The organism is Cupriavidus sp. 2SB, from assembly GCF_005503625.1.
GTDB lineage: Bacteria > Pseudomonadota > Gammaproteobacteria > Burkholderiales > Burkholderiaceae > Cupriavidus.
The window spans coordinates 56,605-114,275 of the sequence record NZ_SCMX01000006.1; the positions used below are offsets into that span (position 1 = coordinate 56,605).

The 57,671-nt window shown below is 61.5% G+C and carries 44 protein-coding genes (2 of these 44 only partly in view); 14 read left to right on the forward strand and 30 right to left on the reverse strand.

The features are described 5' to 3' along the window. Together FFS21_RS04360 and FFS21_RS04365 are read right to left on the reverse strand one after the other, a co-directional pair. Positions 1-576, reverse strand: the 5' portion of a protein-coding gene (locus tag FFS21_RS04360; RefSeq protein ID WP_137923716.1) for a sugar kinase. Its footprint begins 360 nt before the window's first position; the window shows 576 of its 936 coding nt (coding positions 1-576); it begins with the start codon at positions 574-576; its stop codon lies off the left edge, out of view. Positions 577-595: 19 nt separating this feature from the next. Continuing rightward, positions 596-1,864, reverse strand: coding sequence for an amino acid deaminase (locus FFS21_RS04365; protein WP_137923717.1), 1,269 nt, complete (start codon positions 1,862-1,864; stop codon positions 596-598). A 123-nt stretch (positions 1,865-1,987) separates the two neighbouring features. On the opposite strand from FFS21_RS04365, the gene FFS21_RS04370 reads away from it, so the two are divergent. The 7 genes from FFS21_RS04370 to FFS21_RS04400 all read left to right on the forward strand — a co-directional run bounded on the left by FFS21_RS04370 (position 1,988) and on the right by FFS21_RS04400 (position 9,422). Then, positions 1,988-2,893 carry a MurR/RpiR family transcriptional regulator gene (locus tag FFS21_RS04370; RefSeq protein ID WP_137923718.1) on the forward strand — a complete coding sequence of 302 codons (906 nt, stop codon included), beginning with the start codon at positions 1,988-1,990 and terminating at the stop codon, positions 2,891-2,893. 2 nt (positions 2,894-2,895) lie between these two features. Continuing rightward, on the forward strand, positions 2,896-4,356 hold the full coding sequence (locus tag FFS21_RS04375; protein WP_137923719.1) for an N-acyl-D-amino-acid deacylase family protein: 1,461 nt from the start codon (positions 2,896-2,898) through the stop codon (positions 4,354-4,356). A gap of 30 nt (positions 4,357-4,386) precedes the next feature. After that, positions 4,387-4,773 carry a RidA family protein gene (locus tag FFS21_RS04380; protein WP_137923720.1) on the forward strand — a complete coding sequence of 129 codons (387 nt, stop codon included), beginning with the start codon at positions 4,387-4,389 and terminating at the stop codon, positions 4,771-4,773. 174 nt (positions 4,774-4,947) lie between these two features. After that, positions 4,948-6,306, forward strand: coding sequence for a GntP family permease (locus FFS21_RS04385; protein ID WP_137923721.1), 1,359 nt, complete (start codon positions 4,948-4,950; stop codon positions 6,304-6,306). A 189-nt stretch (positions 6,307-6,495) separates the two neighbouring features. Further along, entirely contained in the window at positions 6,496-7,677 is a 1,182-nt protein-coding gene (locus FFS21_RS04390) for an ABC transporter substrate-binding protein (protein WP_137923722.1), read from the forward strand. A gap of 162 nt (positions 7,678-7,839) precedes the next feature. Beyond that, the gene (locus FFS21_RS04395; protein WP_249359130.1) at positions 7,840-9,111 is read left to right on the forward strand and encodes a PQQ-dependent sugar dehydrogenase; all 1,272 of its coding nucleotides are present in this window, start codon (positions 7,840-7,842) and stop codon (positions 9,109-9,111) included. Then, positions 9,108-9,422: a c-type cytochrome gene (locus FFS21_RS04400; protein ID WP_137923723.1), complete on the forward strand. Its 315-nt coding sequence runs from the start codon at positions 9,108-9,110 to the stop codon at positions 9,420-9,422. The genes FFS21_RS04395 and FFS21_RS04400 overlap by 4 nt, the downstream gene beginning before the upstream one ends. Before the next feature lie 7 nt (positions 9,423-9,429). Here the strand turns inward: FFS21_RS04400 and FFS21_RS04405 are convergent, their stop codons facing one another. The 4 genes from FFS21_RS04405 to FFS21_RS04420 are packed head-to-tail and all read right to left on the reverse strand — an operon-like array spanning position 9,430 to position 12,740. Then, positions 9,430-10,137, reverse strand: a complete 708-nt coding sequence (locus FFS21_RS04405) for an ABC transporter ATP-binding protein (RefSeq protein ID WP_137923724.1) — start codon at positions 10,135-10,137, stop codon at positions 9,430-9,432. Beyond that, positions 10,130-10,882 (reverse strand): ABC transporter ATP-binding protein, encoded by a 753-nt coding sequence (locus tag FFS21_RS04410; RefSeq protein WP_137923725.1) that lies wholly within the window; start codon positions 10,880-10,882, stop codon positions 10,130-10,132. Before FFS21_RS04410 ends, FFS21_RS04405 begins: the two co-directional genes overlap by 8 nt. Continuing rightward, on the reverse strand, positions 10,879-11,874 hold the full coding sequence (locus FFS21_RS04415; protein WP_137923726.1) for a branched-chain amino acid ABC transporter permease: 996 nt from the start codon (positions 11,872-11,874) through the stop codon (positions 10,879-10,881). The genes FFS21_RS04410 and FFS21_RS04415 overlap by 4 nt, the downstream gene beginning before the upstream one ends. Beyond that, positions 11,871-12,740 carry a branched-chain amino acid ABC transporter permease gene (locus FFS21_RS04420; protein ID WP_137923727.1) on the reverse strand — a complete coding sequence of 290 codons (870 nt, stop codon included), beginning with the start codon at positions 12,738-12,740 and terminating at the stop codon, positions 11,871-11,873. Before FFS21_RS04420 ends, FFS21_RS04415 begins: the two co-directional genes overlap by 4 nt. 205 nt (positions 12,741-12,945) lie before the next feature. Between FFS21_RS04420 and FFS21_RS04425 the strand changes: the two genes are divergently transcribed. The 4 genes from FFS21_RS04425 to fghA all read left to right on the forward strand — a co-directional run bounded on the left by FFS21_RS04425 (position 12,946) and on the right by fghA (position 17,342). Next, the gene (locus tag FFS21_RS04425; protein WP_137923728.1) at positions 12,946-13,884 is read left to right on the forward strand and encodes an aldo/keto reductase; all 939 of its coding nucleotides are present in this window, start codon (positions 12,946-12,948) and stop codon (positions 13,882-13,884) included. 29 nt (positions 13,885-13,913) lie between these two features. Beyond that, a complete protein-coding gene (locus FFS21_RS04430) occupies positions 13,914-15,266 on the forward strand; it encodes an NTP/NDP exchange transporter (RefSeq protein WP_137923729.1) in 1,353 nt (450 codons plus the stop codon). Positions 15,267-15,376: 110 nt separating this feature from the next. Beyond that, positions 15,377-16,483: an S-(hydroxymethyl)glutathione dehydrogenase/class III alcohol dehydrogenase gene (locus FFS21_RS04435; RefSeq protein WP_137923730.1), complete on the forward strand. Its 1,107-nt coding sequence runs from the start codon at positions 15,377-15,379 to the stop codon at positions 16,481-16,483. Between the two features lie 10 nt (positions 16,484-16,493). Then, positions 16,494-17,342, forward strand: a complete 849-nt coding sequence (fghA, locus tag FFS21_RS04440; RefSeq protein WP_137923731.1) for an S-formylglutathione hydrolase — start codon at positions 16,494-16,496, stop codon at positions 17,340-17,342. A 144-nt stretch (positions 17,343-17,486) separates the two neighbouring features. Here the strand turns inward: fghA and FFS21_RS04445 are convergent, their stop codons facing one another. The 4 genes from FFS21_RS04445 to FFS21_RS04460 form a co-directional block, all read right to left on the reverse strand. Further along, positions 17,487-18,140 (reverse strand): nucleotidyl transferase AbiEii/AbiGii toxin family protein, encoded by a 654-nt coding sequence (locus FFS21_RS04445; protein ID WP_137923732.1) that lies wholly within the window; start codon positions 18,138-18,140, stop codon positions 17,487-17,489. Next, positions 18,137-18,622, reverse strand: a complete 486-nt coding sequence (locus tag FFS21_RS04450) for a helix-turn-helix domain-containing protein (RefSeq protein WP_237380559.1) — start codon at positions 18,620-18,622, stop codon at positions 18,137-18,139. Before FFS21_RS04450 ends, FFS21_RS04445 begins: the two co-directional genes overlap by 4 nt. A gap of 255 nt (positions 18,623-18,877) precedes the next feature. Next, positions 18,878-19,441: an FMN reductase gene (gene msuE / locus FFS21_RS04455; protein WP_137923734.1), complete on the reverse strand. Its 564-nt coding sequence runs from the start codon at positions 19,439-19,441 to the stop codon at positions 18,878-18,880. A gap of 161 nt (positions 19,442-19,602) precedes the next feature. Beyond that, positions 19,603-20,415: a MetQ/NlpA family ABC transporter substrate-binding protein gene (locus FFS21_RS04460; RefSeq protein WP_137923735.1), complete on the reverse strand. Its 813-nt coding sequence runs from the start codon at positions 20,413-20,415 to the stop codon at positions 19,603-19,605. Between the two features lie 260 nt (positions 20,416-20,675). Between FFS21_RS04460 and FFS21_RS04465 the strand changes: the two genes are divergently transcribed. Continuing rightward, positions 20,676-26,180: a trifunctional serine/threonine-protein kinase/ATP-binding protein/sensor histidine kinase gene (locus FFS21_RS04465; RefSeq protein WP_137923736.1), complete on the forward strand. Its 5,505-nt coding sequence runs from the start codon at positions 20,676-20,678 to the stop codon at positions 26,178-26,180. On the opposite strand, the gene FFS21_RS04470 is transcribed toward FFS21_RS04465, so the two are convergent. From FFS21_RS04470 to hpsN, 10 genes are all read right to left on the reverse strand, one after another. After that, positions 26,177-26,917: a GntR family transcriptional regulator gene (locus tag FFS21_RS04470; RefSeq protein WP_137923737.1), complete on the reverse strand. Its 741-nt coding sequence runs from the start codon at positions 26,915-26,917 to the stop codon at positions 26,177-26,179. The genes FFS21_RS04465 and FFS21_RS04470 overlap by 4 nt on opposite strands. Positions 26,918-27,024: 107 nt before the next feature. Beyond that, positions 27,025-28,038, reverse strand: coding sequence for a Bug family tripartite tricarboxylate transporter substrate binding protein (locus FFS21_RS04475; protein WP_137923738.1), 1,014 nt, complete (start codon positions 28,036-28,038; stop codon positions 27,025-27,027). Positions 28,039-28,107: 69 nt separating this feature from the next. Continuing rightward, positions 28,108-29,124 (reverse strand): Ldh family oxidoreductase, encoded by a 1,017-nt coding sequence (locus tag FFS21_RS04480; RefSeq protein WP_137923739.1) that lies wholly within the window; start codon positions 29,122-29,124, stop codon positions 28,108-28,110. Then, positions 29,121-30,056 carry a hydroxyacid dehydrogenase gene (locus tag FFS21_RS04485; protein ID WP_137923791.1) on the reverse strand — a complete coding sequence of 312 codons (936 nt, stop codon included), beginning with the start codon at positions 30,054-30,056 and terminating at the stop codon, positions 29,121-29,123. Before FFS21_RS04485 ends, FFS21_RS04480 begins: the two co-directional genes overlap by 4 nt. Continuing rightward, complete coding sequence (locus tag FFS21_RS04490; RefSeq protein WP_137923740.1) at positions 30,056-31,231, reverse strand: UxaA family hydrolase; 1,176 nt, start codon at positions 31,229-31,231, stop codon at positions 30,056-30,058. Before FFS21_RS04490 ends, FFS21_RS04485 begins: the two co-directional genes overlap by 1 nt. A gap of 68 nt (positions 31,232-31,299) precedes the next feature. Beyond that, positions 31,300-31,581 (reverse strand): UxaA family hydrolase, encoded by a 282-nt coding sequence (locus FFS21_RS04495; RefSeq protein ID WP_137923741.1) that lies wholly within the window; start codon positions 31,579-31,581, stop codon positions 31,300-31,302. Between the two features lie 136 nt (positions 31,582-31,717). Continuing rightward, positions 31,718-32,731 carry an alcohol dehydrogenase catalytic domain-containing protein gene (locus tag FFS21_RS04500; protein ID WP_137923742.1) on the reverse strand — a complete coding sequence of 338 codons (1,014 nt, stop codon included), beginning with the start codon at positions 32,729-32,731 and terminating at the stop codon, positions 31,718-31,720. 14 nt (positions 32,732-32,745) lie between these two features. After that, positions 32,746-34,092 carry an MFS transporter gene (locus FFS21_RS04505; RefSeq protein WP_137923743.1) on the reverse strand — a complete coding sequence of 449 codons (1,347 nt, stop codon included), beginning with the start codon at positions 34,090-34,092 and terminating at the stop codon, positions 32,746-32,748. Between the two features lie 117 nt (positions 34,093-34,209). Beyond that, positions 34,210-34,986, reverse strand: coding sequence for a (S)-sulfopropanediol 2-dehydrogenase HpsO (gene hpsO, locus FFS21_RS04510; RefSeq protein ID WP_137923792.1), 777 nt, complete (start codon positions 34,984-34,986; stop codon positions 34,210-34,212). Between the two features lie 11 nt (positions 34,987-34,997). Next, a complete protein-coding gene (gene hpsN, locus FFS21_RS04515) occupies positions 34,998-36,308 on the reverse strand; it encodes a sulfopropanediol 3-dehydrogenase (RefSeq protein WP_137923744.1) in 1,311 nt (436 codons plus the stop codon). Positions 36,309-36,541: 233 nt separating this feature from the next. Between hpsN and FFS21_RS04520 the strand changes: the two genes are divergently transcribed. Continuing rightward, positions 36,542-37,546: a LacI family DNA-binding transcriptional regulator gene (locus FFS21_RS04520; protein WP_249359133.1), complete on the forward strand. Its 1,005-nt coding sequence runs from the start codon at positions 36,542-36,544 to the stop codon at positions 37,544-37,546. 360 nt (positions 37,547-37,906) lie between these two features. On the opposite strand, the gene FFS21_RS04525 is transcribed toward FFS21_RS04520, so the two are convergent. The 8 genes from FFS21_RS04525 to FFS21_RS04560 form a co-directional block, all read right to left on the reverse strand. Next, positions 37,907-39,637, reverse strand: coding sequence for a TnsB C-terminal domain-containing protein (locus tag FFS21_RS04525; RefSeq protein ID WP_137923746.1), 1,731 nt, complete (start codon positions 39,635-39,637; stop codon positions 37,907-37,909). A 1,167-nt stretch (positions 39,638-40,804) separates the two neighbouring features. After that, positions 40,805-41,815 carry a TnsD family Tn7-like transposition protein gene (locus FFS21_RS31910; RefSeq protein WP_171020320.1) on the reverse strand — a complete coding sequence of 337 codons (1,011 nt, stop codon included), beginning with the start codon at positions 41,813-41,815 and terminating at the stop codon, positions 40,805-40,807. Positions 41,816-42,409: 594 nt separating this feature from the next. Continuing rightward, positions 42,410-42,904 carry a hypothetical protein gene (locus FFS21_RS04535; protein WP_137923748.1) on the reverse strand — a complete coding sequence of 165 codons (495 nt, stop codon included), beginning with the start codon at positions 42,902-42,904 and terminating at the stop codon, positions 42,410-42,412. 375 nt (positions 42,905-43,279) lie between these two features. Continuing rightward, complete coding sequence (locus tag FFS21_RS04540) at positions 43,280-44,848, reverse strand: hypothetical protein (RefSeq protein ID WP_137923749.1); 1,569 nt, start codon at positions 44,846-44,848, stop codon at positions 43,280-43,282. A 4-nt stretch (positions 44,849-44,852) separates the two neighbouring features. After that, positions 44,853-46,094, reverse strand: a complete 1,242-nt coding sequence (locus FFS21_RS04545) for a hypothetical protein (protein WP_137923750.1) — start codon at positions 46,092-46,094, stop codon at positions 44,853-44,855. 1,373 nt (positions 46,095-47,467) lie between these two features. Continuing rightward, positions 47,468-49,348 (reverse strand): site-specific integrase, encoded by a 1,881-nt coding sequence (locus FFS21_RS04550; RefSeq protein WP_137923751.1) that lies wholly within the window; start codon positions 49,346-49,348, stop codon positions 47,468-47,470. Positions 49,349-50,116: 768 nt separating this feature from the next. Continuing rightward, complete coding sequence (locus FFS21_RS04555) at positions 50,117-50,767, reverse strand: hypothetical protein (RefSeq protein WP_137923752.1); 651 nt, start codon at positions 50,765-50,767, stop codon at positions 50,117-50,119. A 470-nt stretch (positions 50,768-51,237) separates the two neighbouring features. After that, positions 51,238-51,840: a hypothetical protein gene (locus FFS21_RS04560; protein ID WP_137923753.1), complete on the reverse strand. Its 603-nt coding sequence runs from the start codon at positions 51,838-51,840 to the stop codon at positions 51,238-51,240. Between the two features lie 2,555 nt (positions 51,841-54,395). Between FFS21_RS04560 and FFS21_RS04575 the strand changes: the two genes are divergently transcribed. Then, a complete protein-coding gene (locus FFS21_RS04575) occupies positions 54,396-54,698 on the forward strand; it encodes an H-NS histone family protein (RefSeq protein WP_137923755.1) in 303 nt (100 codons plus the stop codon). 511 nt (positions 54,699-55,209) lie between these two features. Here the strand turns inward: FFS21_RS04575 and FFS21_RS04580 are convergent. Continuing rightward, positions 55,210-56,637: a M20 family metallopeptidase gene (locus tag FFS21_RS04580; protein ID WP_137923756.1), complete on the reverse strand. Its 1,428-nt coding sequence runs from the start codon at positions 56,635-56,637 to the stop codon at positions 55,210-55,212. Between the two features lie 83 nt (positions 56,638-56,720). Further along, positions 56,721-57,671, reverse strand: partial view of a porin gene (locus FFS21_RS04585; protein ID WP_137923757.1) — the 3' portion only. The gene runs 213 nt beyond the window's last position; 951 of the gene's 1,164 nt are visible here — the last part of the coding sequence; its start codon lies off the right edge, out of view; its stop codon occupies positions 56,721-56,723.

Genomic DNA, 57,671 nt, shown 5'->3' on the forward strand with positions numbered 1-57,671 from the left:
GTCCCAGCTTGGCAGGCAGACATCGGTCAGCGCAAACGCCTCGCGCATGATGCCGCGCGCGCGGGCCAGGGACCACAGGCGCAGCCGCAGGTTGGTATCGAGCGAGACCTGCACGCCGGCCTTGCGCGCGTGTTCCATCGCGGCCAGCCCTGCGTCGCAGGCGCTCGTGCTGATGGCCAGGCTGATGCCGGAGAGGTGCAGGTAGCGAGCCTGCGCGATGGCCGCCAGCGGCAACTGGTCGTGGTGATAGCGGCTCGATGCCGAGCCCGCGCGCAGGTAATCGAAACGATGGCCGTGATTGTCGTGCGAGACGAAATAGACGCCGGTCGGCGCGGCCGTGTCGATGTGCACGTGGCGGGTATCCACACGCTCATGCGTCCAGAGTGCCAGCAGGCGCTCGCCGAAGCTGTCGCTGCCCACTGCGCCGACGAAGCCGGCGCTGGCGCCCTGCCGCGCGGCGGCAATCGCAAAATTGGAGGTATCGCCACCGAAGCCCTGCAGGTAGCGCGAGGGGTCGTCTGGCTGCTGGTTGAACTCCACCAGCGGTTCGCCGTAGGCAAGAATGTCGATGCTCATGTCGCGTGCCGCTCCCTGATCAGAAGAAGGTTTGCACGATGTCGATGACGCGCAACTGGCCATCCAGCACGGGGATATGGCGCCACTTGTCGAACGTCAGGCATGGATGCGAAATGTCGAAGGCAATCATATCGCCGACGCGGATATCGTCGCCAGCTTCGATTTCGAGATAGGCGTGCTGGTCCATCATCCCGGTCACCTTCCAGTGCGCCGCCGTCGCCATCGGCGCTTCCGTGCCCGGACGGTAGATCTGCGCGGGCACCGGCATGCCGGCATCGAACGCCGCATCGCGCTTGCCCAGGCCGATGATGGCGCGTGTTGGCTCGGGAATCGATTGCACGTACGTCCACAGTTGCAGCGCGGGCAGCAATCCCTCGCGCATCTTCTGCGCCACCGGATTACTGCTCAGGATACGCTCCTGCGCCGCGCGGTAGATGCCCACGTCATGCGTCAGGTAGCAGCCCGGACGCAGCACGATGTCGATCGGCGCGCCGATCTCGGTGCGCGCGAACTCCTCGGCCACCACGTCGTACCACGCAGAGCCTGCGCCCGACATCACAACCGGGCTACGCCCGAACCGGCCCGCCGCAGCCAGTTCGCGCGTGACCGCGACGGTGCGCTGCAGGAAGCGGCGGATATCGGCTTCCTGCGACAGCACGCCTTCATAAACTTCCACACCCGCCAGCACCAGCGTATCGGGCCAGCGCGATAGCGCTGCGAGGACTTCGGCCTGCTGCGCCGCGTCGCGCACGCCCGTGCGACCGCCTTCCACGCCCAGTTCGAGCAGCACCTGAAGTGTCTGGCCACGTGCGTGGAAGAACGCGCCAAGCTGATCCGTCAGCGCGGCCGAATCGACCAGTGTGAAGAATTCGAAGTCCGGATCGCGCAGCAGATCGGCCACGATCTCCATATTGCGGCGCCCCACCAACTGATTCGCCATCAGCACGCGCTTTACACCGTGTGCGGCAGCGGCAGCAGTCTGTTGTGCAGTGGCCAGCGTGATACCCCAGGCACCCTCGGCGAGCTGGCGCGCGAACAACTTCGGCGCCATGGTTGTCTTGCCATGGGGCGCGAGCTGCACGCCATAGGCGCCCATGAAATTGCGCATCCACGAGAGGTTGTGCGTGAGCCGTTCTTCATAGAGCACGGCGGCGGGCAGGCTGAGTTCCTCGTCCAGCAGTTTCCAGCCCGGCTGGGCAGCTTCGGATGGGGTCAGCGGTGCGTCCAGACGGCCCAGCGCCTTGTTGAGCGGATCGATCATTCCGGTCTGGTACTTTATTTCACGCATCGCTGACATCACCCTGTCAAAATTCAATTGACGTAATGATAGCCTTGAAATTACGATATTTCACCCTTGTTATAAAGTAACATGCGTTGCCGGCAATGACCGGTGCCGCCCGCCACCCCGACCATGACCGCACCCTTCGACATCCTGACCCGCATTGCCGAGCGTGGCCCGTCGCTGCGTCTGGCCGAGCAAAAGGTGGCGCAGGTGATCCTGGAGGATCTGGCCGGCGCGGCTGCAGCCAGCATCAACGAACTGGCACGCAAGGCGGCGGTGAGTGAGGCCAGCGTCACGCGCTTTGCCAAGGCCATTGGTTGCCGCGATGTGCGCGACCTCAAGCTGCGGCTGGCACAAGCCACTGCGGTGGGCACGCGTTTCCTGCAGCCCGCCCCCGCGCTGACCGAGGCAGACACGCCCGCCACGCTGACCGATCGCATCCATACCGATGTGCTGACCACGCTGGAGGTCAATCGCAAGCTGATCGACCCCGCACGAATCGATCAGGCCGCGCGCCTGTTGCTCGGCGCACGCATGGTCTACGCTTTCGGGATGGGTGGCGGCTCCACGTTCATGGCCGACGAGGCGCGCTTCCGGCTGGCACGACTGGGGCAGCCCGTGGCCACATATCAGGACGCCCTGCTGCAAAAGATGGTGGCGGCCACGCTGACGCGCGACGACGTGGTGCTGGCGTTCTCGGCCAGCGGCAACGTGCCCGAGATGCTGGCCAGTTGCGATACGGCGCGCGAGTACGGTGCGAAGCTGATCGCCGTGACCGCGCTAGGTTCGCCACTGGCGGCGCGCGCCGACGTGCTGCTGCCGGTGCGCACGCTGGAAACCGATTTCATTTTCAAGCCGTCGGCGTCCCGCTACGCGATGCTGCTGGTGATGGACGTGCTGGCCACCCAGTGCGCGCTGCTCCAGCAGGAGCAAAGCAAGGAAAAGCTGCGACGGCTCAAGTACGTGCTCGACGTCCATCGCGGCGTCAGCCAGGACAGCGACGGCCCAGATAGCCGCCAGCCGCTGGGAGACTGACCATGCCACACCTGTTCGATACCCTGATTCGCGCCGTGATGCTGCTCGACGGCTCCGGCGCTGCCGGCCGCATGGCGGATGTGGCGCTGCGCGATGGTCGCATTGCCCGCATCGACGAGGCCGGCACGATCGATCCGGATACCGCGTCGCACGTTGTGGAAGGCCACGGGCTGGTGCTCTCGCCCGGTTTCATCGACGTCCACACGCACGACGACACCAACGTGGTACGCGAACCGGCCATGACGCCGAAGATCTCGCAAGGCGTGACCACGGTGATCGTCGGCAACTGCGGCATCAGCGCCGCGCCGGTGACATTGCCCGGCGATCCGCCCGACCCGATGAACCTGCTCGGCCGTGCCGAGGCGTTCCGCTACCCGGATTTCCGCACCTATGTCGATGCCGTGAACGCCGCGCAGCCTTCGGTTAACGTGGCGGCGCTGGTAGGACATACCGCGCTGCGCAGCAACCACATGGACCGCTTCGACCGCGCGGCCACGGCGGAAGAGATCACCGCCATGCGCGGCCAGCTCGAAGAAGCCCTGGCGCATGGCGCATTGGGCCTGTCCACGGGGCTCGCCTATGCCAACGCCTTCCACGCGCCTACCGACGAGGTGCTGGCGCTGGCCGAGCCGCTCGCCGATGCCGGCGCGCTCTATGCCACGCACTTGCGCAGCGAATTCGCCGAAATCCTCGACGCGATGGACGAGGCGTACCGCATCGGCCGTCACGCGCGCGTGCCGGTAGTGATCTCGCACCTGAAATGCGCGGGCGTGCCGAACTGGGGCCGCAGCGGCCAGGTGCTGCAATCGCTGGAAACGGCGCAGCGCTGGCAGCCGGTGGGCTGCGACTGCTATCCGTACACGGCCAGTTCCTCGACGCTCGATCTCAAGCAGGTCACCAGCGACTTCGACATCCAGGTCACGTGGTCCGAGTCCCATCCCGATCAGGGCGGACGGCTGCTGGCCGATATCGCCACTGACTGGAACGTGGACCTGCACGAGGCCGCGCGCCGCCTGCAGCCGGCCGGCGCGGTCTATCACTGCATGGAAGATGCCGACGTGGACCGCATCCTGAGCCACCCGGCCACCGTGGTGGGTTCCGATGGACTCCCCAACGATCCGCTGCCCCATCCGCGCCTGTGGGGTGCGTTCCCGCGCGTGCTGGGGCATTACGCACGTGACCGCGAGCTGTTTCCGCTGGCCGTGGCGATCAACAAGATGACCGGCCTCTCCGCCGAGCGCTTCGGGCTCACCGAACGCGGCTTCGTGCGCGAAGGCTACTGGGCGGACCTTGTGCTGTTCGACGCGGCCACCATCCGGGACGCCGCCAGCTTTACCGACCCGATGCAGCCGGCCGAAGGCATCGCCGCCGTCTGGGTCAATGGCGAGCTGTCGTGGCAGCACCGCGAAGCCACTGGCATACGCGCCGGGCGCTTCCTGCCGCGCGGCGCACGCCCATCCTGATTTCAGAACATACAGAGCAAAGGAGTTTCCATGGACATCAAGCGATTCGGCGTAGAAGGCGGCACGGGCCAGGGCGGCTCGCACATGCCGTTTGCACGCGCGGTGCAGGCGGACGGCTGGCTGTACGTCAGCGGCCAGGTTCCGATGGTCGATGGCGAAGTGGTGGAAGGCAACATCGTCACGCAGACGCATCAGGCCATCAAGAACGTGTTGGCCATCCTCGCCGAAGCCGGCTACGGCCCCGAGCACGTGGTGCGCTGTGGCGTGTGGCTGGACGATGCGCGCGACTTCCCCTCGTTCAACAAGATCTTCAAGGAATACTTCGGCGCCAATCCGCCGGCCCGCGCCTGCGTGCAGTCGAGCATGGTGGTGGACTGCAAGGTAGAAGTGGATTGCATCGCGTATCGCAAGCCCTGATTCAGTCCCGACCTGATTTTTTGATTTGAGCGCCTGCCCTCCGCAGGTGCTGCCGGCGAGCCAGCCGGCGCACACAACGATTTCATCAACCCGCCGCGTTCGCAAGAAATCGCGGCTTTTTCATAGCGAGAGCGGACCGTCCTCAGGCCGGCACCCGCGACAAGGAGACGAGACATGGGTGCCGTTACGGGAACCACGCTCTTGGTGTACGCGCTGATCGCGGTGATCGCGCTGGTGATCCTCATTGCCAAATTCAAACTGAACCCGTTCATCACACTCGTGGTGGTGTCGGTAGCCCTTGGCTTTGCCGTGGGCATGCCGATGGGCGATATCGTGAAGTCCTTCGAGGCCGGGGTCGGTGGCACGCTGGGACACATCGCGCTGGTGATCGGCCTGGGCACGATGCTGGGCAAGATGATGGCCGAGTCCGGCGGCGCCGAGCGCATCGCGCTGACGCTGATCGACTTCTTCGGCGAGAAAAACGTGCACTGGGCCATGGTGGTCATCGCGTTCATCGTGGGCCTGCCGGTGTTCTTCGAAGTGGGCTTCGTGCTGCTGATTCCCATCGCGTTCAACGTGGCCAAGCGCACGAACACGTCGATGATCCTGGTCGGCATCCCGATGGTCTGCGGCCTGTCCGTGGTCCACGGCCTGATCCCGCCGCACCCGGCCGCGCTGCTGGCTGTGCAGGCGTATGGCGCCGACATCGGCAAGACCATCATGTTCGCGCTGATCGTCGGTATTCCCACCGCGATCATCGCCGGACCGCTGTTCGCCAAGCTGATCGACAAGCATATCCAGCTGCCCGCCGTGAACCCGCTGGCCGAGCAACTGACCGAGGAAGGAGAGAACGCGCGCGCGGGCAACCTGCCGGGCTTCGGCATCACGGTGCTGACCATCCTGCTGCCGGTGTTCCTGATGCTGATCGGTAGCTGGGCAGACCTGATTGCCACGCCGAAGACCTTTGCCAACGACTTCCTGAAGCTCATCGGCAACTCGGTGATGGCCCTGCTGATCGCTACGCTGTTCAGCTTCTACACGTTCGGCAAGATGCGCGGCTTTACCCGTGAGTCGATCCTGAAGTTCACCAACGAGTGCGTGGCCCCCACGGCCATCATCACGCTGGTGGTAGGCGCAGGCGGCGGCTTCGGCCGCGTGCTGCGCGACTCGGGGATCTCCACGGCCATCGTCGACGTGGCCAACAACGCCCACGTCTCGGTACTCGTGCTGGGCTGGCTGGTGGCGGTGATGATCCGCATCGCCACGGGTTCGGCCACGGTCGCCATGACCACTGCAGCCGGCATCGTTGCCCCCATCGCCGCCAGCGTGCCGGGCACCCGCCCCGAACTGCTGGTGCTGACCACGGGCGCCGGCTCGCTGATCCTCTCGCACGTCAACGACGGCGGCTTCTGGCTGGTGAAGGAATACTTCAACATGACCGTGGCGCAAACGTTCAAGACGTGGTCCGTGGCGGAAACGATTATCTCGGTGGTGGCGCTGTTGTTTACGCTGGCGTTGTCGACGGTGGTTTGAAGCGTCTCTCCCGCTTCATGTTTTTGGTTCCCCTCTCCCCCAGCCCCTCTCCCGCCATGCGGGAGAGGGGAGCAAACCGGCAGAGATTGCCGATAAAACACCGGGCAAACCCGATTGCCCGCCTCCCCTCCCCCCTCTACACTCCCCACTCGATGCAGCCCTACAACACTGCACTTTCGGGAGATCTCCATGACGTTCAGTCTGCTGCGGCGCGCCATGCTGGCGTGCGGCGCCCTTGCCGTTCTCGCGCATTCCCCGTTGTCCCATGCTGCCGATCCCGTGAAGATCGGGTTGATTGCGCCGTTCTCGGGCAGCTTTGCCGACTACGGCAAACAGATGGAAGGCGGTATCAAGGCGTGGCAGCAGATCCACGGTGACACCGTGGCGGGCCGCAAGGTGCAGATCATCGTCAAGGACACCACCGGCCCCGTGCCCGAGGTAGCCAAGCGGCTGGCGCAAGAACTGGTGGTGCGCGACAAGGTGGACGTGCTCGCCGGTTTCGGCCTGACCCCCGAGGCGCTGGCCGTGGCGCCCGTGGCCGAGCAGGCCAAGAAGCCGATGGTGATCTTCAACGCTGCGTCCTCGATCATCACCACGAAGTCGAACTACATTGCGCGCGTCTCGATGACGCTGCCGCAGATCTCCGCGCCGATGGCCACCTGGGCCGTGCGCAACAACGTGAAGAAGGTGGTCACGCTGGTGGCCGACTACGCGCCGGGCATCGATGCCGAGACCGCGTTCAAGACCAATTTCATCGGCGGTGGCGGCCAGATCGTGGAATCGATCCGCGTGCCGCTGCGCAATCCGGAATTCGCCCCGTTCATCCAGCGCATCAAGGACGCCAAACCCGAGGCGGTATTCCTGTTCCTGCCTGCTGGCGAGCAGGGCGTGGCCTTCATGAAGGGATTCCGCGAGCGCGGGCTGGCCGATGCCGGCATCCGCGTGATTGCCACGGGCGACCTGACCGACGACCACGTGCTGCCCGCCATGGGCGATGCCACGCTGGGCGTGATCACGTCGTTCCACTACTCCGCCGCGCATGATTCGAAGGAGAACCAGGCGTTCCTGAAGGCGTTCGCCACGGCCAATCCTGGCGCGGGCCGGCCCAACTTCATGGCAGTGGCCGCGTTCGACGGCATGGCTGCCATCTACGAGGCGCTGAAGAAGACTAACGGCGCCACGGACGGCGACAAGTTCCTGGCTGCGCTCAAGGGCATGAAGCTGCAGAGCCCGCGCGGCACCATCACCATCGACCCCGCCACGCGCGACGTGGTGCAGACCGTCTACATCCGCAAGGTGGAAAAGCGCAACGGCGAGCTCTATAACGTGGAATTCGACAAGTTCGATGGCGTCAAGGACTCGGGCAAATAATCCACCCGCCCTGCCAGCAGGGATAGCCAGCAACTATCCCTGTAGTAGAAATCTTTTATCGCGCCTTTGGGAATGTGAAATTCCCTTGTGACGAAAGCTGTCCTAACCTTGTCTGGCGGCGCCTGCGCGCTGCCACACGACAAGAACTCCGGAGACAGCACGATGAAGCGCTCAGCCATCACCATGGCGGCGGCATTGTTCGTGGCCGCCGTATCTGCCAGCCCTGCCGCAGTCGCAGCACCCACCGATAACCTGCAAAAGCTCCAGAGTTTCAAGCAGACCGGCGCGCCCCCGCCCGAGAAGGTGGCGCAGACCGGCCAGAACGCCGACGCCATCCGCGAGAACCTCAAGGCGATCAAGCTGCCGCAGGGCTTCAAGATCGAGCTTTACGCCATCGTGCCCGAGGCCCGCCACATGGCCATCGAACCCTCGACGGGCGTGGTCTTCGTCGGCACGCGCAAGAACCGAGTCTGGCAGGTTACCGATCGCACCAAGCGCCGCGTGGCCGATGATGTGGTGCAGTTCGCCAGTTCCGTCACGTTCAAGGTACCCAACGGTGTCTGCTTCTCCCCCGACGGCATCCTCTACGTAGCCGAGCAGAACCGCGTGCTGGCCTTCCCGGCCGCCCAGTTCTTCGGCGAAGGCGGGCCCGATGTGGCCGCCGGCGTGGTGGTGCCGCAGGGCAAGCTCGTGCCAGCCGAGTTCGAGAGTTTCAACCACGGCGCCCGGGCCTGCCGCGTGGGGCCGGACAAGATGCTCTATATCGCGCTGGGCCAGCCGTGGAACGTGCCGCCCAAGGACAAGCTTGCCGCGATGAACAAGAGCGGCGTGTCCGGCATCATCCGCATCGGCCAGGACGGCAAGAATCGCGAGGTCTACGCGCTCGGCATCCGCAATTCCGTGGGGCTCGACTTCAACCCCGCCGACAAGACGCTCTGGTTCACGGACAACCAGGTGGACGGCATGGGTGACGACCAGCCGCCCGGCGAGCTGAACCGCGCCACCAAGGCCGGCCAGAACTTCGGCTTCCCATGGTACGGCGGCGGCAAGGTCCGGACGGTGGAATACAAGGACGCCCAGCCGCCTGCGGACGTTGTGTTCCCGGTAGTGGATTACGCCCCGCATGCAGCGGACCTTGGCATGTCGTTCTACACGGGCAAGATGTTCCCGGCCAAGTATCAGGGCGGGGTTTTCGCCGCCGAGCACGGCTCCTGGAACCGCACCAAGCCCATCGGCGCGCGCATCGTTTACACGGCGGTGAACAAGGACGGCACGGCCGGAGCAACCGAGGTGTTTGCCGAGGGCTGGCTGACGCCGAATGGCGAGTACATGGGCCGCCCGGTCGATGTGCAGCAATTGCAGGATGGCTCGCTGCTGGTGTCCGATGACTTTGCCGGCGCCATCTATCGCATCAGCTACTCGGGAGCGAAATGAGAGGCGCAACCAATCTGACCGGCGCCTTGATTGTGGTGTGCCTCGGCCTGCCGGCCGGGGCCATCGCCGCCGACGTGCAGGCGGGCCGTGCCAAGGCGCTCCAATGCCAGACCTGTCATGGCATGGATGGCAAGTCGAAACTGCCCGAGGCCCCGCATCTGGCGGGGCAGGTCGAGTCCTACCTCGTGAAATCGCTCAAGGCGTACAAGACTGGCGCGCGCAAGGACGAGATGATGAACCTGATGGCGAAGCCGCTCAGCGATGCGGATATCGCCAACCTTGCCGCGTTTTACAGCAGCCTGAAGCCGTGACCTTTCGCTAGTGCTGGCGCACCGTTACCAGTCGATCGAGCAGCGCCATGTCGGATAGCAACGCGGCGCTGTCCGAGCGATGTACCACCCTGCCCCGGTCCAGCACGATGGCCTGCCGCGTCATGTCCAGCGCCAGCCGGGCGTGCTGTTCCACCACGATCACTGCCATGCCGCTCTCTGCGATCAGCCCGCTGATCACACGCTGCAACTCCTGGACGATGATCGGCGCGAGACCTTCCATCGGCTCGTCGAGCAATAGCAGCGACGGATTGACCATCAGCGCGCGTGCAATCGCCAGCATCTGCTGCTCGCCGCCCGACAACTGGTTGCCGAAGTTGCGGCGCCGCTCTTCCAGCCGCGGAAAAATGCGGTAAATCCCGGCAATATCCCACGGACCCGGTCGCGCCACCGCAGCCAGGTGTTCCTCGACGGTCAGCGATGGAAACACCCAACGCTCCTGCGGCACCCAGCCGATACCACCTTGCGCCCGCCGATGCGGCGGCGTGCGCGCCAGATCTTTCCCCCGCCAGTGCAGCCGGCCACCGCGCAGCCGTGTGAAGCCCATCAACGTCGAAAGCAGCGTGGTCTTGCCCACGCCGTTGCGTCCCAGCAGCGCCAGGCTATCGCCCGCGCCGAGCGTCAGGTCGATGCCGTCGAGTACCACCGCTTCGCCATAGCCAGCGCTGACGGATTCAAGTCGGAGCAACTCATCCATGGGCGGCCTCCCCGAGATACACCTCGCGCACGCGCGGATCGGCAGCGATCTCGGCTGGCGTGCCCTCGGTCAGCACGCGGCCCGCCACCAGCACGGTGATGCGTTCGGCGAATCGGAAGACCAGATCCATGTCGTGCTCGATAAAGACGATGGTGATATCGCGCGGCAAAGCGGCGATAACCGCGAACAGTTCAGCGCTCTCCCCTGCAGGGATGCCAGCGGCAGGCTCATCGAGCAGCAGGATCGTCGGCCGCGTGGCCAGTGCCAGCGCCATCTCCAGCAGGCGCTGCTTGCCGTAGGGCAACGCACGCGTCTCCGCATCCGCATCGCGGTCGAGCCGCAGCATCGCCAGCACGCCCATCGCCTCGTCCACCAGCGCCGTCTGCGACGCCACCGTGCGTGACCAGATGCCCGATGCGCCTGCACGCTCGGCCACGGCCAGCACCACCGATTCCAGCACCGTCAGCCCCGGAAACAGCGTATTGATCTGGAACGTGCGCGTCATGCCGAGCTTCACCCGTGCGTGCTGCGGCAGCTTTGTGATGTCCCGGTCGCCAAGCCAGATGCGCCCCGCCGTCGGCGCCAGCGCGCCAGTCAGCAGGTTGATGAACGTAGTCTTGCCCGCGCCATTGGGCCCGATCAGCGCATGGCGCGAGCCCGGCGCGAACGTCAGCGAGACATCGCTATTGGCGGCAAACGCGCCCCAGGATTTGCAGAGTCCCTCGGTTCGCAAGGTGGCGGTCATGCATCGGCTCCCTGTTTTTCGGCGATGGTGCGCCGTGCCGCCATGCGATCGCGGACGGTGCTGATGGCTCCCATCACCCCACCCTTCGCAAACAGCACCATGAGCACGAGCAGCAGGCCGATCCAGAACTGCCAGTAGACCGGATTGATGCCGGACAGCACATCCTGCGCAATCATGAACAGCGCCGCGCCGATCAGTGCCCCGTAGAGCCGTCCCGTGCCGCCCAGTACCAGCATCACCAGCAGCTCCGCCGAGCGCGGAAAGCCGAGCACGTCCATGCCGACGAACTGCGTGGTCTGCGCCAGCAGCCCGCCCGCCACACCCGCGATGGCCGCCGCCAGCGTGAACACGGCGCGCAAGCGTCCCGGCACGTTGGTGCCGATGGCCGGCATGCGTCGTGCGCCCTCCCGGATGCCGCGCAGCGACAGTCCGAATGGCGAGGACACGATGCGCCGCACCAGCAGAAACATGACGAACAGCACGGCGAGGCTGTAGAGATACGCCGTCTTGCCGAACAGGTCGAACTCGAACACGCCAAGCACGCGATCCATCGTCACGCCCGACAATCCATCGACGCCGCCAGTCAGAAACGCGGCCTTGTTGGCGGCCTCGAACAGCATCAGGCCAATGCCGAGCGTGACCATCAACCGCGTCAGGTCGCCGCCACGGATCACCAGGAAGCTGCACAGCCATCCGGCCAAGGCCGCCACCGCTGCGGCGGCCAGCAATCCGCTCAATGGTTCGCCCCAGCCGTGCGCGGCAAGCAGACCGGCCGCATAGGCGCCCAGTCCGAAGAACGCGGCATGGCCCAGCGAGACGATGCCCGCATAGCCGAGGATCAAGTCCAGCGACAACGCGAATAGTCCAACAATCAGAATCTGACTGCCGAGAATCAGGTAGCCGGGCAGCGCGAAGAACGCCACCACGGGAATGAGCCAGAACACGAACTCGGCCGGATGCCAGCGGCCATTGGGCAAGCGGTGCGATGTCATGCGGCTCGCCTCCCGTAAAGCCCGGCCGGAAACGCTACAAGCAGCAGCACCATCATCGCGTAGATCACGAAAGCCCCGATTTCAGGCACGTAGTATTTGCCCGCCACATCGGCAACGCCCAGCACCATCGCGGCCACCAGCGATCCCCGGATGCTGCCCGCGCCGCCCACCGCTACCACCAGCAGGAAATACACCATGTACTTGAGCGGGAAGGTGGGATCGAGACCGAGGACGTCGATGCCCAGTCCGCCACCCAGGCCCGCGAGTCCCGAGCCCAGCGCAAAGGTCAGGCTGAAGACGCGATCCACGTCGATACCCAGCCCGCGCGCGGCCTGCTGGTGATCCACGGCGGCGCGCACCTGGGCGCCGAAGCGCGTCCGTGCCACAAGCCAGCCCAGCACCAGCGTGATGGCGATCACCACGGCCAGCAGGAACAGCCGGTAGGCGCCCAGTTCCAGTCCGGCCACCTTGACCTGGCCGATCAGGAAATCGGGCAACTGCACCGGCTGCTGCGAAGGTCCGAACCACCACGTCGCGCCAGCTATCGCCATGAACGTCAACCCAATCGAGAACAGCACCTGATCCAGATGACTGGCGCGGTAGAGACGTCGATAGAGCGTGCGCTCCAGCAACCCGCCCACGAGCGCGGCGCCGACAAAGGCAATCGGCAGGGCGGCCAGGAACGGCACGCCCAGGCGGTTCATCGTCACCACGGAGAGATAGCCGCCGAGCATGGCAAACGCACCGTGCGCGAGGTTGACGAAATTCATCAGCCCCATCGTCACGGACAGGCCGATGCTGATCAGGAATAGCAGGCTGCCGTATGTCACACCATCGAACAGCACGCCGGGCAAGCTCGATAACACGATCCGGTCCTTGTGAAGGGAGGGAATGCAGGGGATGGAAAGGTGCCGGGATTGTTCAGTGTGCGCCGCTTTTTTGCAATGGGGCGAGACCCGGCCCGGGCGTCGCGCCCAGTGCCGCGTCCGCAGTGGGTTCCGGCGCGGCATTTCGGTTTACATCGTTCCATGCACGCGCTATGGTCAGCGCAATCGACCGCCGGGAATCGCCATGCCAAGCCAACACCGTTGCATCGACCGCCGCACCTTCATGGGGTTGACCGCCGCACTGGCCACGCTGCCCGCGGGCCAGGCCCTGGCCGCCGCCGCGCAGGCCGCAACGGTGGAAGCGCCGCTGCGCCGCAAGATCCCCGGCACCAACGAGTCTCTGCCCGTGATCGGCATGGGCACGGCCGATACCTTCAACGTGGGGCGTGGCGCCGAGGAACGCGGTGCGCAGGCCGAGGTGCTGGCCATGCTGCTCCAGCGCATTCCCCATCCCGTGGTGGATACCGCGCCGAGCTACGGCAGTGCCGAGACCGTGACCGGAGACCTGCTGCAAGCCGTGCAGGCACGCGGCAAGGTGTTCCTGGCCACCAAGGTCTCGACCAACGCGGTCAATACCATGGCGCAATTCACCGAATCGCGCGTGGCGCTGCAGTCCGACAGCGTGGATTTGCTGCAGGTGCATAACCTGATCGACTGGCGCGAGAACCTGAAACTTCTGCGCCAATGGAAGGACCAGCGCAAGACGCGCTATATCGGCATTACCCATTACCGTGAGGACGCGCACCAGCAACTGGCCGACATCCTGCGCGCCGAGAAGGTGGACTTCCTGCAGGTCAATTATTCGCTGGCCGAGCGCAACGCCGAGAAAACACTGCTACCGCTCTGCCAGGAGCGCGGCGTGGCGGTGCTGATCAATCGCCCATTCCAGGACGGCCGGCTGTTTGCCGCCGTCAAGGGCAAGCCGGTGCCCGACTGGGCTGGCGAAATTGACTGCCAGTCCTGGGGCCAGTTGTTCCTCAAGTTCATCATCAGCCATCCCGCGGTGACAGCGGCGATTCCCGCGACATCCAAGCCGAAAAACATGGCCGACAACCTCGGCGCAGCGTTCGGGCGTATGCCGGACACTCGCGAGCGTGCCCGCATCGCAGCGGCGCTGGCGTGACTGCATGACTATCTGACACGACTGTCGGCATGCCTCCGCCCGACAACCTCGATCCCCCGCCCTCCCCGCGCACCGGTCGCCTGCTCGGCGTGCGCGCCGGTGAGATGCCAGCGGTCATCGCCGCCTTCCTGTTCTTCTTCTGCCTGTTCGCGAGCTACTTCATGCTCCGCCCCGTGCGCGAGACGATGGGGATCGCCGGTGGCGTGAAGAATCTGCAATGGCTGTTCACGGCCACCTTTGTGGTGATGCTCGTGGCGATTCCGTTCTACGGCGCATGCTGCAAATGGCTGCCACGCCGGCGCTTCGTGCCGTGGGTCTACGCGTTCTTTGTCGCCAACCTGCTTGGCTTTGCCTTTGCCACGCGCGCGATGCCCGACAACGTCTGGCTGGCGCGCGTGTTCTATGTCTGGCTGTCGGTGTTCAACCTGTTCGTGGTGTCGGTGGCGTGGAGCCTGATGGCCGATGTGTTTCGCCCCGAGCAGGCGCGCCGCCTGTTCGCGCTGATCGCGGCGGGTGCCAGTGCAGGCGGGCTCGCCGGTCCGGTGCTCGGCGGCTGGCTGGTCGGCAGCATCGGCCTGACCGGATTGATGCTGCTCTCTGCCGCGCTGCTCGCCGCCACGCTGCCGGGCACGGGCTACCTGTTCGGCTGGCGACGCCGGCACGGTGCAGGCGCCATCGATACCACGCAGGCGATGGACCCTTCCGAGCCAGTGGGCGGAGGATTGTGGGCCGGGCTGATGCTGGTGGCGCGCTCGCGCTATCTGCTGGGCGTGGGCCTGTTCGTGATCCTGCTGGCAACGGCAAGCACCTTCCTGTATTTCGAGCAGGCGCGGCTGGTGGCCGAGGCATTTCCATCGCGCCAGCAGCAGACGCAGGTCTTCAGCGCGCTCGATGCGACGGTGCAGGCGCTGACCATCCTCGTGCAGGTCTTCTTCTCGGGCCGCGTGGCGCGCCGCTACGGCGTGAGCGCATTGCTGACGCTCGTGCCCCTGGCGGTGGCCGGCGGCTTCCTGCTGCTCGCGATGTGGCCCACGTTCGCCGTGCTGGCCGGCGTGATGATCCTGCGGCGCGTGGGCGAATACGCGATGCTGCGGCCCGGCCGCGAGATGCTGTTCACGGTGGTGGACCCCGAGACCAAGTACAAGGCCAAGAATGTCATCGACACGGCGGTCTACCGTGCGGGCGATGCCGTGAGCGCGTGGGTCAAGACCGCCATCGACGCGCTCTCGGGCCACCCCGCCACGGTGGCGCTGGCCGGTGCGATGCTGGCACTGGCCTGGGCGTGGCTCGGCTGGTGGCTGGGCCGGCGCCACGAAGGACAATTGCCGACTACCGAAAACGCCGCGCCCCCTGCCACACCACGCACGACAGTCAGCCGATAATCGCTCATCCGTCTGGCCGCATCCCGCCGTTGCCCGTATAGTCTTGGCCTGTCGGCGGAAGGCGTGCCACGCACGCCTTCGCCCCACCTCATTCGCACAGGAGTTGCCCCATGAAGACCAAAGCCGCCATTGCCTGGAAAGCCGGCGCCCCGCTCACCGTCGAAGAGGTGGATCTCGATGGCCCGCGCGCAGGCGAGGTACTCGTCGAAATCAAGGCCACGGGCATCTGCCACACCGACTACTACACGCTCTCCGGCGCGGACCCCGAAGGCATCTTCCCGGCCATCCTGGGCCACGAAGGCGCGGGCATCGTCACGGACGTCGGCCCCGGCGTGACCTCGCTTAAAGCCGGCGATCACGTCATTCCGCTCTACACGCCGGAATGCCGCCAGTGCAAGTTCTGTCTCTCGCGCAAGACCAACCTGTGCCAGGCCATCCGCTCGACGCAGGGCAAGGGCCTGATGCCCGATGGCACGTCGCGCTTCTCCATCGACGGCAAGCCGATCTTCCACTACATGGGCACGTCGACCTTCGCCAACCACATCGTGGTGCCGGAAATCGCGCTGGCCAAGATTCGTCCTGACGCACCGTTCGACAAGGTCTGCTACATCGGCTGCGGCGTGACCACGGGCGTGGGCGCCGTGCTGTTCACGGCCAAGGTGGAAGCGGGTGCCAACGTGGTGGTGTTCGGCCTCGGCGGCATCGGCCTGAACGTGATCCAGGCGGCCAAGATGGTGGGCGCCGACAAGATCATCGGCGTGGACCTGAACCCGGGCCGCGAAGCCATGGCACGCAAGTTCGGCATGACGCATTTCATCAACCCGAAGGATGTGGAAAACGTAGTGGACGCCATCGTGCAACTGACCGATGGCGGCGCCGACTACTCGTTCGAATGCATCGGCAACACGCAAGTCATGCGCCAGGCGCTGGAGTGCTGCCACAAGGGCTGGGGCAAGTCGATCATCATCGGCGTGGCCGAAGCGGGCGCGGAAATCTCCACGCGCCCGTTCCAGCTGGTCACGGGCCGCGAATGGAAGGGCTCGGCCTTTGGCGGCGCACGCGGCCGCACGGATGTGCCGAAGATCGTGGACTGGTACATGGAAGGCAAGCTGAACATCGACGACCTGATCACGCACACGCTGCCGCTGGATCGCATCAACGAGGGCTTCGACCTGATGAAGCGCGGCGAGTCGATCCGCTCCGTGGTGCTGTACTGAGGATCGGCCCATGGAACTGCTGAGCGAACACGGCTGCCACGGCGGCGTCCAGCGCTTCTACCAGCACCAGTCGGCGGCCATCGGGCTGCCGATGCGGTTCTCGGTGTTCCTGCCGCCGCAGGCACTGGTGCCAGGCGCGAAGGCGCTGCCGACGCTGTTCTACCTGGCCGGCCTGACGTGCACCGAAGAAACGTTCATGATCAAGGCCGGCGCACAGCAGTTCGCAACCGAGCACGGCCTGATCCTCGTGGCGCCCGATACCAGCCCACGCGGCGCCCACGTGCCCGGCGAGGCCGATGCATGGGACTTCGGCGTGGGAGCCGGATTCTACGTCGATGCCACCGAAGCGCCGTGGCGCATGCACTGGCGCATGGAGAGCTACGTCGCCGACGAACTGTTCCATCTGGTTACCGCCGAACTCCCGGCGGACCCCGCACGCATCGGCATCTTCGGCCACTCGATGGGCGGCCACGGCGCACTGGTGCTCGCCCAGCGCTACCCGCAACGCTTCCGCTCGGTGTCGGCCTTCGCACCCATCGCTGCCCCTTCGCAATGTCCGTGGGGCGTGAAAGCCTTCACGGGCTATCTCGGCGAAGACCGCAACCGATGGGCCCAGCACGACGCGACGGCGTTGATGGCCGCGCAGGCTTCGGCACCCTTCCCTGCGGGCATCCTGATCGACCAGGGACTGGCGGACAAATTCCTGGCCGAGCAGCTTTATCCGGAAGCGTTCGAAGCGGCTTGCGCCAAAGTAGGCCAGCCCCTGACGCTACGGCGCCATGCAGGCTACGACCACGGGTATTACTTCATCTCGACGTTTGTGGCCGACCATGTGCGGCATCACGCGGAAAGGCTTTGAAGCGTTTTAGCTCCCCTCTCCCGCGAAGTGGGAGAGGGGTTGGGGGAGAGGGCCAGAGGGCCTGCTTGCCAGCCACATCGCAAGTTGAACCGCTTGCCCTCTCCCCTGCCCCTCTCCCGGAGGGAGAGGGGAAAAACCGGGCCCTTACTTCAACTGGCCAAGAAACTCCTCGGCCATTTCGAGACATTCCTCGTAACTTCGCCAGTACTCACGCCTACGGATCAGTGAGAACTGATCCCGCATCAGATCGGGACGCGCTTTCAGTCGGGTGATGAATGCATCGGCGTACTTGAGCAGGTACGGTGCGGCACATCGCAGTGGTTGTGGATCTGCCTCGATAACGACCGCGAGATCGAAGAGATCTCGGGCAGTACCGCTGTATCCCCGATGGAACAGCTTCTTGGCCACGATTTCGGCCGCTGTCTCGACACGCACCTCTCGCCCCATGATCTCCCATATCTCATACGGGTTCTCAGTCAGGTTTGTGGCGGCCACGATATCGATCTCGCCTTCGGGCAACCTCAGGCGGATGTAGTTGGCCTGTTCGATATAGTCGTCGCTAATGGACTCCGCTATGGCACTGAGGCGGGGATTCACGTAGCCGAGGTACTGAGGATCCCGGACGAAGAGATCGATGTCATAGGACAGCCGATGCTGGTATCGCAGCATCAACACCGTTCCGCCACCAAAGGTCCAGAATGGTTCAACTCCGCCATGCGTCCTGACCTCATCCATCAGGGTGAACGCATGAGGAAACAGCGCCTCCCACGCTTCCCCCATCAGCGGTTGCACTCTCATTTCCACAACCCATCACGTGTAGCGGAAGTCGATGCGGCGAGACGATGCAGATTCCGCCAGATCTCTGCCGGCTTGCGGTTGTGCCTCGCTGCAACTTCTGCCACAGCTTTCACAATCAGTTGCAGCGGCGCTTCATCGAGAACCTGCGCGACATGGGCACGATAGCCCTGCGGGGTTTCCCCCGTGGCGAGCGCGGCGTCGAGCAGCTCAGGCGTGAAATCCCCGGAGTAACTCACGTTCGCGCCTAGCGCTGCCATTCGGAGCGCATTGGGAGGTTTGCCGGCCGCTGCGCGCGCGACATCGGGATCATCGATAGAGATGGAAAGTCCCAATACGTCGAGTAACCGAACGAGATTCTCCAGCGTAACGTTCACCGTTCCGCGTTCAATGCCATTCAAGGTTTGCCGGGATAGCCCAGCCAGATCAGCGAGGCGCTGCTGGGAAATGCCGAGCGACTGCCGTTTGCGTTGGATAGCAAGCATAAGTGCCGATAGGTGCATAGCTCAGGGGCGACTTGCAGTTTTTTGTCAAGTATAGTTGACAAAAAATTCTATGCAAGTCTGCCTCAGGTTAGCGCCACGGCAGTCGCGTTACTCCCCTCTCCCGCGAAGTGGGAGAGGGGTTGGGGGAGAGGGCCAGAGGGCCTGCTTGCCAGCCCATCGCAAGTTGAACCGCTTGCCCTCTCCCCTGCCCCTCTCCCGGAGGGAGAGGGGAAAAAACAATCAGGAAGGGTAGTCTCAAGCCACTCGCCGCAACTGCCTTGCCGACGCCCCGAACAACGGCGCCGCGCGATCTACCGCGAGCTTGATGCGTTCCGCGAGCGCGCCGTTGCCAATCGCATAGCCATCGAAATCCGCAGTCGACGCATACACCCCGATCGGCAACGTCAATGCCTGCAGGAAGCCGAACAGCGGTCGCAACTGGTGTTCGAGCACCAGCGCATGGCGGTCACTGCCGCCGGTGGCGGCCAGCAGCACGGGCTTGTCGGCCAATGCGTTCATGCCGACCAGGTCGAACAGATGCTTGAAGTGTCCGGGGAACGAGCCGCGATATACCGGCGCGGCGGCGATCACGAGGTCGGCGGATTCGATGGCGGCGACCTGCGCCTCGATGTCGGCAGGAAGTTCGTCGCGGGTCAGTGCGGCGCCCAGTGGTCGGGCGATCTCGCTCAGGTCAACGATCTGCGTATCGAGCACGAGCCGCTGTTCCAGTTCGGCAAGCAGCGCCTGGATCAGCACCAGCGTGCGCGACGGTTGATGGGCGCTGCCGTTGACGGCGACGACTTTCAGGGGCGTGGACACGATTTCTATCTCCGGCTTCATCGAATAAACATGGGCGACCCTCACCATAAACGCCCCGCCCGGTCCACGCGAACGAAGCAATTCATCTATCCATAGATGCAAAAACGGCAGCCACGCGGGCTGCCGTTCTCACATCGGGTAAAAAGTGGCGTTCGTTCAGCTTAGAACGACGGCACCATTGCGCCCTTGAACTGGGTCTTCATGAACTGGCGCACTTCCTCGGACTGATAGGCGGCCACGAGCTTCTTGACCCATGGCTTGTCCTTGTCCTGCGTACGTACGGCGATGATGTTGGCGTACGGGCTGTGGATGTCTTCCAGGCCGATGGCGTCCTTGGTGGGCTGCAGGCCACCTGCCAGCGCGTAGTTCGTGTTGATCACCGCAGCGGCCACGTCAGGCAGCGCACGGGCCAGCTGGGCGGCGTCCAGTTCCACGATCTTGAGCTTCTTCGGGTTCTCGGCGATATCCAGCGGCGTGGCGTTCACGCCATTCGTGCCCACGCCGGCCTTCAGCTTGATCACGCCTTGCGCGGCCAGCAGCAGCAACGCACGGTTCTCGTTCGACGGATCGTTCGGCACGGCCACCTTGGCGCCCTGCGGCAAGTCCTTCGGCGACTTCAGGTTCTTGGAATAGATGCCAAGCGGCGAGATGTAGGTGTAGCCCACGCTGACCATCTTGTAGCCGCGCTGCTTGATCTGGCTGTCGAGGTAAGGCTGGTGCTGGAAGCTGTTGGCGTCGAGATCGCCGGCATCCAGCGCGGCGTTGGGCTGCACGTAGTCGTTGAATTCCACGATCTTCACGTTCAGGCCATTCTTCTTGGCCACCTTCTGCACCACCTGCCAGACTTCGGCATCGGGGCCGCCAACAGTACCAAGGCGAACCGTCTGTTCCTGTGCCGAGGCAGACCCGGCAGCCATCACGCCAAGCGCCACGGTAGCGGCAGCCAGCGTCTTCGTGATCGAGAGCATTTTCATCGTTCTATATTCCTGGGAATCGAGGAGTACGGCCCGTCCCTCTGTGTGGATGGCCGGTGGGCCACACCGGATAAGGGGCGGCCGAGGCGAGAGCTTACCCTAATGCCTACGCGCGATTGCGGATCGACCGCTTCGTGGCGCACACTACACCGCCGGACTGACAGACCGGACTGCACGGATCAATGTAGCAGACAAACCAACAAGAAGACGTCTGGAAGCCACGCGTGGTCAATCAAGAGCGATACAGGGTGACGGTGCCGATGGGCGAGAGACTTCAGATTCTATGGGACGACGGCGAGCGCGTATTCTCGCGCGGGCCGGATCAGGCAGAAGGCAGCGACCGCAATTTCCTCTACGCGCATTCCGCCACCGAGCACCCCTTGCCCGCCAGCCTGGCTCGCTTTGCTCACGAGTTTGGCCTGAAAGACGCGCTCGATGCCACGTGGGCGGTACGTCCACTGAAGCTGACGCGCGCCGATGGCCGTACTGTGCTGACGCTCGAAGACCCGGGCGGCGAACCGCTTTCCCGGCTGGTCGGCTCGCCCATCGATACCGGAGACTTCCTGCGCACCGCCGTCGGCATTGCCGCAGCGCTCGCCAAGCTCCACCAGCATGGCCTGGTTCACAAGGATCTCAAGCCTACCCACATCCTGGTGAACTGCGCCGACGGCCACGTGCGGCTGACCGGATTCGGCCTCACCACACGCCTGCCCCGCGAACGCCAGGCACCCCAGCCGCCCGAGACCATCGCCGGCACGCTGGCCTATATGGCACCGGAGCAGACTGGCCGGATGAATCGCTCGATAGATTCCCGCAGCGACCTCTATGCGCTGGGCGTCACGCTTTACCAGATGCTGACCGGTGCGCTGCCGTTCACGGCTACCGACGCGATGGAATGGGTGCATTGCCATATCGCCCGCACCCCGGTGCCGCCTGGCTTGCGCGCGAACGTGCCTGCCGTGGTGTCGAACATCGTCATGAAGCTGCTGGCCAAGACTGCGGAGGAACGCTACCAGACGGCTGCGGGCGTGGCGCACGACCTTCAACGCTGCCTGGCGGATTGGCAGCGTCAGCACCGCATCGACGATTTCCCGCTGGACGAGCATGGCACGCCGGATCGCCTGCTGATTCCCGAGAAACTGTACGGTCGCGAGCGCGACGTCAACCGGCTCTGCGCCACCTTTGCGCGCGTCATGCAAAGCAGCGTGCCGGAACTGGTACTGGTCTCCGGCTACTCGGGCATTGGCAAGTCATCGGTGGTCAACGAATTGCACAAGACGCTGGTAGCGTCGCGCGGCCTGTTCGCTTCCGGAAAGTTCGACCAGTACAAGCGTGACATCCCCTACGCTACGCTGGTGCAGGCATTTCGAAGCCTGGTGCGGTCACTGCTTGGCAAGCCCGATGCCGAACTCGCCGCCTGGCGTGACGCGTTGCGCGAAGCGCTGGCCCCCAATGCGCGACTGATGACAGACCTGATTCCGGAACTGAAGCTGATCATCGGAGAGCCGCCGCCGGTGCCGGAACTGGAGCCGCAGCAGGCGCAGCGCCGCTTCCTGCTGCTGTTCCGTCGCTTCATCGGCGTGTTCGCCCGGCCGGAACATCCGCTCGCCCTCTTCCTCGACGATCTGCAGTGGCTCGATGCGGCCACGCTGGACCTGATCGAGAGCCTGCTGACGGACCCTGATCTGCGTCACGTGCTGCTGATCGGCGCCTATCGCGATAACGAAGTGGATGCATCTCATCCGCTGTCGCGCAAGCTGCAGGCCATCCGCAGCGCGGGCGGCCGGATCGAGGACATCACGCTGGCGCCGCTGGGCACCGCCGACATCCAGCAGATGATTGCGGAGGCACTGTATCGCGACCCCGAACACATCGCGCCGCTGGCGCAACTGGTGGAAGAAAAGACCGGCGGCAATCCGTTCTTCGTGATCCAGTTCCTGCAGGCCCTGGTCGAGGAAGACCTGCTAACGTTCGACCATGACGCGCGCGCCTGGCGCTGGCAGACCGATCGCATTCACGCCAAGGGCTACACCGACAACATCGTGGACCTGATGGTCGGCAAGCTGGCCCGCCTGCCGGCACAGACGCAGCAGGCATTGCAGCAACTGGCCTGCCTGGGCAACGCCGCCGATCTGTCGGATTTATCGACCGTACTGGGTACCGACGATACACAGACGCATGCCGTGTTGTGGGAAGCCATTCGCCAGGAACTGCTCGAACGGCAGGACGATGCCTACGCGTTCGTACACGACCGCGTGCATGAAGCCGCCTACTCGCTGATTCCGGAAGACACCCGTGCGGAAGCCCATCTGCGGATTGGCCGCTTGCTTGCTGCACGGATTCCGGCAGCGCGGCACGAGGAAGCAATCTTCGACATCGTCGGGCAGCTCAATCGCGGCGCGACGCTGATCACCGAATGGCCGGAGCGGGAGCAACTGGCAGCGTTCAATCTGGTGGCCGGACGGCGCGCCAAGGCATCCACCGCCTACGGCTCGGCGCTCGCCTATGTCACCACGGGTGCCGAACTCTTGCGTGACGAATGCTGGGAACACCAGCATGAATTGATGTTCGCGCTGGAGTTGGACCGTGCCGAGTGCGAGTTCCTGACGGGACAACTGCCGCGCGCCGAAGCACGGCTGGCGGCGCTGTCCAGACGGGCCATCACCACGGTCGAGCGTGCGCGCGTGGCATGCTGGCAGATGAACCTGTACCTGATTCTTGCCCGATGCGATACGGCTGTGGCCGCGTGCCTGGACTTTCTTCGTAGCGTGGGCATCGAGTGGTCACCCCATCCCGATGGTGCCATGGTACGCAGCGAGTACGACGGCATCTTTGCCAGGTTGGGCGACCGGCAGATCGAGGATCTGATCGATCTGCCGCCGATGAAGGACGCAGACGTGCTGGCCACCGTGGATGCGCTCACCACGCTGCTCGCGCCGGCGGTGCTCACCGACAGCAATCTCGCATGCCTGACGATTTGCAAGGCCATCAACCTGAGTCTTGCACACGGACACGGCGATGCATCCTGCGTGGCGTACACCAACTTTCCCCGCTTTGCCGGACGGCTGTTTGGCGACTATCAACCCGGATTCGCCTTCGGCCGGCTCGGCCGCGAACTGGTGGAACGCCGTGGCCTCGAACGATACGAAGCCAATACACGTCATTCGTTTTCGATCTTTGTCGCACACTGGACGCAACCGTTGCGCGGCTGCCTGGATCAGCTGCGCCACGTGTTCGACACGGCCAACCGGATCGGGGACATCCCGTTTGGCGCGTTCTCCTGTAACTGCCAGGTCTCGAACCTGCTCTTCATCGGCGAACCGCTGCCCGAGGTGCAACGCGAGGCCGAACTTGGCCTGGCATTCGCCAGGAAAGTGCAGTTCGGCATCGTCGTCGCGTTTCTGGAGAGCCAGCTCGCACTGATCCGGATGCTCCGCGGTGCAACGCCGGCATTCGGCAGGCTGGACAACGAACCATACAGTGAAGCGCATGCCGAGCAGCATCTGGCGCAGCCATCGCTGGAGATTGCGGCCTGCTGGTACTGGGTCCGCAAGCTGCAGGCGCGCTATCTCGCTGGCGACCTTGCGGCGGCCCTGGATGCCGCATCCAAGGTGCATGGGCTGCTCTGGACCGCGCACGGCTTTCTCGAAGAAACCGAGTACCACTTTTATGCCGCGCTGACCCATGCTGCGCTGTGCGATACCGCACCGGCCAATCGGCGCCAACAGCATCTGGAAACACTGGTCGCCCATCATGGGGAATTACGCATCTGGGAAGCACTCTGCCCGGAGAACTTCGCCAGCCACACCATGCTGGTGGGCGCCGAAATCGCCCGCCTGGACGGCCGGTTGATTGACGCCGAGTTGCTCTACGAGCAGGCCATCGACACGGCAAGGCAAAACAGTTTCATCCACGTCGAAGCCCTTGCCAATGAACTCGCGGCAGGCTTCTTTGCGCAGCGGCATCTGGAAAAGATCGCGCGCGTGTACCGGCAGGATGCACGCTACGCCTATCTGCGCTGGGGCGCCGATGGCAAGGTTCGGCAGCTCGAAGCGGCCCATCCGCACCTGCGCACGGAGGCCGCCGCACTTCGCCCGACCAGCACGATGGCAGCGCCGGTCGAGCATCTTGACCTCGCCACGGTCATCAAGGTGTCGCAAGCCACTTCCGGGGCAATCGTCCTGGACGAACTGATCGACATGGTGATGCGCACGGCCATCGAGCAGGCGGGCGCGGAACGGGGTCTGCTGATCCTGTCTGGCGAGGATGCGCACCGCATTGCCGCAGAAGCCACCACCGGCGCCGACGGCATCGCGCTGCGCATCCACGATTTGCCCGTGAGCGCGGCCACGTTGCCGGAGTCTGTGCTCTACCACGTGCTGCGCACCCATGAGCACGTGGCGCTCGACGACGCACTGACAGATCCCCTGTTCGCGGCAGATCCGTACATCCGCCAGCATCGCGTGCGATCGGTACTGTGCCTGCTGCTGGTGAGCCACGCCAAGCTGACCGGCGTGCTCTACCTGGAGAACAACCTGGCGCCGCGTGCCTTCAGCCCGGCCCGGATTGCCGTGCTCAGGCTCGTGGCCGCGCAAGCCGCCAACTCGCTGGAGAACGCCAGGCTCTACCGCGATATCGCCGCGCGGGAAGCCAAGATCCTGCGTCTGGTGGAGTCGAACATCATCGGCATCGTTGTGTGGGATGTGGACGGCAGTGTCCGCGAAGCCAACGACGTGTTCCTTGGCATGGTGGGCTACGACCGCGACGATCTGGTCTCGGGCCGGGTGCGGTGGCAGGCGCTGACGCCTCCGGAGTTCCAGCATCTCAACGCGCGTGCGCAGGCGGCGGCCAGGGAAACCGGCCGCGCCGAGCCCTTCGAAAAAGAGTACATCCGCAAGGATGGCAGCCGCGTGCCGGTCATCGTCGGTCTGGCTACCTTCGACGGCAATCGGACCGAAGGGGTGGCCTTCGTGCTCGACCTCACCGAACGCAAGCAGGCGGAGGAAAATTTCCGCGAAAGCGAGCGGCGCTATCGCGAGGTGCAGACGGAACTGGCGCATGCCAACCGCGTATCGACGATGGGTCAGCTCGTGGCGTCGATTGCGCACGAAGTCAACCAGCCCATCGCAGCCACCCTGACTAACGCGCAGGCTGCAACGCGATGGCTGGGCGCGCAACCGCCCAATGTCGACGAAGCGGTACAAGCGCTGGGCCGCATCGTCAAGGATGCAAACCGCGCCGGCGATGTGCTCGGCCGGATACGCGGCATGATCAAGAAGGCGCCGCCGCGGAAAGCCCCCGTGGACATCAACGCGGCCATCCGCGAGGTAGTCGCGCTCACGCACGGAGAAGCCAGCAAGAGTGGTGCCTCGGTGGAGATCGCACTCGCAGAACACCTGCCCAGCGTCGAAGGCGATCGCGTGGAGTTGCAGCAGGTGCTGCTGAATCTGATCCTGAATGCGCTGGAAGCGATGGGCACGACCACCGACGGTGCCCGGACCCTTCAGATCATCACGCGTGTGGAGGAAGGCGCCGGCGTGCATGTCGCTGTGCGCGACTCGGGCCCCGGCTTCGGCCAGGAGGGTGCCAGGCGCGTATTCGATCCGTTCTACACCACCAAGCCCACGGGCCTGGGGATGGGACTCTCGATCTGCCGCTCCATCATCGACGCCCATGGCGGCCGGCTATGGGCAAGCCCCAATGAGCCGCGCGGTGCGGTGGTCGAATTCATTGTGCCTGGGAGGCAGGACGATTCGCCTTCCTAAGGCTGCGAGAACGTAAATTCGTGGTGAGTCGTATTGAGCTTGGATACCCGATACTCGATACGCTCATCATGATAGGAGTAGGCGACGCGCAAGACTTGTAGCAAGGCGCTACCCTCTTTTACGCCCATCAGTTCGGCATCCTCCGTGTTCGCCAGCGTCGCGCGGAGCTTCTCGTCCGTACGAATGATGTTGATGCCGAACTCGTCCTGGTAGAAGTTGTAGAGCGTATTCGGACGCTCGCGAAGCCGCGCCTCGGTCAGGGTCGGGAATCTTTCGACCGGCACTGCGATGTCATCGATCATGACCGGTGTGCGCTCCAGCGAAAGCACGTTGGAGAACCGGAACACGGCATCCCCCGGCGACAATCCCAGAGCGGCTGCTTCAGCCTTGTCCGCTTTGGCACGGCGGAATTTTGCAAGACGCACGGTCGGATAGTCCCGGTGTCCGTCCTGGCGCACGACGCGGAAGAACCGGAAGAAGTGGTCTTCCATCCGATGCGTTGCCACGTACGTGCCCCGACCCTGGTGGCGAATCAGGATGTTCTCCGCCACCAGCTCGTCGATCGCCTTGCGCAATGTCCCGACGGAAACGCCGAACCGTTCGATCAGCCTGCGCTCGGACGGAATCGCCTCGGCCGGCTTCCACTCGCCTTCCGAGAGCGCGGCCAGCAGGGCCCGCTTCACATCCTTGTAGAGAACGCCACCAATGGAAGCGCTAGCGTCGAATCTGGAACCCACGTTGGAAATATCCTCAAGTTATGCGGCTGCGAAGGCACTGGTCGGTGGCCGGGCGCAATTCATATGGATAACCTGCATGATACTGAAGTTGCGCCGGGCAGCCGAAGTCATTCCACGCGGATACGCTTCTCTTCGATGACCTTGGCCCACCGGGTCACCTCCGTACCGAAGTACTCCGCAAACGGCGGTCCGCCTTGCGGAGCCGGTGTGAAACCGGCGGCCGTGATGCGTTGACGCACCGAATCGGATGCCAGCATGCGCACCACGGACGCCGATATCTTTTCCACGATGGGTCGTGGCGTGCCCGCCGGCACCATCAGGCCCGTCCAGTTCTCGACGATCAGGTCTGGGTATCCGGCCTCCGCGACGGTGGGCACGTCCGGGAGCAAGGGATGGCGCTCGCGCGTCGTGACAGCCAGGGCGCGCAGCTTGCCCGACTTCACATACGCCAGCGACTCGGGAAAGTTGGAAAACACCACGTCGATCTGCCCACCAATCAGGTCCGTCATCGATGGCGCCCCACCCTTGTACGGCACATGCGTCATGTTGGCCTTGCTCTGACTCTCGAAAAGCGCCAGTGTCAGATGGGGCGGCGTGCCATTTCCGCTGGAACCGGCATTCAACGTGGATTTCTGCGCGGCTGCCGCCAGCTCCTTCAGGGATTTGATCGGAGAGTTGACCGGCACCACAACCACCATGGGCGACGATGCCACCCGCACGACCGGCAGCAGATCCTTCTGCATGCTGAATGGCAAGGAGGGAAACAGCGTCACGTTCGACGCGTGCGTCAGCGTCACAGCCAGCCACGTGTACCCATCGGCAGGCGCCTTGGCAACCTGGTCCGCGCCAATATTGGCATTCCCGCCGGGCTTGTTCTCGACGACGATCGTCTTCTTCCATTCCTCCGTCAGTTGCTGGGCAACCGTACGCGCCATGAGGTCCGTCAGTCCGCCTGCGGCGAACGGCACCACATACCGGATCGGCTTGTCCGGATAACTCGCCATGACATCCGGCGGTGCCGCGGCCACGGTTCGCGGCCCCGCCAGGGTAGTGATCACTGCCAACGTCGCGAACGCACAGCAGATGCCTCTGCGCGTACCAAGGTGAAAGCGTCGATGCATGGGTTGTCTCCTTTGTGGTCGTCAGCCTGTCTTTGCGCAGGCTAGCCGCTGTACGGATGAGGGATTGCGTTAAGCTTCGATGGACTCTCCTGCCAAGGCGCGTAGTTCGTTCCACAACGCCTCCGGTACTTCTACTCCGCGTTCTGCCGCTTCCATTCGGGCGCGATGCCGCCGCTCGCCTGGCACGCGCGCGCCATCGTCGTCCAGCATGGCACCGAGCAGCGCTTCGACACGCTCCGCATAGGCCGCGCTTCCTGCAAACGCCCCCGGGTCCATCACCAGGAACAACTGGCCAATGCGCGGTCGATTCCCTGCGTCGTCGAAAAAGGAATCGGCTTCCGCACCGAACTGCGCACCGGCCAGCGATGTGACCAGCAGTTCGACCATGAGCGCCAGCATCGCGCCCTTGACGCCGCCTGCCGGCAGCATGGACCCGCGCAGCGCTGCCTTCGCGTCCGTGGTTGGCTGGCCGGCTTCGTCCAGCGCCCAGCCCAGCGGGATCGGCTTTCCCTGCTTTGCCGCGACCATGATCTTGCCGCGCGCCACCTCGGATAGAGACAGGTCGATGACGACCGGCGGCTTGCCGCGCCGTGGGAACACCGCCGCGATCGGGTTGGTGCCGAACAGCGGGCGCTTGCCACCCCATGCAGGCATCGCAGCCGGAGAGTTGCCCATTGCAATGCCGACCATGCCCGCTTCGGCAACCGCCTCCAGCGGCAACGCCGCAGCGCCAAAGTGATGGCTGTTGGTCACGGCCGCAATGCCCACTCCCGTCACACGCGCACACGCAATCGCCTCCTTGACGGCGAGATCGCACGCTGCAAACGCGAAGCCGCAGGCCGCATCGACCAGAAGCGAGCTTGCGCGCTGGCCGCTGGCCACTGGCTCCGCGTGACCGTCAACCCGGTCATGACGAAGGTGCGCCACATACATGGGAATGCGCGAGACACCGTGCGATGGCAGCCCTACGGCGTCTGCACGTACCAGCGCCGAGGCCGTAGCCGAGGCTTGCGCCTCGCTTGCACCCGCACGGCGCAAGGCAGCCGTTGCCGTACGCGCCAGGGCGTCCAGGCGAACAAGAGTCATGTGCTGGCCTCCAGTGTTTTGCGTACTTCATTGGCGATCATCATCGACACCCGCGCGTTGGCTTCCTGCGTGACGCCGCCGATATGCGGCGTCAGAATCAGGTTGGGCGCGTTTGCCAGTGGGCTGCCTGCCGGCAACGGCTCGTTGCCAAATACGTCCAGCGCAGCACCGCCGATATGGCCCGCACGCAAGGCATCGGCCAATGCCGCCTCATCCACCACGCCACCTCGGGCGGTGTTGATCAGCACAGCGCCGGATTTCATCGATGCCAGACGGCCCACATCGAGAAGATTCCGCGTGGCATCGACCAGCGGCACATGCAGGCTCACTGCATCGGCCTGGGCCAGCAGCTCGTCAAGCGGCACGCAGCGCACGCCAGTAGCACGCCATACGGGATCATCGGCGGAGAGCATCGGATCATGGGCGATCACCTGCATGCCGAAGGCTTGTGCCAATGCCGCCGTGCGCCTGCCGATATCGCCGAAACCCACAAGGCCCAGCGTCTTGTCCAGCGCTTCCCGGCCATCGGACAGCCGGGCACGTGGCCATTTTCCGGCGGCTACCTCCGCCGTGGACAGATAGGCGCCGCGCAGCAGCACCGCAGCCGTGGTCACCACGTATTCGGCAACGGATCGCGCGTTCGCACCGAATGCCGGGATCACGCGAATCCCGCGTTGACGACAGGAATCGACATCGATGTTGTCCAGACCCACGCCCAGCCGCCCAATCACCTTGAGATGGCTGGCCGCGTCCAGGAGCGCCCCATCCACCTGGGTGCGATTGCGCACGATCAGTCCGTGCGCACCGCCCAGTCCTTCCAGCAGATCGGCGCGCTGGTCCACCCACCCCGGTTCGTATCGCACATCGAAACCCGGGGTGAGGGTCTGCACCGCTGCCGAGTCCATGAACTCGCTGATGCAGATCTGCTTCATCATGCGGACTCGTGGATGCGGGTCAGCACGAACTCGCGGTGACCGAGTGCCTCGGCAGCCGTCCAGCGACCATTGATGGTGGCCATCATGCATTCGAGCAGCTTGTCGCCCGTCTGGTCCAGCGTCTGTTCGCGCTGCAGCAGCCCCGAGCAGTCCACGTCCATGTGCTCGCTCATGAGACGCACGGTGCGCGGATTGGCACACAGCTTGATCACCGGAACAATCGGGTTGCCGATCACGTTGCCCTGCCCGGTGGGGAAAAAGTGGACCACGTAACCTGCGGCGGCGCACAGCGTCACCATCTCGGCGGCGGCCGACGACGAATCCATGAACCAGAGGCCCGGATGGGTCGGCTCTTCCGCCTTGTCCAGCACGCCATCGACGGTGCACTTCTTGCCGATTTTCTGGATGTTGCCCAGCGCCTTCTCTTCGATCGTGGTGAGCCCACCGGCGATATTGCCCTTGGTCGGCTGCGACTCCGACAGGTCGGAGGTCTTCCAGCGGTCGATCATGCCCTGGTAGCGCTCGAACATCGCCATGAACTTGTGACGCACCTCGTCGTTTGCGCAGCGGTTGGCCACGATGTGCTCGCCGCCAGTCAGCTCCGAGGTTTCGCCGAACACCAGCGTCGTGCCCAGCGGATGAAGCTTGTCGAACGCATTGCCAACCGTGGGGTTCGCGCCGCAGCCCGACGTGGTATCCGATTCGCCGCACTTGGTGGAAATCCACAGGTCGCCGATCGGGCATTCCACACGGTGCTGCGCCGTGGCGTACTGGACGAACTCCTTGGCGGCCTTCGACGCACGCATGATGGTGTTGTGGTCGCCATGGCCTTCGATGCCGAAGCCCACCACAGGCTTGCCCGTCTTGGCAATGCCGTCAACCACCTTCTTGGTCCAGCCATCTTCGATGCCAATCACCACCACGGCGGCCACGTTCGGGTTGCTGCCTGCACCAATCAACGTGCGGAAGTGCAGGTCCAGATCGGGACCGAACTGGAGTCGGCCATAGGGGTGCGGAATCGCCATGGTCCCCTTGATGGCCACCGCAACGGCTTCTGCCGCAGCGTTGGAGAGATCGTCCAGCGGCAGGATGATGACGTGGTTGCGAACACCGACGCGACCATTGTCGCGGCGATATCCCCAGAACGTGGTGTTTTGATCGATGACAGACATGACGGGTCCTCAGAGTCTTGGAAAGGGGGAGCGGAATCGCGATGGACTGACGTGCGGGACGTAGCGGCTTACCAGCGCTTCGTCTTGATGTTGTGCACGTGAGCGTGTTCGCCAGCCTTGATGGGCGCGACGACCTTGCCAATGTCGATGCCGTACTTGTAGACGGTTTCGTTCAGCGCCATGTCGCGCAGCGCCACCTTGTGCCCAATGGGAATCGGTTGCAGCGCAGTCACCGTCACCACCTTGTCTTCATCCATGATCCAGGCGTTGAGCTTCGTGCCCGGCTCGATCCCTTCGACCACGGCCACCGCAACGGTGTCCTTGGCGTCATGCAGTACGACGTGAATCATTTTTTGTCTCCTTCGTGTGGGTCAAGCGTGAAACCATCGTAGGCGTTGAATTCATCCATGTCAACTAGCTCATATATATGAGTTGGATGGGCAAAAAAATCCGGAGCACCCGTGCGGGCGTGCCCCGGTGTTCAACTCAGTTGAATTCCGGCAGCAGCACGACCTTTCCGGCGGCAACGCGTCCCGCAGCAAGGTCGGCAAAGGCCGCCGGCGCATCGGAGAGCGCGCGGGTTTCCACCCAATCCAGCGCCCCGAAACTGCCGGCCTCCAGCGCTCGCACCGTGGCGTGCATGTCTGCCATCGTGTAGGTGTAAGTACCGAGTAGCGTGATCTCGGCCAGCGTCAGCTTTCGCATGTCGATCTCGCTCGACCACGCCTGCAACCCGATATGCATGATCACACCCCCGGGTCGTATGGCTGCCATGGCGAGGTTGCGAGTGGGTGCCGCACCCACGGCGTCGATGACCACATCGAAGCTGGAATCGGCGGGTGGATCGGCCAGGGGATCGATGACATCGCACCCCAGATGGCGGCGAACGGAGGCTTGCCGCAGCGCATTGGTTTCCGCGATGCACAAATGCCGGCATCCGTAGGCACTGACCAACGCCCCCGTCAGCATCCCGATGGCCCCGCCCCCGATGATCAGCACACGGGCCTCGGGCAATGGCCGGGACATGGCGCGCATGGTCAGGTTGACAGCATGAAGCGCCGTGGCCGCCGGCTCGGTCAACGCTGCGCTGACGCTTGCCATGGCGTCCGGGATGGGAATCGCGCAGCGTATGGGGATCGCAAGATACTCCGAGAGCGCCCCGGGCCGGTTCATGCCGACCATGCCCCGGTTTGCGCAGAGGTTGTCTCGCCCTTGCAGGCAATAGTCGCAATGGCCGCAGGTAATAAGCGGGTTCGCCGTGACGCGCTGCCCCACGCGCATGCGGGATTCGTCGGAGGAAGCGACGACGGTGCCTGCAAACTCGTGGCCCAAAACGAGGCCAGGTTTGCGGCGCGGGTCGTGCCCATGATAGGCGTGAAGATCCGAGCCACATATTCCGCTCGCATCAATACGCAGCAGAAGCTCGCCAGGCACCAGCGCTGGCATGTCCCGATCCAGCATTGCGACGGCATCGGGCTGTGTGTAAACGATGGCTTTCATGGATTTTCTCTTCATCAGGTTTTCGACGGTTCCAATCCGACCGCGCCGCCGTGCGAGGCGCGACTGGCAATCCACATCGTGCAGCCCGCGCTCATGATGCCGATCGCCAGCACATAGGCGCACAGGTACCACGGCTGTCCGCCGGCCTTGGCACTCAGCCAGGTAGCGATGATGGGGGTCAGTCCTCCCGCAAAGACACCTGCGAACTGATACACGAACGAGATGCCCGTGTATCGCACACTGGGATCGAATACTTCCGAAAACATCGAGGACATCGTCCCGAAGACGGCGGCATGGAAGATGCCAAAAGGAATGATGATGGCGGCCCAGACCAACCACACGTTGCCCCCGGAATGCTGCATCAGCCAGAACGCCGGGAACGCGGACAGCCCGGCCAGCAGCGCCCCGGTGCCGTAGACAATTGGCCTGCCCACGCGGTCGGAGACGGCGCCCCACAGGGGAATGAAGAAGGTCATCACGAAGGCGCCAATCAGCACTCCCAGCAGCGCATGGTCTCGCGTCAGCTTCAGCGTCTGTGTCAGATACGACAACGAATACACGCCGAACACATTGAAGAAGACGCCGTCGATAAACCGCGCGCCCATGCAGGCCATCACGACGCCGGGGTAGCGGCGCAGCATGACCATGAATGGCAGGCCGGGCGTTTTTTCGCGGCTGTGCTGCGCGGCGGCAAATTCCGGAGATTCCTCCACATGGGTACGCATGTAGGAGCCGATCAGCACCATCGCCGCACTGAGAAGAAAAGCAATGCGCCATCCCCAGGCCAGGAAGTCCTCGTCCGAGAGGAGCAACGACAGAACGGCAATCACGCCACTGGCCAGGACGAGTCCGAGCGACATGCCGGTCTGTGGCAGGCTGGCGAAGAAGCCACGGCGTCTGGCCGGCGCGCTTTCAAAGGTCATCAGGACGGCCCCGCCCCACTCCCCGCCCAGTCCGATGCCCTGCGCCACCCGGCATACCAGCAGCAGAATGGGCGCCCATACGCCGATCTGATCGTAGGTGGGGATGAGACCAATCGCAGTGGTAGCCACGCCCATGATCATCAGCGTCAGCACCAGCATCTTCTTGCGCCCGAGCGTGTCTCCGAAGTGTCCGAAGATGATGCCACCCAGCGGACGCGCCACGAATCCCGCCGCGAATGTGGCGTAGGCCAGCAGCGTGCCAACCATCGGATCGCTCGATGGGAAGTACAGCTTGTTGAATACGAGGCCGGCCACCACGCCATACAGAAAGAAGTCGTACCACTCCACCATCGCGCCGATGGTGCTCGACGTGACGACTTGCCGCAGCTTGCGTCGCGCGTCCGTTGCGGAATGCGGCGCCGTTGTCTGCTTCCTCATGCTTGTCTCCTGTGAAGTCTCTGCCCGGTGGCGCGCTTTTCCTGCCGCGCTCTGTCTCGGGCTTTCAGACGGCTGCCACGTGCGCGTCGCACGCCGTCATCGGATGGTTTGCGTGCGCTATCTGGCCGTATATCCTCCATCCACCATGAAGGTCTGTCCGGTAATGTAGGCCGCCATGTCGCTGGCAAGGAATGCCGCGAGGCCATGCAGATCCACGAGTTCGCCATTCCGCCCCACGCACGTGCGGCTTGCATGGTGCTGTGCGAGCGACTCGTCTGCGAAGACCGGGCCTGTCAGTGCAGTGGGAAAGAAACCTGGTCCGATGGCATTGCAGGTGATGCCATGGCTCGACCACGCCTCGGCGATGGCGCGTGTGAGTTGGACAATGCCTCCCTTGGCTGCGCCATACGGCGCGCTGTTGGCAAACGCCCGATAGGACTGCAGCGATGCGATGTTCAGTATGCGTCCCCAACCCCGGGCCTTCATGGCCGGCGCAAGCGCTTGCGTCAGAAAGAACGGTGCGCCCAGGTGGGTATCGAGCTGGAGGCGCCACGATGCCGGGGTGACGGCGCCAAACGCCTCGCGCAAATTCATGCCGGCCGCATTGACCAAAATATCAATCGCTCCATGCTTGCGCTGCAATCCGTCGGCCGACGCGACAATGGTGTCGAGATCGGAAACGTCGCACGAGTACGTATCGACCGCAATGCCCTGGGCATCGAGCCGTGCCGCCGCGGCGTCGAGTTGTGCCCGCCGCCTGGCCGCCAGAATCACACGCGCACCGCACGTGCCCAGTGCCACGGCGATGGCTTCACCTATACCGGAACTTCCGCCCGTCACCAGCGCCTGGCGCCCCGAAAGATCAGGTGCCGGCCGCGCGGCTGCAATGGTCAATTGGCTCACGATCAGACCTCGACGGGCGTGCCCATCTCGAAGCGCGCGTTGGGAAAGTACTTTGCCATGCGATCGTCCGCAGTGCGTGCATGCGCCTCCATGCCTTCGAGCCGCGAGATGCGTGCGGTGACCTGTCCGATCTGGCGCGCCGCCTCGCGCGTCATCTTCTGCCAGGTCAGTGTCTTCATGAACTTGTGTACCGACAGGCCGCCCGAATAGCGCGCGGCGCCTTTGGTCGGCAGCACATGGTTGGGGCCGCTGGTCTTGTCTCCAAACGCCACGGTTGTTTCCTCGCCCAGGAACAGCGAGCCATAGCATGTCAGGTTGGCCAGCCACCAGTCGAGATCCTCGGTATGGACTTCCAGATGCTCGGAAGCATAGCGGTCCGAGATCTCCACCACCTCCTCGCGGCTGTCGCAGAGGATGACTTCGCCGTAGTCGCGCCACGCTGCCGTGGCCGCATCTCGCGCAGTGGGCGGCAGCTTGTCGATGAGCGAAGGCACCAACGCCATGACCTGTTCGGCCAGCGCGCGCGAGGTGGTGAACAGCCAGGCAGGCGATTCATGGCCGTGCTCCGCCTGGCCGACGAGGTCGCTCGCGACAATGGCTGCATCGGCGCTGTCGTCGGCAATGACAGCGACTTCCGACGGGCCCGCGAACACATCGATGCCCACTTGCCCGAAAAGCGTACGCTTTGCCTCCGCAACGAACTTGTTGCCGGGGCCCACCACCACATCGGCAGGCTTGCCGGTGAACAGGCCATAGGCCATCGACGCAATGGCCTGCACGCCGCCCAAGGTCATGATGACGTCCGCGCCAGCGGCCTGGAACGCGTAGAGAACATGGGGATGGATACCCTGGCCACGGAAGGGGCTCGAACATGCCACCACGGTTTTCACGCCGGCCGCCTTGGCTGTTGCCACACCCATGTAGGCCGACGCGATATGGGCATAGCGCCCTGCCGGTGCGTAGCAGCCGACCACATTCACGGGCAAGACGCGCTGCCCGGCGATGACGCCCGGGTGCAATTCGACGGAAAACTCCTGCAACGATTCGCGTTGCGCCACCGCGAAGTCTGTCACCTGGCGGATCGCAAAATCGATGTCGGCGCGAACTGCGGCAGGTACATCGCGCGTTTGCAGCCGGATCTGATCGGGCGTCAGCACGATGTCGCCGGACCAGCTATCCAGTTGCTTCGCGTAGTCGCGGACCGCACTCTCTCCGCGCGCCTGGATTTCGCCAAGCATCTCGGTCACAACCTTCTGCGCAGCCGCCGCTTCCGTCTGGGGCGTCTTCTCCGCTTTTTTCAGGTACACGATCATTTCAGGTAGTCTCCGTGTTTTTCGATGATGTAAGCGCTTTCATTTCTGGATAAAGCTGCCCAAGAACACATTCGTGAAAAGCAATGCAAGCGCTTACATGGAGGATAGGAGACAGTGCGCAGGGCGCAAGGAAGGGTATTCCCGCAGACTTGCCAACAGACGCAATGGCGGTGAGTGACACCCACCCCGGCGCATATGGGTCACAATTCAGCATTCGACGGCGGAGCCATGAAGTGCCGAAATCAAGACTGGAGGATGTAGCGAAACTTGCGGGAGTCTCCACCGCGACCGTGTCGCGGGCGCTCACCTCCCCTTCGCTGGTGCGGGAAGATACGCTGGCCCGCGTGCGCGACGCGATCGATGCGCTGGGCTATGTTCCCGATGCGTCGGCCAGGACGCTGGCCTCGGGACGCTCACACACCATTGCGGCTGTGGTGCCCACTCTCGATAACGCCATCTTCTCGCACGCCATCCAGGGGATGCAGGAAGTGCTCGCCGCTGCGGGGTATCAGCTTCTTCTCGGGTCTCACAATTACGACTCGAATACGGAAACCGATGTCGTGAGGGCCCTGTCAGAGCGAGCCGTCGATGCCATGGTGTTGGTCGGCGCCGACCACGCCCCGGAAACGCTCTCGATACTCAAGCAATCACAAACCCGCACCATCGTCACCTGGGCGCTGTCCAACGCGCTTCCCTGCATCGGATTCGACAACTTCGAGATCGGCGCACTGGCTGCCAGATACCTGTTCGACCTGGGGCACCGTCATTTCGGCATGATTTCCGGGATTGCACGGCACAACGACCGCGCTCGATTGCGCACAGAGGGCTTTGTCACCGCGCTGCGCGCCTTGCGCGCCGAGTTACCGCCACAAGCTGCATGCGAGCAGCCCTACTCTTTCGCCGGTGGACGCGCCGGACTGCAAGACATCCTGCGTAATTCCCCGACCAGGCCAACCGCTGTATTTTGCGGCAACGACGTGCTGGCGCTTGGATGCCTCTTCGAAGCCGCTGCCCTCGGTATCAGCGTCCCGTCCCAACTGTCGATCGTCGGCTGCGACGACTTGCCGATCTCCGCCGAGATCGCGCCAGGTCTTACCACGGTGGGCCTGCAAAGCAGCCTGCTGGGGAAAAAAACCGCAATTGCGTTGCTGCGCTGGCTGCAGGATGGCGTCGAGCCGGGACGGACCGAGATGCCGATCTCGCTGATCGAGCGCGGCACTACGGCGCCACCGCGTTAAGTTGTGACCGGCAAACTCAATGCTTCCGATCACCCACCGGACGGCTGGCAATTGCGGCCGGGGAATACGGTTTGTCAAAGAAGCGCGATTCCTTGGTCTTCGCCACAAATTCCCAGAATAATCAAGGCTATAGCTGACCTTCCGGCTTCTTTGTCAAATGGATCCGAAACGAAGATGGCAAGATTTCCGTCGAATGACGGATTGAGAGGCTTACGAGATTACGGTTTGTCAAACGCAGTGTGCAGCGCGCGCCGCCTCGCAGCGAAGCCAACATGATGCTTATCCTAGCAAGTAGTCAGGCCGCTCCGTAAATGCATCCAGTAAAGTCGCGTCTCAGCTTCTGTGCCCGCGCGCCCAAAATCAACGGGGGCTCTTGCGGAAGCGTGCAAGGTACTCTTGCAGATCGAACTTCTGGCCGCCAATGCCACGAGAATTCGTCGATTTTTTCGATGCCGAGAGTTCCTCGTCGAACTCGAGATCCGTATCCTGCGCGGAATCATCGACTTCTGCCCCCTCCGCGCCATCGACCACGGTCATCACGGATGACTGCTGGTCCGCCCTATCCGACTTCCTACGGCGTCGTTTCAGTCCGTTGGCCTCCTCTAGTCCCGCGTTTTCGCCGTAGGACCTTAAGGTCGCCTGCGTCGGCGGCAGGTCGAGGTAATCAACCCGGAGCTCTCCATCCGCACCGTTATACACTCTCTTCCATTTTGCTTGCAGCCGGAATGGACTTGGAACAAGCGCCAGCTCTACGACGAAGTCTTTGCCAGGATAGCTTTCCGCCCACGACTTAGCATCTTCAAGAAGAAGCCGAGCGTTTTTTCGTTCATCCTTTGTGCCCTCGGCACCCGCTCCGAAACGCATTCTGTCATCCCAAACTTCCCCCTCGATCAACGTGCGTGGTTCGAACTTCAGTATCTGCGCAGCAAGCCTATCCAAATCAACTGGCTCAGCCGCGTCGCCCACGAGTTCGCTTTGCCGCGCCCTGTGGATTTCGGCGCGCGTCGGCGCAACCTCCTCCAGGTTCATGTCTCGCGTCAATGCCAGCTCGTCTGTCCTGCGCTTAAGATTCAAGTCGTTAACCGCATTGGCGACGATCCTAACAAGCGATCGCATCTCCAACTCTACTTCGCCATGCTTGTGCTTGACTGCTACCGCATTTCGAGTGCTACGTTCCTTCTCTTTAGCCTTTTCCTCGGCGGTCGCCCGCCGCTCTCTGCCCACTAGCTGCTTCATCGTAACAAAGCCGCGGGGAAGCGCGGCATATGTTTCCAAGAGTGCATCCTCAAGTTGAGCTGACGAAGCAATCTTCTTTTTTACACCTGCGCGTTCGTTTACGGCGGCCTTCAAAGGCTTGTGCACACCTTCCACCGTCCCCTTGTCGACAGCAACATAGGGACGCGTAACCGCAATATCCATGAAGGCTGCTCCCGTGACGTAGACCTGCATGAACTCAGTGCAACCCGGCCCCCTGTCAACCAAAACCTCACCATAGAGGCCTGACACTATCCCGTGCATCTTTTTGGGGTCGAGACCAACAGCTTCCAACAGCGTCTTCTTGTCAGCCAGCGCCCAATAGAGACACTTCCTATAGGCTTGCGTCGTTTCTCGCCCGATCATTACGTAGAACCCGACAATCGCGCCTGTAGAGCGACTGCACGCGACAATAACCGTTGCATATCCCAGTCGCTTTCGAACTCCGTTTTTGCTGCGGCCCACGACGATGATCTTACGGAATTCCGTGGCATCCATCTCGATAGTCTCGATAATGTCCGCATTGCGATCGCGCGCCCGCCCGCCGGGTATCTTCATCTTCGCTGTGCCATGCGCAGCAGCATTTATAGCGTGAAGCTTCGCCCTAATTTCGCCCTCACGCGCCTTCAGTATTCGCTTACGGTGGTAAGCGACCATAAACTCTGTCGGCCTGTTGTTGATCTCACTGAAACTAGCGGGCCCCACATAGAACCGATTTCGGAACGTGGTCCAAAACTTGCCTCGGCTTCTGAGCAAAGCGACAGTTGCGTCAACGTCGATTGCCCCGTTTTCATAAAGCTTGGGCGCATCAACTATGCTGTTGATCAGCGTCTCCACGCAGGTACGCCACCTTGCAGTCATCCCTTTTCGCGTTCGAGGCGTCCAGGACTCCAACTCCTTGGCATCCATCGGACCGACTCGCACACCGGTCTCACTCGAAACTCGGGGGGTGCCAGGAGGGTCGCTCGCCCCACCCCTAGGAATCAGGGCAGCATCATCGCCTCCCATTCGAATCCAGCGAAAGAAGAGTCGCTTGAGTTCGGCTTTGTCCACACCCGTCCGTTCGGCCTCATCATGTAGGACATCATCCCGAAATCGGGAGTCCAAGAACATCGCGTCGAGACCTCTCTCACGAAGGCGCGGATTGCGTTGATCGCGGGTGCCGATAATTCCGCGTAGCGCGTAGCGTGCCGAATCCCATCCGCTCCCAATTTCCCCAATGAGGGGGGGAGGACAAAGGCCCAGCGCAGGTTTATGCTTCAATCGTTCTGCCCGGAGACACTCTGCCACCCAGGTACGCTGGGCCACCATGCGAGGATGGGACCAAGTGTCTGGAACAAACTCCACAGACTCGCGCATCGCTGGTGAGATTTTCGGATCGTCAGGAAGAATCAAACTTTGGCGACGGCGATTCTGTGGCTGCGCCAAGTCATACAACACAAATTGCCCAACATACTGATCCAACGGGATTAAGCGGTAGAAGGACTCACAACCGCTCTCATCGACCATGCGGACAGGCCTAAACGGCGGGTTGACATCCTCGGTCATGTGTAGTGCGCGTAGTCAGATGCGATCTGCACGATATCTTGCGCGGACAATTCCCAGTCCGCCGCGCGCCCGCGGTTTCTCCGAGGCCTGCGCTGAAGAACTTATTGCGTTAAGCTTAGTCCTGATTTCCATTTCGCGCCCCTTAAGTATTTGTCTGCGGTGATAGTCGATCATAGTTTCCGTCGGCCTGTCGTCGATCTCCGAGGGGCTGACAGGGCCGACATAGAACCGAGTCCGAAAAAGCTCCCAGAATGCTCGTCGAGTTCTGAGCAACGCCAAGGTCGCATCGACGTCGACTGCCCCGTTTTCGGTACGAGTCGACTTATCACGATATCTTCAAACAGCATTTCGATACAGGAACGCCATCTCGCATTCATAACCGGCATTATTCCCCCTCACATCGCGATACCGATTGAGTTGTGCGGCATAGGACGCACCCATCTCGATTACGCTCATTTATTCATCGACTCCAAATATCTTAAAATTTTCTAACCCTTGAAAACTTACACGACGAGCAAAAAATTCCACATCTGTTTCCACCATGTTTCTTGCTATCGCGGCAATACGCTTACTGTCCTTCTCAGCCTTTGACATCGCATTATTCGTCACCCCGATCTCCCTCAGTATCAATGCGCGCGAACACCGAACTGGTGGAAGTCTGCTTTTAATTTCAAACACGACTTTATTAATCCTTTTAGCAAGGATCTCCCTTTCCTTAGAAAGCATAGAAATACGCTTCCTCTCTTTCCTTGAATCCATACTTCTTTTTAACTCAAACATCCAATTTTTATCATTTTCCCATAGCCAGCTACGTGCAGAAGATCCGCCATTTCTATTTATCTCTGTTATGCTACTAGCACCTGCGTTGACTAGCGCCATAACCAAAGCTCTATGCTTATCCCGTCGGCACTCAAACTGCCGACGGCAGTATGTCGCTTCTAGTCCGTGTTGATATTTAATGTACCTACATACATCCCTGAGCTCCCACCCCCCAATCTCGGCAATCTTAACCTTCGAATAACCCTCATCGATGAGGATCCGGACATCAGATATAACATACTGGTGATCCATTTCGAAGATTGCCGGTTTAATCGAGCGCTCCACAGCACCACAAATAATATCCATCTGCTGCGTTACATTGACGACTTCTTCTCCGCTCAATTTTTGCTTATCGCCCCCTTGCGCTCCAATTTTCTCAAGGAAGTAGTCAAACAAAATTAAGAAAATCGGATTAATAGTCTTTTTGTAACTCGATTTTATCCACGCAACAATATGATTCATTCTGTACGACGATAGAGACAACTCACGGAGAGCTGGGGTAGGCAGTGACCCTCTGCAGAAATTGCGATAATCCAATTCTAGTCGACCGACATTAAATTGCAGTTCGGTGTCCACGTAATCTGCTGCCCGTAAAGCACGCTGCAGCCGAATGCGTATTGCATCAGGATCCCGTGCTTCCGTTGCCATCCGTGCTCCCACCTGAGCAAACGCCCTCGCGCTTTCGCTTGCCAGCCTCTCCCTGGGGGGCGGCGGTGCGCCACCGGGTACTCGGCGGGTCAACACATTGCCACAATCAAAACACGCCGTCATGAATGGAATCTGATCTTGACAGACCAATACTCTCACGCCGAAAAGCTTCCATCGCTTCCATTCGCATGGTTTGCAAGTTAGCGCCGGATGTTTGGATTCGCAAACCCAAAGTGGTAGGGAGAACCGCGAGAGAGCGGCTTCTTGTCCCGCTACCGCACGCGTGATTAAGTTTTCGCGTCGATCCGGGGGAAGCCCTAGACTAGCCAGCGCACAAAGCGTGTGCTTCTCGAGAAGTTCCTCCACCGTGTACATGCCCTGGGACATACATTCCAGCTGCGACAGTGGAATGGTCACGGTCGAAAAAGCTAGGTAGGATTGGTCCGCCCACGTCAACAAGCTAGAGGTGTTGTCGCCACCGCTCCATGATGTCCCGAGAAGCAAATCCGCAATACTTCCAGCCGTCGCGTTGGGCGGCAACTCGACGATGGGTACTGCAACTATCCTCTCAGATGCCGGTTTCATAGGGCACCTTCACCCGCGCGTTTCCTGCAATTTTCCCATCTCCCGCGTGACCAACTTTATCGGCAAGTGCGGCTGAATCCGTTCGCGAAGGTCGACGTGCAGGTATCCCAAAACTATGGCTGCCACGACCCAGCGATACAGATCGTTCAAGCTAACTGGGTCCCCTGGCATGAGCCCGAATTTTTCCCGTAGCGCATTGTCCTCACGAATAGCCAAGTGCAGGCGCTCAAGGCGGGTCTTCAGCGGCGTCTCCGATTTGCGCATGAGCCTTTGGGCTATCGTCTGCGCGGGGACTCGCATAAGCTCAACGTTACTGTGACGCACTGTTTCGTAAAGCCAAATCGCGTTCTTTTGTTCGGTGACGGAGAAGACCTCCAGATCGGCCTTCTCCATCGTGAAGCCGAGTTCAGCGAGCTTCGACGCCTTTTGTGCTGCGATGGTCCGAGTGAACAGCGCATGAAAATGACACTCACCCCTGGCGTTCTTGGCTTCCAGCGTCAGCACGCGGGGTATCGTTACATCTGGTCTCAGCGCCACTCTCGCGGCTTCCGTGAAGTAGATCGGCACGTAGCAACGTAGGTCGATGACATACGCGCACGTCTTCAGAGGAAAATCGAGTTGCCGCAGCGTCTCAGCTTGGTAGCAAAGTCGACTACCCCCGCGAATGCTACGACTGGACCCATAGGTTGAATTGATGGACGGCTTGGGAGCGAAGGTGTTGTGCATATACCCTACACCCGTCGCATTGCCGAACCGATCTATGGGCGGCATGTCTAGGGTTGGTCCACGGACACAAGTAGCAGCCAACGTTTTTAGCGAGATTGGTGGCATCGCATCCTCCTCTGTGGATCGAGCGCCTGCCTGGCGCAACAGGTGACTTTAAATTGTCTTTCTCACGCGAAACGCATCGTGAGACTCGACCACGCAACGCACAACGAGCTCAATGGCAGGTTGCGCTCTGGCTTTGCTCCATGCCTGCACGGTCAATCCCGTCTCACGACGGATGGCCTCGAGCGAGGCACGTGTTGGCGGCATCCGCCGCCGAATCCTTCGTGCAGCAGTCCCAATGCGACGTGCCAAGAGCGTGTACTGCCCCGACTCGGGCATGCTGTCGCAACGCGGCCGATGTGCTGCTCGATGCCGTTTTGCCGCCAGCGCGGTCGCGAACGACTGGATCCATGGCCCATCATTTGCATAAAGCCATTGAATCGCACTGTTTCCCCCCAGCTTGCGCAGCATCGACAAGCTGGCGTCAGGCCATCGTTCGCTCAGCTCCAACAATACCGCTCGCGCTTCAGTGAGATGGACATTGCGTTGCACCGCGCGATATTGGTCAGAAAGACCGCTCACTCGCACATAATCATGGACTGCGTCGTAGGTTGTCTGAAGGAGCCGGCTCATCTGTGTACGCGTACAGCCAACAGCAAGAAGGCGGGGAATATCGTCGAACGCATAGTGCCTTCTTGGATCAACCGGCAGAATTCGTGCCGATTCCACTCGCGCATGCCAGACGCTCGCCTGCGATTCTGGGATACTCGGCTTCGCCTTCGTATTGCCCACCGGTACAGGAGGACTTACCCCATATGCGCCACCAATGTTGAGAAAGCAGTCCAGCAGCATGACGAAGACCGGGTGGATTGTCCTTGCTTCTGACCGCAGCCAACCTAGTATGTGGGCCATACGAAGCGGATACTGTGATACCTCGCGTAGGCCGGGATGCGAGACGAAGCTCTGACAGAAGGTGTTGAAATCCTTCTGCAAGGGGCTGATTCGGTAATACGTTGTAGATGCATAGCCAGCCGCATTCAGAGCATCACTTAGCCTTGCACGCACCGCTTTTGGCGAAGCAGATTCCTTTGCCAACCTCTGCGCAATCTGTGCGAAAACGACGGCGTTGCCCTGAGCGGCTTGCCCATGTGGCCTCGGTGGCGCGGGCCCCGCAATCCGGCGACTAAGTAGGTTTCCACAGTCAGCACAGGCCGTATTGAAAGGGATCTGATTGCGACAATCCAGCGCCCTCACCCCATACTGCTGCCATCTCGCCCACTCACACGGCCCGCATGTCATTGTCGGCTTCTTGTCATCGTGTAACCAGTTTTGCAGCCGAGGTGGTGCGTAAGTAGTTGCGCTACCGTTCACTGCCCGCGATACGAGATTGGCGCGGTTGGCCTCCGACAATCCGAGTCCAGCCAGCGCACACAACGTGTTGTTCTCGAGTAGACGAGCAACCGAATACATACCCTCAGAACGCAATTCGATCTGCGATAGTGGCAGCGTGACTGTAGCGAATGCCAGTGGCGAGCGATCAGCAAGAGAAAGCTCGTCCGAGGTATAGTCTCCGCCGCTCCAAGCACGCCCAACCAGCATGTCAGCGATACTGGCGGCAGTTGCGTGAGGAGGCAATTCCACGATCGGTACAGACAAGCGACTACTAACGTTGGCACTCACGACGTCATCTCCTGCGAGCCAATGCGAGCGGTAGTGCATCGCGAAACTGGGCGAGCAGCGGCCTTGTTACTTGGCCTTTCTGGCACATCATCTCGAATGCTACGAGAGCACCGCTATACTCCTGCCTGATCGTGCTAGCTACATCGCCGATGACCTTCTTGGGCTGCAATCCTTCTACATGGATACCCCGCGCTATCAGTCCCGCTGCAGCGTCAACAAGATCTCGACGCCCGTACAGGGAACCGATCATTTCCGTTAGCGGATCCAGTAACGACTCGTCGAGTTCGAGCGTGTTGACTAGACACTTGGCCACATTGGCCGCGTCGTCCTGGTCGATGGGGCCAATTTCGATGACATTCGCGGGAAAAGCGCGCCGAAATTCGGCACTGCCTTCGCAGTCAGCAATGGCTCCCGATGCGACAAGCACCGGAACGATCCCCGCTAAGCGCAATGCATACGCGATCTTCCAAAGGTCCTCGCCCTTGCAATGGATATCGCCCCAATCATAGATCACCACCATAGCGACGCTCGACATCTGTAGGTGCCGTATCACGTCCAGCGTTCCAAGGCGACCTCTTCCGCATTCGATTCCAAGTCTGGCTCGTACATCCAGTCCTCCGACCTGGTCCAACGCTTTCACAATCGCATCGAGAATCTCAGATTCTGCATTGCTTCGTGGCATCGCCACCGGCAACAGCGGAACCTGACGATAGATCAGCTTACGTACGTCCACAACATTCCCGGCATCGTCAACATCGGTCCACGAACCATGGGGAATGGGAGTTCCCAGGAATTTGCAGAGCGCCTTCACGCCCTTTTCGAACTGTACATACGTCGGCGCGCATATCGCGAGACTTGCGCAGATCGGCGAGGTCGGAACTATCACCTCACGACTAGCAGCGATGGCAGCCACTTTATGACACCAGTCGATGTACCGGCGCGTCATTGAACCCGTGACGACGCGAACAAGCGTCAACATTTCGAATAGGACTTCAGCATCGAGCCTGGTGCAGGGGTAGTGAGTGTGGATTCGTTCAAGCAATCTTTCGTATGGGGACTGCCTGCTGTCCACCTCCTGCCGTGGCGTGGGCAAAGACTTGCCATACAGTTCATCTGCAAATTCAAGAACTGAAGTCGTTGGCTTCGGCAGTTCCCGCAGCAATTGGCCAGGTGCGGCACTAAGCATCATTTCGAGCTGCTGCAGATCCATCAACCGCCCATTTGGTCCTTTGACTTTCATCGGCATCGCATTCCCCAAATGGGTGCAAAATCTGCTACGTCTCGAAGGATTCTTTGCCCGGCAAATCGTACTGAGCATCGATACTCGATGCCGTCAGCGGAGGAAGCACGAAGGATTCGCCTGTCGCGGGAAGCGAGACCCAAACCCGTACACACGAAGGAAAGAATGAACGATGATCCCGCACGCCTTCGCTGCAGCAGTACGCTGTTCTCAGGATTGCCTCCAGAGCCGAATGCCGGAATCAAAGCCTTCTGGGCAGGCTACGAGCAGCGCAGCGTCCAGCCAGCCGTGCCAGCTAGCGACGAATGCCGGAATTTTCTAGGTGTGCCTGACACCGCGATACCCTGACGCTGCGCAGCCCCGTGCTACTACGTCCGACCGATGAACTTTGCATTGTCTGGGAGAAAATTGCATCGCGTCTGTAGGTGAACTCTTCGCGCATTGGGATCGCCAGGCGAGCACGGCTTGCGAACGCCATTCGAAGCGCCTTAAAGTTTCCTCTGCTTGACGGTCCCGAATCCTGTCCAAATGCCAATCGACGTACCTTCGAAGGAACCGATTATCAAGGATATGGTGTAGCCCGCCGATTCCAATTTCGACGAGCTCTAAGAATTCCCAGCCTTGGACCTGCGACACGCAACTCCGCCGCCGGGCAGAGTGGTCGAAAATGGTATCGTGACGATGCACATCCCAGCTCATATGCAGGGCATTTGGCGCAGGAGATACCTTGCCGATCAACGGCTTCCCGAGAGACCACGGCTCACCCGTCAGACCCATTAGCGACACAAAGGACCAAGATTGACGCCTTCCTCGGGGTTTCATGATGGCCTGCCGGAGCATTGTTGCAAGCTGGCTCGACTTTCCAGCATCGCTGATGTGGCGCCCGGCACCGCAAGTCGCAAGATTCGAGGGCAGCCCGTCTGAGTCGTAATGCCCGGATGGGCTCGTCCCAAAGCAGCGGTTCCAAAGCGCGAATTTTGCGAGCCACAGCCGTCGAACATGGCCAGCAAACTGGGAAGCATCTGGAGCGGATTCCCATCCTACGCCGGGGAAACGATCCTGCACCGCAGCAGTCAATTTTGAATGTGCTACTGGCGCGCCTACCAACCGAATGTGAGAAACCGTTGACGCATGCATGGCTCAACTCCTCCGAGGCTCGCCCCTTCCAGATGCGGTGGCAATTTGCCTGATTCGGACTGAACCATAGAGCACGTAAATTTTTTTTCAAGGGCCAACATCAACGGAGTACGACGTCACACATCAATAGCGCCCACCGACATCATCGCATTATGATTTTTCATTTAATATAATTAACGCTATACGGTTTATATAACCTAGTAAGTTAACACGCAATATTCACTACGTTCTTCTTGTTAACTTTAGAAGATACCAGTCCGCTCCAACTCCTGTGCTCGGCGCTCGGCCTCTGCGCGTACGTACACCGATGTGGTGGCGAGCGATGCGTGACCCAGCTGGCTCTGCACGACATCCAACGCGACGCCATGTGCGACCGCATGGTTGCCAAAGGAATGGCGCAGCCAGTGCGCCGTAGCGCTAGCTAGACGCCGCGCCCCTTCGGGGTCATCGCTCTCCAACGCACGCGCTGCATCCTCAAAGAAGCCCTTATAAATCGCGTGGACCTGTTCGACTGACAGGTTCCCCACTTTTCCATCGGCCTTCACGCGACCAATCAAAGGCGTTGCTGGATGCAGACGCCCAACGTCTTCTGCCAGACCGCGATTCTTCAGATATCGTGTCAGCTGCCACATGACCGTATGGGAGACATGAACCTCTCGTTCAATCGTTCCCTTTCCAATGAACACTAACGACCAGGTTCCACGGGGATTGTCGGGAAGGTCGTGATGCACAAGCTGGCCCACAGTGGCCCTAGCTTGCTCAGAGATACGCAGCCCTGTCGCGTACGCAAATCGCAGCATGAACTGAAGTCGCATGCTGCGCGGATCTTCTTCCGGCAGCTCTGCGGCATATCGTTGCAGGAACGCCCATTGCGACTTCGTAAAGCTTCGCGAGATCTGAATTCTCGTACCCGCCGCCTTTGGTTTCGGCAGCAAAGAGAATGGGTTGTAACGCAGATATTGCGCGTCGACTAGCCAGTGGCAAAGATTGCTCACCACCGTGTAGCTCTGGCGGATGCTGGTTGGTGACAGCGGACCAGCGAACGGTCTCCAGTCATACCGAAAGCGTGGCACGCCGCGCGGGCCGACCCATCGCTCTGTCGGCTGTGGATCGGCAAGGAAGTCGAGGAATGCGGAGCAATCCTCTACGGTCAGGTCGGATAGCGCCTTTCCTCGTTCGAAGACAGCCCATAGCAGCAACCTCTCTGCATGACAGCGGTAGGTCTTCCATGTAGCGCTTCCCTCCGGACCATGCACACCCAGCCAAGCTCGTATAGCACTCAAATCATTTTGAGCGTTTGTTCTCGCAGGCGTACCTGGCGGCGGCCGGTTTTGACCATCACGGCCGTCATATGCTGTCGGCAATTGAAGTGACTCCAAGGGGGCGACCATGGCGGCAGCCGGCCGGAGGCTGGCGAGCATTTCACGAGATGCTGTACGGCGCGATGCCAGTGCCGCAGGCGGCATGTCGCCCAACGAAGACCCCGCATCAATGAGCCAGGCCGTCAACCGGCGCCCCGTGGTCGGTCCAATGCCATGTGCGAGGGTGTACCACCGCGGCCCGCGTAACACCACTTGCTGCTTCAGGTCCTGTAGGGTTGGTAGCCCAGCTCGGGTAAGCCGGGCGGCGACCGCCGGCGAAAACCAGGCCGCAACGGAATCCTCGGGAGCTGGCGCCCTGGTCAGGTACGGCCGCACTAGGTCAAGCGCCGCCAGTTGTCGAGCACGCCGCTTTCGTTGGCCGTCTGAGTGCTCCCCAACGACGGCAAACAACTCCTTCCACGTGCCTTCGTCGAGCACATCGCCAAGCCCATCGGCTGATTCCGCAGCTGATTCCGTACTGGCAAGCTCGGATTGCAGGCATCGCACACCACGGAGCAGTTCCGCTTCTATCACCCGCAGTTCTGCGGTAGCCGCTCGCCGGTCTGCCCCGGTCTCCAGGTAGCGCGCGCCAAGGTCCGCCAAGTCCAAGCCTTCGACGACGCCTTTATAGAACGCAAAGTGCTGGGCGCCCAGATATCGCACAGGAGAAATCGGCGCCCCCGGGCCCCGACGACGCTTAGCCGGTGCTTGGAGAGTCTCCCCGTCGGCCGTCCCTTTTTCCTCTGGCTTTTTGTTCGCCATGGCGCGCCCTCCTTCGCATCAACGACATCGGGAGGCCCGCTGGGATTCGTACCACAATCGCCTATCCAGATATCCGTTGATATCTTGATAGGTGAATTTGCTCCGCAATACGAGCGGCATTTTTGAGCAGGAGTTGACGAAGGCGTCTGCGCGACATGCGGACGGCGGCAGCCCGTTGCAGGGCCCTCTTCCTTAGAGCGGCAACATCCTGCCGCTTAAGCAGAAAAGCCATCGTAAGCGCCGCATTTTTGAGCCTTACGGCAAACGATCAGCTTCGGAACACCAAGTCGCACGGAGGTATCGGCGGCCAACGACACTCCGAAGGTGAGAGATTTTTCCAGGCTCTCTCACCTTTGAAGTCCTTGACAACGGAGTTCGCCTTGTCGTTGCTCGATTCAAATGAGGGAGAACGAAATGCCATCCAGGAACTCTGCGACAGCGCAGATCACGGACGGTTAGCAAAGCCCCATTTTTCCAAGAAGGAGACAAGCGCGCCGCTAGCTGCCCGCACTGCAGAACGGTTGTTGGAACGACCTTGCACCGCCGAGATGCCCCGTTCAGCGACAGGAAAGGTTTGGCGAAGAGCATCCTCGCCGCAGTTTGCGACGTTTGCGGGACGGTGTCGCGACACCCGCGCAATCCACGTCGGCCATCCTTGCGGCTCGCCGCTGAGAAGCCTGCACGACGCCCGGCTCTCGCTCCTCTGCCGACAAGAAAAACGAGCACCACAGAGGGCGCCCGTTAGGAGAGGTGTTTGCGACTATCCCATCAGATAAGCTGCTCACCCTCCTGGTCGAGGCCGAGCACCGGCTCGCCATAGGGAGGGAGTTCATCCATCCAGAAGTTCCACCTGAATGGAAAGACCACCATACCGCTCTCGCCTGCATGGGCAAAGCACCGGCGAAGCTCCATGTGATACTCATAGAACTTGTCTTCACCCACCGACTTGACGGCCTCCTCCCACGCGTCGAAGTCTGCGACCAGCTTCGCACAGGCCACCGGACCGAACGTCGCGCCGGTCATGCCGTATCGGAACAGCTCCCAGAACGGACCGCGTCCGCCGGTCTCGGGATACTTCTCTTCGTCCTCGACCAAAGCTGCCACCGCTTTGAACCACTCCGCGGGCGTCCTGCGACCTTGCAGCGGCTTTCCTGGTGAAATCAGGACAGTGAGCTTTCGGCAGTAGTTGTAGAACCACGGATTATTGCCATCGTCGTAGCAGAACATCTCCCGGCTGCTCGGCTCGAATTCGTAGGCAGCCTCAGAAAGCATACCCTCTGCGAGTTGCGGATACGAACTCGGCGCGACCACTGCAACCGTGGAGCATTTCTTTGCCAACAGCGAATAGTGAAAGCTAAGGGGGTCAGGGGTCCTGGCCAAATTCGAGATGGCAATGAAACAGCAATAGCGCACACCCATAGGAAAACTCCAGCGAAGCTAGCATTGGAAGATGGCGTGTCAAACATGAGGCCAGCTTCCGCAGCGATGTTGTTGAGCAGGTCTTTGACCTCGGTTCTTGCCTGCCGACAGAGCGGCTTGCAGAGAGGTATATCGCGGAGTTGCTTAAGGACGGCTCGCTGGAGGAACGCTCCGACGGAAATCACCGTTGATTCGCAGGCGGATATTTATTTTGTAACAGAGGAAAGGAAGGCCGGCAGGCAGCTGTCCCGCTGCGGCGCATTGGAGAGATCGGGTTCGGCGAAGGTGGAAAGTCGAGAAATGTAGCGGGCGCATTGAGCGTTGCCCAGAGCTACCGGGAGCGGAGCTACGCCGGCATTGTGCCGTGGCACTTTGCGCTTACCGACCAGCACGCGCATTGTCTATGGCGTACCAGCGCGGGACGCGCAGCCAAGCGAACATCGCATGTCCGCAGCATCTGCTCAACCGTGTCAGTCCTCCTGGGTAAGAGAACGCAAGGATCGTCCGCTTGTTTCCTCTATTCTGACTTCGCCCTTCCACCAGAGGGCGATGGTCTTCTCGCTATGAGCGATTGGGAATCCTCTGGCCACCTCTTCGCCCTTGTCCAGCAGGACGTAGCAATAGTCGTGCTTCTCGGCTGCGGCCTTGCAGCCCCTTTCGTAGTTCTTCCGCCTTGCTTCGGCGGCTCTGGTGCCTGCATAGTTGCCTAGGGACGGCGCCAATATGAGAACAATAAGCAAGACCAAGGGAACGTAGAACGAGACGCCGATGGCAAAAGCGTTCGCGGCAAGCCAGTGCGCCACGCTAGCGGCCAGCTTGCTATCGCGCAATTTCTGCGGGTCAAGGCGAATTTCGTTAGCGAGCTTACGCAGAATCGTCGGTGCAAACCAGACTAGGCTGGTCACCCCGCAAAGAATCAGCAGAGGGAGAAAGCTGCTGCTCGCATACTCTACCCAGCCTGACAAGCCGAAGACTGCGGCTGAATACGCCCCTACGTAAAGATCTCTGTCCCCTAGCGCAAAAAGAAACGCCTTCAACTTGAAGACATTGTTGTAAGCCTCGTTGTATGCCAAGCCATTCAGATAGGCGACCTTTAGGCCTACGCCCCCGGAGATGATCGCCTTGAGAATCTATTGCGCTCGCTGAAACCAAAGCTGATTGCCGTTCTCTTGGGGAACGAGATTCTTGTACTCCACGAGGTCCATATTTCCTCTTACGATTGCGGAATGTTGGGACGAGACGCCACCGACTATACAGGCTGCTTGCTCATACTCTTATTGCCTCCGCATCTCCTGTTGCAGTTCGTGGACGTTTGCGGCCGTCCACCCAAACATCTCTTCTGCAATTGCAGTTTCAGCCTATTCCGTGGCTGCACCTGCAGCCGAACTACCCCGTTAGCATTCCACGGAACACAGGCCAACCTTTGCGAAGGGTGCTTGCACCTAGTTGGCAGCATCACTCCCTGGCTGCACTCCTCATCCATGGAATCCAAACCCACTCAATGCTGAAATCTCCCCCACCACGGGGAGACGTCATGGAAATCACCCAGAATCGTTGTGTGCGAGTGTGGGGTACCGGCCCGAGTCCGCGAGATTCTCTACGACCTGGGTGGCACGACCCTGCGCGATTGGGCGCCGTGTCCGTGGTGCTACCGAAAGCTGCATCAGATGGAAGGTGAAGGCATCGTCCTTGTCGAGCTGGTGACCGCAGAGGAATGGGACTGAGCCCCCCGTAGCCGCCATTCGTAGGAGTGCCGAATAAGTTACTCGAAGAGTGTGCTGACCACCCAAGCCGGAGCAACTTGCCGCGGGCTTCTTTTTTGTCGAGCGTCGTATATACTGTATAAATATACAGTATCTTTGACATCAACCATGCTTCCTGAGCCAGCAAACTGCCCGTTGTGCGGCGCTGCCGCGGAGCGGATTCGGTCGTCCGCGCTCCGCGGATACCAATACACCTGCCCGAGGTGCGGCTCGTTCGGCATCGAAACGGCGGCCCTGGCTGACCTGGAAGCAGCCACCTCGGCAAGGCAGGCCGTAGCTCGACTGCGGTCGTATGGCCATCTGCCAGTCATCCAACGCGACAAGCAGGGAGTTCAAGTAGCACCCGACACGTCTGGGAAATTGCGACAGCCGATGTCGCGGGACGAGGCGCGGCATCATGGGAAATAGCCGCCTGGCTGCGAGATGCCATCTCCCTAGAGAGCGATCAAACGAGCCCTCGGCGCCAGGAGCCAATGGGATTCTTGGTCGTATCCAGGGTCATTACGTCTCTGCCGCAATTCTGACGCTTCCTCCCGCGGCATCTTCCGTTGAGGAGCACCTGGAGGTCGAAATAGAGGCAGGTCCGGACGGCCGAGTAAGGTTCTTCGCACAGAAGAAACAGGCCAGACATCATCGGCACTCGCACTATTTTTGGTCTGTGTATCGAGCTGAGCCTGTGAAGGCTGACGATTTGCTGTAGTCCTTGGCAGCCAGGTAGCTGCGCCACCGTGTGGAGTGCTTCGTCAAGTCGGGAACTTACAGTGACGCCCCTTTTGCTGTGACTTCTCTGCAACGGGATTACGGCGGCATCAGAGCGCCTTGTGTATGCTTGCCCCGAGTCGTTACATAAAAATATGCTCCATCGCTGGATTCGACTTCTCGCACAACTCTTCGCTATCACGATCATCATCGTGGTGGCCGCCGCCGTGTCGCGCATAATCTATCTTCGGTTTGCGCCACCGCCAGCGGCAGAACTGGAAGACGTGAGCGATATCGACCGCCCTTCCCCTGGCTGCCCAACTCCCCATTGGGAGCAGAAACCTCAGCAACCTCAAGACACTGAACGAGAAATGACTAGGCCCGCTGGCTGCCTAGAGTCGTAACGTTCTGCTTTCCCGGCCGCTGCCTGCAACTGGTTGCATTTGTCCAGAGTTGATTAGGAGCAATTGCCCGCAATCTGAACACGCTTCCCGGGTACAGGCTTCCCTGGAAAACGCCGTTACTTCTAGTCTGGCTGCGAACCCCGCTCCAGTACTTCTATGGGCGGGCGGTACTGTCGTGCTGCTCGCCTCTTTTCCGAACCGCGGACCTGTTGGTTGACCACTCCAATCAAAAAAGAAGCCCATCACATACGATGATGGGCCCGTCCATAACCGGATGCAGAACGCCAGCGTTGCTCGTAGAGCCTAGAAATCTCCTGTGCGTAGCGCGACGTAGTGGCCGCCAACCGATGTCCGTTGAATGCGCGCCGCGACGTTGCGAATGCGTTCCTACCCTTTCTGAAACGCTTCGCCTATTGCCACATCTCGTTGCTGTGGTGTCATCCCTGTTGGATTGAGGCCGAGTGGTCCTCAAGCGCTTGCCGCGTGACTACGAACGTTTGGCTACGTCCCGCAATCAGGTAGCTGAACTGGACTGCCACGTCTCCTTTGACGTGAAGAAATCTTGGGCTCAATTGGATAGACCATCCCGCCTCCGTGGATTGGCGACCCAGTTAGAATACCCTGGCGGGAACGGCGGCAGGCATGACCCTTGAGACGCGACCAACATTCACCGCACTGTGGGCCTACCACCCGGTTTCACTGCCCTCCCCTGCTCGACGCCCTGACGACGGCATCCGGAAGGCGCCAAACTTGCACACCCAAATGGCCAGCTTCCACAATCCTGCGCAACTCTCAATTTTTCACGATTCCGAGGCTCAAACGCTTCGGGAGCGTGCTGCGGCCATTCTTTGGGTGAAATCGCAAATGGCCAGGCATGGCGTCACCGCAGACGACCTAGTTTCAGCGGGTTGTTTCGGGGAGCAGTTCGTGAAACCGAAGGCAGCAGTGCGTGCTCAGTACAAAGATGCCGTTGGCCACTCTTGGGATGGGGAAGGCACGCTTCCGGAATGGCTCCAGCGCGCGGTGAACGCAGGACAGAACATAGAGCATTTCAGAATTACATAGCAGCGTCCAATAGACGCCGTGATGCGCTGATCGAGACGCCCTTTTTTATCTTTAATGAGCATAGCCCGAGAAGCAGCGGCCTTGCTTCCAAAACTACGGCTCGGCGGGTCCGTCGTTTGGCTATTCGCCGCTCCCAATTGTCGCCGCCCCACATTGCACTCTGCCAGTTAGAGAGCGAAAAGAAGGGCGAAGTGGCAGCCCGAGTAATGACGCTCCTCGGACTCCTGCCTGCCTCGAATCACAGGCGGACGGCCCGATCCTGTGAAAAAATGCCCACCAGCGAACTGGCGGGCTACAGGGGGTGTCGGGACGGGTCAATATCCCGACGCCGAGGGTACGGAGTCAGTGCTTCGCGTGGTGTCAGAGTTTGTCTGATACGTGCTGAGAGTTTCTGAACTCAGACTTCAAAAAGGACAGACAACAAAGCCGATGACAACGGCAGCGTCAAGCTCTCATCCACATTGCCCGCTGCGAGGTCAGACTTCAAACAGATCCGGAGCAGTCGTGCCGATTAGCTCTCCACTCCGGCTAGCGGCGGCATAACATTCGCGGGGATCGGGCACACGTAAGGCTTGCCACCGAGGCGTTGATTGAGCTCCTGTCGCGCCTCTTCGATCAATTCAGGATTTCGGAACAATTCCATTGCCGATCCTGCCATGGTCTTGGCTGCCAGCAGCATGCCCTTATGCGCGATAGAACTCTTTCCTTGAGCAACCCATTGCCACGAGTGCGGCGATGTGCCAAACGCAAAACAGGCCGTCATGCACTGGGCGGTGGGCGTGACCCAACTGACATCGCCAACGTCCGTGGATCCGTGCATGCGAATGGGGCGCTTGCTGTCCAGCGCTTCGACTCCGTCGTAGAGGGGCTTCGGATCCTTCCAGGCGCTCTGCAGCATACGTCCAGCCATCTCGACTTCTTCAGGTCGCGTGGTGCCGTGCATCGACGCCGCGAAGCCAAGCTCGTCGCGCTCATACGACGGCACGCCAAAATGAGAGAGCTGCCCGTGCATGACGCGGTTGAGTACATCATTCAGCATGATGTTGGAGCAAGCGGAATGCATCTCAATCTGCAACTCGCAGCCCGTCATCAGTGCCGCGCCACGTGCGATATCGCACACGCGGGCATAGACTTCCGATGCATCGGAGTTGCGCGGTGCGCGGATCATGTACAGCGCTTCCGCCTTCGGTTGCACTACATTCGGCGCCACTCCGCCAGCGTCAGTAATCGCGTAGTGGACGCGCGCGTCCGGAATCATGTGCTCACGCAGGAAGTTCGTACCGACGTTCATCAGTTCAAGCGCATCGAGCGCGCTCCGCCCAAGATGCGGCGCGGCACCGGCATGTGCCGAAATGCCGGTGAATCGGAAGTACGCTTGCACGACGGCCAGCGACTCGAGGTTCATGATGCCGTTGAAGACTCCCGGGTGCCACGTCAGAGCAGCACCCAAGTCGTCGAAAAGACCTGCCCGTGCCATGTAGGTCTTGCCCCAACCTCCCTCTTCCGCCGGGCAACCATAAAAGCGGACCCGCCCCGGCAGCCCGGCATCGTCTAGCATCTGCTTAACGGTGACCGCCGCCAGGTGCGCGCTTGTTCCCAGCAGATGGTGGCCACAGCCATGCCCGTTCCCGTTGGTAATCTCCGAAGACGGTTGACAGCTCAGCGCCAGGCTTTCCTGGCTCAGCCCCGACAACGCATCGAATTCACCCAGGATGCCGATGACTGGCCCACCCTCTCCGGCCTCCGCGACAAATGCCGTCGGTATCCCGGCCACGCCCTCGCGCACGGCAAAGCCGGCCTCTTTCAGATAGTCGACATGCAGGCGTGCCGAATGGCGTTCCTGATAGCCGAGTTCCGCATAGCGCCAAATCTCGTCAGAGAGTATTGCGTAGCGCTGTCCATGCTCGTCGACGAACCGGCCGATGTTTGCTGCATTCATGCGTTTGACTCCTCGTGTAGTTGGAGGGGAAAAGGCCGGGATACCATTGCCATCCTGCATCCCGGTGCGAAACAGATTCCCATTTAGAAGTGATGGGTGATACCGAGCGTCACGCTGGTAACCGTGCGTCCCAGCGCACCTCCGAACGCACCGTTGTCGTAGTTGTAGGTAAGGCTGGCGTCCGGCCCGTTGCGCATTAGGCCGGCTCGCCCGTAAAAGGCCGTGCGCTTCGAAAGAAAATGGTCAATGCCGACGGTGCTGCCGTAGCTGTAGTTGCCATCACGCGTGGTACGCCGATAGCCGAGCGACAGTCGAAACAGGTTGTTGCGCCAGATCTTCTGCAACCCGAGCAAGTACATGTTCGCGATATCTGTGCCGTCGTGCTTTGGGACGATGCGGATATAGGCGGCCTGGCCGATCAGTGGACCAAAGTCATACATCGCACTGGCCAGATAGGTATCGGTACGTTGCGACGCGGCTTCAGTGGCGTTTCCATTACAGCTTCCCTTCACGCTGGGGTCGCACCAGTTCTGACCAAATGCCATCGTTGCCGCAAACCGGCCATCGTTGTATGACCCCATAGCGGTCCGCGCCAAAACTGCCGGTCCGACGGTCTGATCCGACTTGAACGAATAGCTGAGATCGCCTGCGAACGGGCCAAACCGTGGTGTCGCATAGCGAATGGTCTTGTTCAACCGCGCAAGCGCATCACCGCTTGCACCCACGCCCAGGTCAGATACGCCGAGCATGTACGTGTAGACCGATTCGTGAGCCGTCCCCAGGAAAGGATCGGCATAGAGTGCCGCCACACCCAATGACGTGTACTGGCGGCCCATCATCAACTGCCCAAAACTGCTGTGATGCAAGCCGATGTAGGAAGCGCGGTTGAAGAACGAGTTGCTGTCCTGGACAGCTCCGGAGTCTGACAAAAATCCATTCTCCAGACGGAAGAATGCAGTCCAGCCGCCGCCCAGCGCCTCTTGCCCATAGATACCGAACTTGGATGTGTAAGATCCTCCGCTCTGCAGCCTGGC

Bases quoted from the DNA above. Each gene is read 5' to 3' on its own strand.
- FFS21_RS04490 (WP_137923740.1), bottom strand. From the start codon at position 31,231: ATGTCTGTCATCGATCAAAACACCACGTTCTGGGGATATCGCCGCGAC.
- FFS21_RS04555 (WP_137923752.1), bottom strand. From the start codon at position 50,767: ATGGGTGTGCGCTATTGCTGTTTCATTGCCATCTCGAATTTGGCCAGG.
- FFS21_RS04385 (WP_137923721.1), top strand. From the start codon at position 4,948: ATGGGTGCCGTTACGGGAACCACGCTCTTGGTGTACGCGCTGATCGCG.
- FFS21_RS04435 (WP_137923730.1), top strand. From the start codon at position 15,377: ATGAAGACCAAAGCCGCCATTGCCTGGAAAGCCGGCGCCCCGCTCACC.
- FFS21_RS04370 (WP_137923718.1), top strand. From the start codon at position 1,988: ATGACCGCACCCTTCGACATCCTGACCCGCATTGCCGAGCGTGGCCCG.
- FFS21_RS04365 (WP_137923717.1), bottom strand. From the start codon at position 1,864: ATGCGTGAAATAAAGTACCAGACCGGAATGATCGATCCGCTCAACAAG.
- FFS21_RS04430 (WP_137923729.1), top strand. From the start codon at position 13,914: ATGCCTCCGCCCGACAACCTCGATCCCCCGCCCTCCCCGCGCACCGGT.
- FFS21_RS04580 (WP_137923756.1), bottom strand. From the start codon at position 56,637: ATGAATGCAGCAAACATCGGCCGGTTCGTCGACGAGCATGGACAGCGC.
- FFS21_RS04465 (WP_137923736.1), top strand. From the start codon at position 20,676: ATGGGCGAGAGACTTCAGATTCTATGGGACGACGGCGAGCGCGTATTC.
- FFS21_RS04400 (WP_137923723.1), top strand. From the start codon at position 9,108: ATGAGAGGCGCAACCAATCTGACCGGCGCCTTGATTGTGGTGTGCCTC.
- FFS21_RS04545 (WP_137923750.1), bottom strand. From the start codon at position 46,094: ATGCCGATGAAAGTCAAAGGACCAAATGGGCGGTTGATGGATCTGCAG.
- FFS21_RS04450 (WP_237380559.1), bottom strand. From the start codon at position 18,622: ATGCTTGCTATCCAACGCAAACGGCAGTCGCTCGGCATTTCCCAGCAG.
- FFS21_RS04500 (WP_137923742.1), bottom strand. From the start codon at position 32,731: ATGAAAGCCATCGTTTACACACAGCCCGATGCCGTCGCAATGCTGGAT.
- fghA (WP_137923731.1), top strand. From the start codon at position 16,494: ATGGAACTGCTGAGCGAACACGGCTGCCACGGCGGCGTCCAGCGCTTC.
- FFS21_RS04445 (WP_137923732.1), bottom strand. From the start codon at position 18,140: ATGAGAGTGCAACCGCTGATGGGGGAAGCGTGGGAGGCGCTGTTTCCT.
- FFS21_RS04485 (WP_137923791.1), bottom strand. From the start codon at position 30,056: ATGAAGCAGATCTGCATCAGCGAGTTCATGGACTCGGCAGCGGTGCAG.
- FFS21_RS04405 (WP_137923724.1), bottom strand. From the start codon at position 10,137: ATGGATGAGTTGCTCCGACTTGAATCCGTCAGCGCTGGCTATGGCGAA.
- FFS21_RS04550 (WP_137923751.1), bottom strand. From the start codon at position 49,348: ATGGCGAACAAAAAGCCAGAGGAAAAAGGGACGGCCGACGGGGAGACT.
- hpsN (WP_137923744.1), bottom strand. From the start codon at position 36,308: ATGATCGTGTACCTGAAAAAAGCGGAGAAGACGCCCCAGACGGAAGCG.
- FFS21_RS04480 (WP_137923739.1), bottom strand. From the start codon at position 29,124: ATGACTCTTGTTCGCCTGGACGCCCTGGCGCGTACGGCAACGGCTGCC.
- FFS21_RS04495 (WP_137923741.1), bottom strand. From the start codon at position 31,581: ATGATTCACGTCGTACTGCATGACGCCAAGGACACCGTTGCGGTGGCC.
- FFS21_RS04575 (WP_137923755.1), top strand. From the start codon at position 54,396: ATGGCCAGCTTCCACAATCCTGCGCAACTCTCAATTTTTCACGATTCC.
- FFS21_RS04380 (WP_137923720.1), top strand. From the start codon at position 4,387: ATGGACATCAAGCGATTCGGCGTAGAAGGCGGCACGGGCCAGGGCGGC.
- FFS21_RS04460 (WP_137923735.1), bottom strand. From the start codon at position 20,415: ATGAAAATGCTCTCGATCACGAAGACGCTGGCTGCCGCTACCGTGGCG.
- FFS21_RS04425 (WP_137923728.1), top strand. From the start codon at position 12,946: ATGCCAAGCCAACACCGTTGCATCGACCGCCGCACCTTCATGGGGTTG.
- FFS21_RS04415 (WP_137923726.1), bottom strand. From the start codon at position 11,874: ATGACATCGCACCGCTTGCCCAATGGCCGCTGGCATCCGGCCGAGTTC.
- FFS21_RS04390 (WP_137923722.1), top strand. From the start codon at position 6,496: ATGACGTTCAGTCTGCTGCGGCGCGCCATGCTGGCGTGCGGCGCCCTT.
- FFS21_RS31910 (WP_171020320.1), bottom strand. From the start codon at position 41,815: ATGGCAACGGAAGCACGGGATCCTGATGCAATACGCATTCGGCTGCAG.
- FFS21_RS04395 (WP_249359130.1), top strand. From the start codon at position 7,840: ATGAAGCGCTCAGCCATCACCATGGCGGCGGCATTGTTCGTGGCCGCC.
- FFS21_RS04475 (WP_137923738.1), bottom strand. From the start codon at position 28,038: ATGCATCGACGCTTTCACCTTGGTACGCGCAGAGGCATCTGCTGTGCG.
- FFS21_RS04505 (WP_137923743.1), bottom strand. From the start codon at position 34,092: ATGAGGAAGCAGACAACGGCGCCGCATTCCGCAACGGACGCGCGACGC.
- FFS21_RS04410 (WP_137923725.1), bottom strand. From the start codon at position 10,882: ATGACCGCCACCTTGCGAACCGAGGGACTCTGCAAATCCTGGGGCGCG.
- FFS21_RS04375 (WP_137923719.1), top strand. From the start codon at position 2,896: ATGCCACACCTGTTCGATACCCTGATTCGCGCCGTGATGCTGCTCGAC.